59 protein-coding genes (2 of these 59 running past the window's edge) are annotated in these 57,671 nt (G+C 35.5%); 38 read left to right on the plus strand and 21 right to left on the minus strand.

The window, feature by feature from the left end; genetic code table 11:
* On the minus strand, positions 1-868 hold the 5' portion of the coding sequence (locus tag ACJJVN_RS04030; protein WP_405377206.1) for a T9SS type A sorting domain-containing protein. The gene continues 122 nt to the left of window position 1, outside the view; only the first 868 of its 990 coding nucleotides appear in the window; its start codon is at positions 866-868; its stop codon lies beyond the left edge, outside the window.
* A 200-nt stretch (positions 869-1,068) separates the two neighbouring features.
* Here ACJJVN_RS04030 and ACJJVN_RS04035 point away from each other — a divergent pair, with 200 nt between their 5' ends.
* The 5 genes from ACJJVN_RS04035 to ACJJVN_RS04055 all read left to right on the plus strand — a co-directional run bounded on the left by ACJJVN_RS04035 (position 1,069) and on the right by ACJJVN_RS04055 (position 4,476).
* Positions 1,069-1,851 carry an enoyl-CoA hydratase-related protein gene (locus ACJJVN_RS04035; RefSeq protein ID WP_405377207.1) on the plus strand — a complete coding sequence of 261 codons (783 nt, stop codon included), beginning with the start codon at positions 1,069-1,071 and terminating at the stop codon, positions 1,849-1,851.
* Between the two features lie 81 nt (positions 1,852-1,932).
* Complete coding sequence (locus ACJJVN_RS04040) at positions 1,933-2,292, plus strand: four helix bundle protein (RefSeq protein WP_104516166.1); 360 nt, start codon at positions 1,933-1,935, stop codon at positions 2,290-2,292.
* Positions 2,293-2,346: 54 nt separating this feature from the next.
* Entirely contained in the window at positions 2,347-3,540 is a 1,194-nt protein-coding gene (locus ACJJVN_RS04045) for a 3-hydroxyacyl-CoA dehydrogenase NAD-binding domain-containing protein (RefSeq protein WP_405377208.1), read from the plus strand.
* Positions 3,540-4,067, plus strand: coding sequence for a DUF1697 domain-containing protein (locus ACJJVN_RS04050; RefSeq protein ID WP_405377209.1), 528 nt, complete (start codon positions 3,540-3,542; stop codon positions 4,065-4,067). Before ACJJVN_RS04045 ends, ACJJVN_RS04050 begins: the two co-directional genes overlap by 1 nt.
* 4 nt (positions 4,068-4,071) lie before the next feature.
* The gene (locus ACJJVN_RS04055) at positions 4,072-4,476 is read left to right on the plus strand and encodes a PaaI family thioesterase (protein WP_405377210.1); all 405 of its coding nucleotides are present in this window, start codon (positions 4,072-4,074) and stop codon (positions 4,474-4,476) included.
* A gap of 26 nt (positions 4,477-4,502) precedes the next feature.
* On the opposite strand, the gene ACJJVN_RS04060 is transcribed toward ACJJVN_RS04055, so the two are convergent.
* From ACJJVN_RS04060 to ACJJVN_RS04070, 3 genes are read right to left on the minus strand one after another with little or no spacing between them, the layout of a single operon-like run.
* A complete protein-coding gene (locus tag ACJJVN_RS04060; protein WP_405377211.1) occupies positions 4,503-7,157 on the minus strand; it encodes a hypothetical protein in 2,655 nt (884 codons plus the stop codon).
* A complete protein-coding gene (locus ACJJVN_RS04065) occupies positions 7,150-8,016 on the minus strand; it encodes a GLPGLI family protein (protein WP_405377212.1) in 867 nt (288 codons plus the stop codon). Before ACJJVN_RS04065 ends, ACJJVN_RS04060 begins: the two co-directional genes overlap by 8 nt.
* A gap of 5 nt (positions 8,017-8,021) precedes the next feature.
* Positions 8,022-8,258: a hypothetical protein gene (locus ACJJVN_RS04070; protein ID WP_405377213.1), complete on the minus strand. Its 237-nt coding sequence runs from the start codon at positions 8,256-8,258 to the stop codon at positions 8,022-8,024.
* Between the two features lie 298 nt (positions 8,259-8,556).
* On the opposite strand from ACJJVN_RS04070, the gene ACJJVN_RS04075 reads away from it, so the two are divergent.
* Positions 8,557-9,768: an acetyl-CoA C-acyltransferase gene (locus tag ACJJVN_RS04075; RefSeq protein WP_405377214.1), complete on the plus strand. Its 1,212-nt coding sequence runs from the start codon at positions 8,557-8,559 to the stop codon at positions 9,766-9,768.
* A gap of 83 nt (positions 9,769-9,851) precedes the next feature.
* Here the strand turns inward: ACJJVN_RS04075 and ACJJVN_RS04080 are convergent, their stop codons facing one another.
* Together ACJJVN_RS04080 and ACJJVN_RS04085 are read right to left on the minus strand one after the other, a co-directional pair.
* The gene (locus ACJJVN_RS04080) at positions 9,852-10,622 is read right to left on the minus strand and encodes a hypothetical protein (RefSeq protein WP_405377215.1); all 771 of its coding nucleotides are present in this window, start codon (positions 10,620-10,622) and stop codon (positions 9,852-9,854) included.
* Positions 10,623-10,657: 35 nt separating this feature from the next.
* Positions 10,658-11,458 (minus strand): hypothetical protein, encoded by an 801-nt coding sequence (locus ACJJVN_RS04085; protein ID WP_405369625.1) that lies wholly within the window; start codon positions 11,456-11,458, stop codon positions 10,658-10,660.
* Positions 11,459-11,740: 282 nt separating this feature from the next.
* Here ACJJVN_RS04085 and paaZ point away from each other — a divergent pair, with 282 nt between their 5' ends.
* The 5 genes from paaZ (at position 11,741) to ACJJVN_RS04110 (ending at position 16,597) form a co-directional block, all read left to right on the plus strand.
* Positions 11,741-14,278, plus strand: coding sequence for a phenylacetic acid degradation bifunctional protein PaaZ (paaZ, locus tag ACJJVN_RS04090; protein WP_405377216.1), 2,538 nt, complete (start codon positions 11,741-11,743; stop codon positions 14,276-14,278).
* Positions 14,279-14,361: 83 nt separating this feature from the next.
* Positions 14,362-14,679, plus strand: a complete 318-nt coding sequence (locus tag ACJJVN_RS04095; RefSeq protein WP_405377217.1) for a GIY-YIG nuclease family protein — start codon at positions 14,362-14,364, stop codon at positions 14,677-14,679.
* 93 nt (positions 14,680-14,772) lie between these two features.
* On the plus strand, positions 14,773-15,525 hold the full coding sequence (locus ACJJVN_RS04100) for an enoyl-CoA hydratase/isomerase family protein (RefSeq protein ID WP_405377218.1): 753 nt from the start codon (positions 14,773-14,775) through the stop codon (positions 15,523-15,525).
* Between the two features lie 44 nt (positions 15,526-15,569).
* The gene (locus tag ACJJVN_RS04105; protein WP_397303528.1) at positions 15,570-15,947 is read left to right on the plus strand and encodes a four helix bundle protein; all 378 of its coding nucleotides are present in this window, start codon (positions 15,570-15,572) and stop codon (positions 15,945-15,947) included.
* 53 nt (positions 15,948-16,000) lie between these two features.
* Entirely contained in the window at positions 16,001-16,597 is a 597-nt protein-coding gene (locus tag ACJJVN_RS04110; RefSeq protein WP_405377219.1) for a transferase hexapeptide repeat family protein, read from the plus strand.
* Position 16,598: 1 nt separating this feature from the next.
* Here ACJJVN_RS04110 and ACJJVN_RS04115 read toward each other — a convergent pair whose 3' ends face one another.
* A complete protein-coding gene (locus ACJJVN_RS04115) occupies positions 16,599-16,967 on the minus strand; it encodes a hypothetical protein (RefSeq protein WP_405377220.1) in 369 nt (122 codons plus the stop codon).
* Between the two features lie 157 nt (positions 16,968-17,124).
* Between ACJJVN_RS04115 and ACJJVN_RS04120 the strand changes: the two genes are divergently transcribed.
* The 7 genes from ACJJVN_RS04120 to ACJJVN_RS04150 all read left to right on the plus strand — a co-directional run bounded on the left by ACJJVN_RS04120 (position 17,125) and on the right by ACJJVN_RS04150 (position 25,279).
* The gene (locus ACJJVN_RS04120; RefSeq protein WP_405377221.1) at positions 17,125-18,405 is read left to right on the plus strand and encodes a dihydrolipoamide acetyltransferase family protein; all 1,281 of its coding nucleotides are present in this window, start codon (positions 17,125-17,127) and stop codon (positions 18,403-18,405) included.
* A gap of 47 nt (positions 18,406-18,452) precedes the next feature.
* Positions 18,453-18,770 (plus strand): GIY-YIG nuclease family protein, encoded by a 318-nt coding sequence (locus tag ACJJVN_RS04125; RefSeq protein WP_104515590.1) that lies wholly within the window; start codon positions 18,453-18,455, stop codon positions 18,768-18,770.
* Between the two features lie 56 nt (positions 18,771-18,826).
* Positions 18,827-20,923, plus strand: coding sequence for a thiamine pyrophosphate-dependent enzyme (locus ACJJVN_RS04130; protein ID WP_405377222.1), 2,097 nt, complete (start codon positions 18,827-18,829; stop codon positions 20,921-20,923).
* A 23-nt stretch (positions 20,924-20,946) separates the two neighbouring features.
* Positions 20,947-21,348, plus strand: a complete 402-nt coding sequence (locus ACJJVN_RS04135; protein ID WP_146080408.1) for a hypothetical protein — start codon at positions 20,947-20,949, stop codon at positions 21,346-21,348.
* Positions 21,349-21,357: 9 nt separating this feature from the next.
* A complete protein-coding gene (locus tag ACJJVN_RS04140; RefSeq protein ID WP_405377223.1) occupies positions 21,358-21,765 on the plus strand; it encodes an OsmC family protein in 408 nt (135 codons plus the stop codon).
* A gap of 96 nt (positions 21,766-21,861) precedes the next feature.
* Positions 21,862-22,899, plus strand: coding sequence for a hypothetical protein (locus ACJJVN_RS04145; protein WP_405377224.1), 1,038 nt, complete (start codon positions 21,862-21,864; stop codon positions 22,897-22,899).
* On the plus strand, positions 22,871-25,279 hold the full coding sequence (locus ACJJVN_RS04150) for a hypothetical protein (RefSeq protein ID WP_405377225.1): 2,409 nt from the start codon (positions 22,871-22,873) through the stop codon (positions 25,277-25,279). Before ACJJVN_RS04145 ends, ACJJVN_RS04150 begins: the two co-directional genes overlap by 29 nt.
* 57 nt (positions 25,280-25,336) lie before the next feature.
* Here ACJJVN_RS04150 and ACJJVN_RS04155 read toward each other — a convergent pair whose 3' ends face one another.
* The 3 genes from ACJJVN_RS04155 to ACJJVN_RS04165 are packed head-to-tail and all read right to left on the minus strand — an operon-like array spanning position 25,337 to position 28,105.
* Positions 25,337-25,873, minus strand: coding sequence for a DUF4136 domain-containing protein (locus ACJJVN_RS04155; RefSeq protein ID WP_405377226.1), 537 nt, complete (start codon positions 25,871-25,873; stop codon positions 25,337-25,339).
* Between the two features lie 60 nt (positions 25,874-25,933).
* Entirely contained in the window at positions 25,934-27,937 is a 2,004-nt protein-coding gene (locus ACJJVN_RS04160; protein WP_405377227.1) for a urocanate hydratase, read from the minus strand.
* A gap of 6 nt (positions 27,938-27,943) precedes the next feature.
* Entirely contained in the window at positions 27,944-28,105 is a 162-nt protein-coding gene (locus ACJJVN_RS04165; protein ID WP_170034585.1) for a DUF5522 domain-containing protein, read from the minus strand.
* 118 nt (positions 28,106-28,223) lie between these two features.
* Here ACJJVN_RS04165 and ACJJVN_RS04170 point away from each other — a divergent pair, with 118 nt between their 5' ends.
* From ACJJVN_RS04170 to ACJJVN_RS04195, 6 genes are all read left to right on the plus strand, one after another.
* A complete protein-coding gene (locus ACJJVN_RS04170) occupies positions 28,224-28,565 on the plus strand; it encodes a hypothetical protein (protein WP_405377228.1) in 342 nt (113 codons plus the stop codon).
* A complete protein-coding gene (locus ACJJVN_RS04175) occupies positions 28,558-29,505 on the plus strand; it encodes a 1-aminocyclopropane-1-carboxylate deaminase/D-cysteine desulfhydrase (RefSeq protein WP_405377229.1) in 948 nt (315 codons plus the stop codon). The genes ACJJVN_RS04170 and ACJJVN_RS04175 overlap by 8 nt, the downstream gene beginning before the upstream one ends.
* On the plus strand, positions 29,489-30,331 hold the full coding sequence (locus ACJJVN_RS04180; protein WP_405377230.1) for a glucosaminidase domain-containing protein: 843 nt from the start codon (positions 29,489-29,491) through the stop codon (positions 30,329-30,331). The genes ACJJVN_RS04175 and ACJJVN_RS04180 overlap by 17 nt, the downstream gene beginning before the upstream one ends.
* A gap of 13 nt (positions 30,332-30,344) precedes the next feature.
* Positions 30,345-31,637 (plus strand): glutamate-1-semialdehyde 2,1-aminomutase, encoded by a 1,293-nt coding sequence (gene hemL / locus ACJJVN_RS04185; RefSeq protein ID WP_405377231.1) that lies wholly within the window; start codon positions 30,345-30,347, stop codon positions 31,635-31,637.
* Between the two features lie 100 nt (positions 31,638-31,737).
* The gene (locus tag ACJJVN_RS04190; protein ID WP_405377232.1) at positions 31,738-32,274 is read left to right on the plus strand and encodes a class I SAM-dependent methyltransferase; all 537 of its coding nucleotides are present in this window, start codon (positions 31,738-31,740) and stop codon (positions 32,272-32,274) included.
* Positions 32,271-32,768 (plus strand): hypothetical protein, encoded by a 498-nt coding sequence (locus ACJJVN_RS04195; protein ID WP_405377233.1) that lies wholly within the window; start codon positions 32,271-32,273, stop codon positions 32,766-32,768. Before ACJJVN_RS04190 ends, ACJJVN_RS04195 begins: the two co-directional genes overlap by 4 nt.
* Positions 32,769-32,835: 67 nt before the next feature.
* On the opposite strand, the gene ACJJVN_RS04200 is transcribed toward ACJJVN_RS04195, so the two are convergent.
* The 4 genes from ACJJVN_RS04200 to lysS all read right to left on the minus strand — a co-directional run bounded on the left by ACJJVN_RS04200 (position 32,836) and on the right by lysS (position 36,376).
* Positions 32,836-33,207 (minus strand): hypothetical protein, encoded by a 372-nt coding sequence (locus ACJJVN_RS04200; protein WP_405377234.1) that lies wholly within the window; start codon positions 33,205-33,207, stop codon positions 32,836-32,838.
* Positions 33,208-33,338: 131 nt separating this feature from the next.
* Positions 33,339-33,761, minus strand: coding sequence for a hypothetical protein (locus ACJJVN_RS04205; RefSeq protein ID WP_104515576.1), 423 nt, complete (start codon positions 33,759-33,761; stop codon positions 33,339-33,341).
* Positions 33,762-33,904: 143 nt separating this feature from the next.
* Positions 33,905-34,471: an OmpH family outer membrane protein gene (locus ACJJVN_RS04210; protein WP_405377235.1), complete on the minus strand. Its 567-nt coding sequence runs from the start codon at positions 34,469-34,471 to the stop codon at positions 33,905-33,907.
* Positions 34,472-34,684: 213 nt separating this feature from the next.
* Positions 34,685-36,376 (minus strand): lysine--tRNA ligase, encoded by a 1,692-nt coding sequence (lysS, locus tag ACJJVN_RS04215; protein ID WP_104515575.1) that lies wholly within the window; start codon positions 36,374-36,376, stop codon positions 34,685-34,687.
* A 168-nt stretch (positions 36,377-36,544) separates the two neighbouring features.
* Here lysS and ACJJVN_RS04220 point away from each other — a divergent pair, with 168 nt between their 5' ends.
* From ACJJVN_RS04220 to ACJJVN_RS04250, 7 genes are all read left to right on the plus strand, one after another.
* A complete protein-coding gene (locus tag ACJJVN_RS04220) occupies positions 36,545-36,703 on the plus strand; it encodes a YqaE/Pmp3 family membrane protein (protein WP_015362843.1) in 159 nt (52 codons plus the stop codon).
* A gap of 52 nt (positions 36,704-36,755) precedes the next feature.
* Positions 36,756-37,451: a lipoyl(octanoyl) transferase LipB gene (gene lipB / locus ACJJVN_RS04225; RefSeq protein ID WP_104515574.1), complete on the plus strand. Its 696-nt coding sequence runs from the start codon at positions 36,756-36,758 to the stop codon at positions 37,449-37,451.
* A 287-nt stretch (positions 37,452-37,738) separates the two neighbouring features.
* A complete protein-coding gene (locus ACJJVN_RS04230) occupies positions 37,739-38,944 on the plus strand; it encodes a DUF4856 domain-containing protein (RefSeq protein ID WP_405377236.1) in 1,206 nt (401 codons plus the stop codon).
* A gap of 150 nt (positions 38,945-39,094) precedes the next feature.
* Complete coding sequence (locus ACJJVN_RS04235; protein ID WP_405377237.1) at positions 39,095-40,213, plus strand: imelysin family protein; 1,119 nt, start codon at positions 39,095-39,097, stop codon at positions 40,211-40,213.
* A gap of 56 nt (positions 40,214-40,269) precedes the next feature.
* Positions 40,270-41,661, plus strand: a complete 1,392-nt coding sequence (locus ACJJVN_RS04240) for an HTTM domain-containing protein (RefSeq protein ID WP_405377238.1) — start codon at positions 40,270-40,272, stop codon at positions 41,659-41,661.
* The gene (locus ACJJVN_RS04245; protein WP_405377239.1) at positions 41,642-44,068 is read left to right on the plus strand and encodes a TonB-dependent receptor domain-containing protein; all 2,427 of its coding nucleotides are present in this window, start codon (positions 41,642-41,644) and stop codon (positions 44,066-44,068) included. The genes ACJJVN_RS04240 and ACJJVN_RS04245 overlap by 20 nt, the downstream gene beginning before the upstream one ends.
* Before the next feature lie 143 nt (positions 44,069-44,211).
* On the plus strand, positions 44,212-44,538 hold the full coding sequence (locus ACJJVN_RS04250) for a YegP family protein (protein ID WP_104515569.1): 327 nt from the start codon (positions 44,212-44,214) through the stop codon (positions 44,536-44,538).
* A 70-nt stretch (positions 44,539-44,608) separates the two neighbouring features.
* Here the strand turns inward: ACJJVN_RS04250 and ACJJVN_RS04255 are convergent, their stop codons facing one another.
* Together ACJJVN_RS04255 and ACJJVN_RS04260 are read right to left on the minus strand one after the other, a co-directional pair.
* Positions 44,609-45,205: a hypothetical protein gene (locus tag ACJJVN_RS04255; RefSeq protein WP_405377240.1), complete on the minus strand. Its 597-nt coding sequence runs from the start codon at positions 45,203-45,205 to the stop codon at positions 44,609-44,611.
* Positions 45,206-45,228: 23 nt separating this feature from the next.
* A complete protein-coding gene (locus ACJJVN_RS04260; protein WP_405369597.1) occupies positions 45,229-46,029 on the minus strand; it encodes a class I SAM-dependent methyltransferase in 801 nt (266 codons plus the stop codon).
* A gap of 84 nt (positions 46,030-46,113) precedes the next feature.
* Between ACJJVN_RS04260 and ACJJVN_RS04265 the strand changes: the two genes are divergently transcribed.
* The 6 genes from ACJJVN_RS04265 to ACJJVN_RS04290 all read left to right on the plus strand — a co-directional run bounded on the left by ACJJVN_RS04265 (position 46,114) and on the right by ACJJVN_RS04290 (position 50,585).
* Entirely contained in the window at positions 46,114-46,749 is a 636-nt protein-coding gene (locus ACJJVN_RS04265) for a flavin reductase family protein (protein WP_104515566.1), read from the plus strand.
* A gap of 3 nt (positions 46,750-46,752) precedes the next feature.
* Entirely contained in the window at positions 46,753-46,884 is a 132-nt protein-coding gene (locus ACJJVN_RS04270) for a DUF2256 domain-containing protein (protein ID WP_104515565.1), read from the plus strand.
* Positions 46,885-47,029: 145 nt separating this feature from the next.
* Positions 47,030-48,358, plus strand: coding sequence for a DASH family cryptochrome (locus ACJJVN_RS04275; RefSeq protein ID WP_405369596.1), 1,329 nt, complete (start codon positions 47,030-47,032; stop codon positions 48,356-48,358).
* A gap of 178 nt (positions 48,359-48,536) precedes the next feature.
* Positions 48,537-50,078 carry a cryptochrome/photolyase family protein gene (locus tag ACJJVN_RS04280; protein ID WP_405377241.1) on the plus strand — a complete coding sequence of 514 codons (1,542 nt, stop codon included), beginning with the start codon at positions 48,537-48,539 and terminating at the stop codon, positions 50,076-50,078.
* Positions 50,079-50,249: 171 nt separating this feature from the next.
* The gene (locus ACJJVN_RS04285; RefSeq protein WP_104515563.1) at positions 50,250-50,417 is read left to right on the plus strand and encodes a lmo0937 family membrane protein; all 168 of its coding nucleotides are present in this window, start codon (positions 50,250-50,252) and stop codon (positions 50,415-50,417) included.
* 36 nt (positions 50,418-50,453) lie between these two features.
* On the plus strand, positions 50,454-50,585 hold the full coding sequence (locus ACJJVN_RS04290) for a hypothetical protein (RefSeq protein WP_262497513.1): 132 nt from the start codon (positions 50,454-50,456) through the stop codon (positions 50,583-50,585).
* A gap of 120 nt (positions 50,586-50,705) precedes the next feature.
* Here ACJJVN_RS04290 and ACJJVN_RS04295 read toward each other — a convergent pair whose 3' ends face one another.
* The 5 genes from ACJJVN_RS04295 to ACJJVN_RS04315 all read right to left on the minus strand — a co-directional run bounded on the left by ACJJVN_RS04295 (position 50,706) and on the right by ACJJVN_RS04315 (position 57,327).
* On the minus strand, positions 50,706-51,257 hold the full coding sequence (locus tag ACJJVN_RS04295; RefSeq protein ID WP_405377242.1) for a type 1 periplasmic binding fold superfamily protein: 552 nt from the start codon (positions 51,255-51,257) through the stop codon (positions 50,706-50,708).
* Between the two features lie 10 nt (positions 51,258-51,267).
* The gene (locus ACJJVN_RS04300; protein WP_405377243.1) at positions 51,268-53,733 is read right to left on the minus strand and encodes a TonB-dependent receptor; all 2,466 of its coding nucleotides are present in this window, start codon (positions 53,731-53,733) and stop codon (positions 51,268-51,270) included.
* Positions 53,734-53,786: 53 nt separating this feature from the next.
* Positions 53,787-54,074, minus strand: coding sequence for a hypothetical protein (locus ACJJVN_RS04305; RefSeq protein WP_146080406.1), 288 nt, complete (start codon positions 54,072-54,074; stop codon positions 53,787-53,789).
* A 99-nt stretch (positions 54,075-54,173) separates the two neighbouring features.
* Entirely contained in the window at positions 54,174-55,184 is a 1,011-nt protein-coding gene (locus ACJJVN_RS04310; protein ID WP_104515622.1) for a hypothetical protein, read from the minus strand.
* A gap of 169 nt (positions 55,185-55,353) precedes the next feature.
* Complete coding sequence (locus ACJJVN_RS04315; RefSeq protein WP_405377244.1) at positions 55,354-57,327, minus strand: putative porin; 1,974 nt, start codon at positions 57,325-57,327, stop codon at positions 55,354-55,356.
* A 77-nt stretch (positions 57,328-57,404) separates the two neighbouring features.
* Here ACJJVN_RS04315 and ACJJVN_RS04320 point away from each other — a divergent pair, with 77 nt between their 5' ends.
* Positions 57,405-57,671, plus strand: the beginning of a protein-coding gene (locus ACJJVN_RS04320) for a ribonuclease HII (RefSeq protein ID WP_405377245.1). The gene runs 315 nt beyond the window's last position; the window shows 267 of its 582 coding nt (coding positions 1-267); the start codon lies at positions 57,405-57,407; the stop codon falls past the right edge of the window.

Consider the following 57,671-nt stretch of genomic DNA (forward strand, 5'->3'; position numbering starts at 1 on the left):
CTTTACCATCTAAGAAATAAAGTTTTACCGCTCCAGTTTCATAATTATTTAAAAAAAGTGTGTTGCCTGTCATAGGTATCGGATAAGCAGAAATTTCTTTTACATCTTCAATGCTCGCTGGTTGATCAGTATATCCATGTGCAAATTCAAATTGCGCAGCAAGAGGAAAAACGAGTTGAAAAGGTGATAATCCGTCTATTAAAAAATAATTAGTAAACGAAGATGGAAATGAGCTTTGATCTACTGTACCCAAAAAATCTCCTGCTGTATTCACCATACTGTCGGGAATATCGGCATTCCACCATCCAGTTTCGTTGGTCATAACTGAAAAGATATTCCCATTTTGATCACTTATGTTTATTGTAGCGTTTGAAATAGTGGTATCTGTTCCTTGAGTGTAGGCTCCATCACTGTCATCATCTATATAAACAACACCTATTCTTTCTGGCGTAGAGATTTGATAATCAGAAGCGCCGTCATCTACTCTGTTACCTTGAAAATCTATTCCGTCAGACAACTCGCTTATTGCAGTACCATTCATGATTCCATTTGCTGTTGCTTGAGTAGAGCCTAAAAAAGGAATATTGCCATTATATCGGTCTCCAGATATAGCGATTTTGCCAGTTGCTATTACGGTTGCACCAGGAGCAAGTGTTGAAGGGTTTAACGTTAAGATAGGATTTACTGCGTCAGTATGATTAATGGAAAGGTTATTAATTGTATTACTAGAAATATTTGTTATTGTATAAGTAACGTCTGCATAGCCACCAACTCTACCAAAATTGACATCCATATCAAAATCTAATTCTGGTTGTGCCGTTGAGAATAGAGTACAGAGAACTGCAATAAGTTGGAAAATTGTTTTCATGGTTGTTAGTTTGTATAAAAATAGAGTATTTAAATTGTTAGAGATTAAATGGTATAAATATTTTTTGAATTACTAGTATATGTAGGACGTTCTCGCTTTCGCGAAAGCGTAACAACCACTATCTTTATAATCAACTTTAAAAGACCAACCTTTTAATCAGATTAAGTCTGTGATTAGGGTTGAAACTATAATAAAATAATATGTCAGATTCTATCCTAATACAAGTCGATAACGGCGTTGCAACTATAACTTTAAATAGACCACAAGTATTCAATTCTTTCAATCGCGAGATGGCATTTGCTATGCAAGATGCACTGGATCAATGTGCTTCAAATGAAGAGGTGAGAGCGGTGATGATCGTAGGAGAAGGAAAAGCCTTCTGTGCTGGTCAGGATATTCAAGAAATTACCGATCCAGAATTGAACCCAGGTTTTAAAGCCATTCTAGATGATCATTATAATCCGATAGTTCTTAAAATTAGAAACCTTGAAAAACCGGTAGTTGCCGCTGTAAATGGTGTTGCCGCTGGTGCAGGAGCAAATATTGCCTTATGTTGCGATGTAGTAATCGCCACAGAAAGTGCTGCTTTTATACAAGCATTTTCTAAAATCGGTTTAATACCAGATAGTGCGGGAACCTTCTTTTTACCTAGATTGATCGGTTTTGGTAAAGCAAGTGCTGCCATGATGCTTGCCGATAAAATCACAGCGCCAGAAGCTGACCAGATGGGAATGATCTATAAAGCTGTTCCTGACGCAGATTTTCTAGCTACCGCTCAAAAAACAGCACAAAAGTTAGCAGCATTACCTACTATAGCTCTAGCAAATACTAAAAAAGCACTGAACCAATCATTCTATAATACAGTAGAAGAACAATTAACTCTTGAGTCCAAACTACAAATAGAAAGTGCTTCTACAGAAGATTATGCCGAAGGTGTGGCTAGTTTTATGGAGAAACGTAAACCTGTTTTTAAGGGGAAATAAATAAGATATAAGATAGTAGATTGTTGAATATCGATCAACGATTGATTGTTGTAAATTTAAAGTGAATTAGAAATAATTAAAATGAGTCCAAACCAACTTGAAGATCGATTGATAAAATTTGCTATAGCTGTAATAACCGCTTGTAAGCATCTCGATCAAAGCTTTGCGTCTCAACACTTATCAAAACAATTAATTCGATCAGCAACTTCTGTAGCTTTAAACTATGGAGAAGCAAGATCAGCCGAATCTAATCGTGACTTTTTACATAAAATGAAAATTGCTTTAAAGGAGTTAAGAGAAACTTTTGTCAATCTTAAAATCCAAAAAGGCGCAAATACCATTACTAAAATTGAATTACTGGACAGTTTACTAGATGAAAATAATCAACTGATCTCAATTTTTGTAGCAAGTATTAAAACCAGTACAAATAAAAAAAAGTAATAACGATCTAATCGTTAATCAAAAATCGTTAATCTTAATTCGTTAATCAAAGAAATGCAAGTTCAAAAATCTCAAATCAATAAAGTAGGAGTCATAGGAGCAGGAACAATGGGTAGTGGTATCGCTCAAGTAGCTGCCACGGCTGGTTGTCAAGTAAAGTTGTTTGATGTTAATCAGGCCCAACTGGATAAAGCGCAAGCAGCTCTTGAAAAGATAATGAACCGACTTATTGAGAAAGGTAGAATAGATGCTGCTGAGAAAAATCGCATACAATCCAATATCTCTTATGTAAGTACGGTAAAGGATCTAGCAGATTCTGATCTTACCATCGAGGCGATTATTGAAAACCTAGATATAAAGAAAAAAGTGTTTCAAGAATTAGAATCTCACGTGTCTGACAACTGTATTATTGCTTCTAACACTTCTAGTTTAAGTATAGCGAGTATTGCAGCATCACTCGATAAACCAGAGCGCTGTATAGGAATTCACTTCTTTAATCCAGCGCCATTAATGAAACTCGTTGAGGTAATTCCTGCCGTACAAACTGCCCAAAACGTTACAGATACTTGTGTGGCTACTATTGAGAATTGGAAAAAAGTAGTTGCCGTAGCAAAGGATACTCCAGGTTTTATTGTCAATCGTGTGGCGCGACCATTTTACAGTGAATCGTTGCGTATTTATGAAGAAGGAATGGCGAGTTTTGCCACTATAGATTACGCTTTAAAAGGATTAGGTTTTAAAATGGGGCCTTTTGAATTGATGGATTATATAGGTCACGATGTGAATTATGTGGTGACAGAAACTGTTTTTGCGGCCTTCTATTTTGACCCAAGATACAAGCCTGCGTTGACTCAAAAACGATTGGTTGAGGCTGGCTGGCTAGGCCGTAAGTCTGGAAGAGGTTTTTATGATTATGTGAATGTGGATAGTGAGCACGCTTTCGCGAAAGCGGACCCAATAAAATCTCCTGAACTCATAAAAGAAATTCAAGATCGAGTACTCATAATGCTTATCAATGAGGCGGCAGATGCCTTGTTTTTAAACATCGCAACGGCACAAGGAATAGATAGCGCCATGACCAAAGGTGTGAATTATCCAAAAGGATTGCTCGCCTGGGCAAATGAAAAAGGAATAGAATGGTGTGTAAACGGACTGGACGCCATGTATGATTTATACAGAGAAGATCGATATAGATGCTCGCCAATATTACGTAAAATGAAGGCTGCTGGAACTAAATTCTCACTATAATGAGATATGTAGCACTATTGCGCGGCATTAACGTAGGTGGTAAAAACAAGCTACCTATGGCGTTACTGCGTGATGCTTTAGGAAAGACCTCTTTTTATGGTGTGACTACTTATATACAGTCTGGAAATATCGTTTTTAATAGTGATTTAAAATCGGCGCAATGTGCTGATATTATTAGCGAACTATTGAAGTCAGAATTTGATTTAGCTATTCCTGTTATGGTAAAGAAACAAGAAGAAGTTTCTGAAATCTTAAAAGCAAGCCCTTTTAAAACGAGAACTATAGAGAATTCAAAGTTCATGAGTTTTGGCTTTTTAAATGAAAGTCCTGTTCAAGAGAAAGTAAACGCTACTGAAGAATTTTCAACTGAATTAGAAACTTTTAAAATAGTAGATGATGTTATTTATTTCTATTGTGGAGTAGGTTTTGGCAAGACTAAAATGACTAACGCTTGGTTTGAAAAGAAACTTGGTGTGACATCAACAATGAGAAACTATAATACGACACTTAAATTGACAGAACTTTAAAAAGATGATAGACGGAAAAAAGATTCCAGCAAAAATGCTCTCACTTGATCCTTATTCTACTTGGTTAGGAATTGAAATCCTGTCGGTTGAAATTGGTTATGTGAAGTTAGGAATGACCATAAGACCAGAGATGCTCAATAGTATGGGAAAAGCACATGGTGGGATTACCTACTCACTAGCAGATACTGCTTTTGGTTTCTCATCAAATACGCATGGTAAATTTGCCGTATCTATAGAAACGAGCATCAATCATATAGAAGCACTGGAAGAAGGCGATTACATCACAGCAGAATGCACTCTAGACAAAACCAAAACCAAAGTAGGTTTTAACATCGTTGAGGTAAAAAAAGGCGATGAACTTGTAGCGCTTTTTAAAGGTGTGGTTTATAGGACTAATAAGGATTGGTAAGGTAGTTATAGGGTATTAGGATTCAATTATAGCGTATAATTTAGTCCAACTGTAAACCGCATTGGACGTAAAGAGAATTGGCTCAAATTTAAAGAGTTGGAATTACTCGTGGTTGTTGTGAAAAATTGCTCATTAAAAATATTGTACAATTCTGCTCTTAGGATGAGTTTCTTATGTGGTTTGTAATAAAAACTAGTGTTGAATAATGAATTTACATTAGTATTGTCGCTACTAGAAAAGGAACTGATTGCAGTTTCTGTATTAAAATTCCATCGCGCTTTATCAGATAAATAAAGATCCAGCCCCAGATTATGTAATTGAAAATTATTAGTTGCTCGTGAGTTGTCTATAAGTGATAAACCAAAGTTGATTGTGCCGCTGTAACTTAAAGCATAAAACCCACCAGTACTCCAGCTCAATTCAGTACTTAATGAATGATTGATAATGCTGTTATCTTGTGCTGTCCCATTAAAAATCTGTTCGATTTTTGAGATGTCAAAGCTATAACTCGTTTGAGTAGATAAATGGTTAAAAAATCGTTTAGTAAGAGTAGTTGTATTTCTCAGCGTGCTGAATTCATTATCCTGTCTTATCGCTTTTATTTGTATTAATCCATTATCGTCAAGAGATCTGTCATAAATAAATTGAGAAGTAGCATTATTATAAGACGTATTATTTTTTAAGAGAATTCCAGATAGGACATCACTATAACCAAAGAATAGAGAAGCATTGTTGGTACGTGTTATATTTATATCTTGTGGATTAGTATTCAAATTATCAAATTGTCTCAAAATGATTCCAGGATACAATTCTTCAAAACTAGAAATTGAACCTTCAATAGAACCGCTTAAGCCTAGATCCCATTTTCTATTAAAATTACGAGATACCTGCACGTACATATTCATAAAAAGATAATTGTCGCTTTTATCAAATCGTGTAAAATCTTCAATGCGATTTATATTTAAGTAAGAAAATTCTGGATTGATATTAAACCTAAACCTTTTCCAATTAAACGCAGATGATAATTGTGTTTGTGATTCAAAAGTATCAAGACTAAAATCGGTAGCAAATGGAGATGTCGCATCATTATTATTCTGGTTTCTGAGGTAGCTTTCGAGTTTCTCTCTAGACCATCGTACACGTTGTTTTGCCTTCCATTCTATATCTAGAAGTTGAAATGTATAACCTGTGTATGCGCCTAAGTTTAATTTCTCCATTGCTACATCTTGTGTTGTGGAAGTAGCGTTTGCTCCAGGTATTAAATCGATAAATACAGCAGGATCAGCGATCAATTGTTCGTCTGTTGCTCTATATTCAAATAATAGACCGCTATCCACAATTTGATTATTGATGCTGTTTTTAAGCTCTAGGATATTAGTTAATGATTTTTCGACATTATTAAAACCTGTTTGTATGGCATTACCATTTAAAATATTTGAAGAATTACCATTTTGATCCATAAACCTTCCAGAAAGTTTATTGTTGATGTACAAGTCATCTCTATTTAACTCTATAGTATTTCCTAATTGGTAGCGCCTTTGTAATAATTTATTTATGGAGTTGCGATTTACTTGTAAACTATCACTTCCAGTAAAAAACACACTTCTGTTATTTTTTTCTATCTCACTATCTTCATAATTATAATCCATAGATCCTTTAACGATTAGGTCTTTGGGTAAAGTGGTTAGAATATCATTTGTTGCAGATATGGAATTGTTGTCTAACCAGTATCTGTTAGAAATAGTATTGCCATTAACTTCTGGTGGTGTTAGAACAGAAGTGTTTTCCAGTTTTAACTGATAAATATCTCGATTTCCTGTAGTCAATGAGGTGCCAAAATCTTGTAAAGATTTACCTATGTTATTAGCTCGTATACTTGCAATGTTTTGTGATTTATCTTGCAAATAGATAGGAGTAACCTCGCCACGAGCAGTGAGTAACGGAGTTCCTACATCTGCTTTGGAAGATCCAAAAATCAGACTTTGATCTTTTTTAATTTTCAAATTGAGAGCTACTTCACTACTAAGGGTTTTACCTATTTCTATACGTGCGTGATTATGACGTCTTAATAATTCTATATCTTCAACAGCTCCAGCAGGTATGCCTCGAGTTGCAATATTGTAGCGATCTTCTAATAAATCTACACCATTAATATAAAGGTGACTGATGGGTCTGTCGTTGTAGGATATTTTTCCATTTTCGGCAATGCTTACTCCTGGAATGCGATCAATAACTTCTTCAATAGTATAATCTTTTTTTTCTTTAAGTGCTTCAACATCATAACGCACCGTATCACCTTTAATTGTTATGTTGCGTTTAGCCTCAATGAGCACTTCTTTTAAATCATTGTTGGGTCTGTATAGTGCGAATTGATGCTCTTTACTAAAATCAGTAATAATAAATCGCTCTGATTTATAAGTGATGTGCCTGGCTTCTAGAAATACAGTGTCTATGTTTTTAGAGATTTCTATAGAAATTTTTCCGAAATTATCAGTTGTTTTAAAACTTATAATAGAAGTATAACTTGGGTCTTTGTATGCCGTAACAATAGAGTAAGGTAGAGGCTGTTTTACGGAATCGATAACCGTTCCTTTTAGGACATTTTGAGCAATACAAAAAAATGGCACCCAGAAAAAGAGTGCCACTATATAAATAGTATATGGGAAATAAGAATTATTCAATATGATCTATTTCAATAAATTGATAATCGTCCATTAAATCTAGTGATTTATTTTTAAAATTGACTTCGCCGTCGTTAGATTTAAATTCACTTTTTATTATACCAGCTCTATTTCTGCCAGCATATGCCATACGTTGTTCAAAACTCAAGGCTAAAAACGCTTGCTGGTGTTTGTTAAAATCTTTGCGTGTCGTTATTTCTATTGGTTTTTTAGTTACGCTTGGGTAATGAGTTAATCTAACTTCTTTTTTTTCTTTAAAAGCGGTTAGGGAATATTTAAAAATATTATCGGTATCATTCATTTCTACTATGCAACCAGGTAATCCTTTAAATTTATAAGGCCCTACGTCCATAGGAATGTCTTGGGTGAACCAAGCGTTCCAACTTCTACCTGCATAAGTTGTAGTAGCAAGTTGACAAGTGTAGGAGTTGATCTTACGTATAGAATCAGTGATATTCCATTTGAATTGAAGTTGCTCTTCATATTTAAAATATTGATCTGAAACTTTTGATGTAAAAACAACATCATTTTTAATTGTTTTAATTGAATAAGGATATGAATTAACTCGATTATTAAAACGCTCTTGACCGGACATTTTTCTATGAGAGTAAATAGAATCTCTTTTCATCTGATTGTAAAACTGAGTAAATGTTGTGTCGCCAGTTTTATAAATTACAACATAATCCGTCAAGATTAAATCTGGGCGATTAGTATGGTGTTTAAAATCAAATTTATAGAGAAATGCATGAGATTTTGGCTCAATTTGCTCTGGTTGATTTTTAAAATTCAAAAAATAAATTCCTAGTGAAATAAAAGTCACTAGGAATATTTTTGATATTGTTACAGTTGTAGTACCCATTAGTTTTAAAGTACTGGTGGTGCCGTTGCAATAGAAACAATTGGTCGATTATTACAATAATTTTGTAATCTATTTTCAGCTATCTCTGTTTCGGCCTCATTAAGTGCATAGCTCTGTCCAAAAATTACAACAGAGTAACAACCACTTGTGCAAGAAGCTACTATTTCTGTAGAACCTAGTGGACAATTTCCAAAATCTTCCCCAGCTGTTTCATTGATGCTACTAAAAGATAACATTGCCATAGCAACAAAACTTAAAAATAAAATTCTCATAAAATAAAGTTTTAGTTAATATGGCTTAAAGTAAAGTAAAGTAAAGTAAAGTAAAGATCCAACTTAAAAAGTAAATTAATTTTAAACCTTTTAAAATCATGTCGTTGATTTTAGGTGTAAAAAAGGTTTAGTTATAGGCTCTAGTCACAAAAATAAATTATTGCTTATGTTCACAGACACTAGATAGTATGAAAATTTCTTTATGTACTTTTGGTAAAATTGCTTTGAAGTCATTCCGCTTTCGCGAAAGTGAACCTAAAACAGACAAATGAAAAACACATATATAATAGATGGTGTTCGTACACCGATAGGAAATTACAAGGGAACATTATCTACTATAAGACCAGATGATCTAGCAGCGCATGTAATAAAAACCGTTGTAGAGAGAAATCCTAACATCCCAACAGATGCTTATGCAGACGTGATAATGGGTTGTGCCAACCAAGCTGGAGAAGATAATCGTAATGTCGCTCGTATGGCAGGATTGCTTGCTGGGTTGCCAGTTACAGTTCCAGGAGAAACGGTAAACAGATTATGTAGTTCTGGATTAAGCGCTATTGTGCATGCACATAGAGCGATACAAACTGGTGATGGAGATGTCTTTATTTCTGGAGGAGTAGAGAACATGACTCGTGGACCACTAGTTATTGCAAAACCTAGTAGTGCTTTTGGAACAGATTCAAAGATGTATGATTCTAGTTTTGGATGGCGTTTTGTCAACCATAAAATGGCCGAAATGTATGGTGTAGATGGTATGGGAAACACGGCTGAAAATCTTGTAGAGAAATTTACGATCTCTCGTGAAGATCAAGATGCATTTGCAGCATGGTCACAGCAAAAAGCAACGGCAGCACAGCAATCAGGAAGATTGGCAAAAGAAATTGTAGCCGTAGAAATACCACAACGTAAAAAAGATCCTATCATCTTTAAAGATGATGAGTTCATTAAGCCAACTACTACAAAGGAAGTTCTAGCAAAACTGCGTCCAGCCTTTAAAAAAGAAGGTGGATCTGTAACTGCAGGGAATTCTAGTGGTTTAAATGATGGAGCGGCTGCAACAATTATTGCTAGTGAAGATGCTGTAAAGAAATACAACTTAAAGCCTATGGCTAGAGTGGTAAGTAGTGCTGTGGTAGGAGTAGAGCCTCGTATTATGGGTATAGGTCCTGTTACAGCTAGTAATAAAGCACTTGAAAAAGCAGGTCTAACTTTAAAAGATATGGACGTTATAGAACTTAATGAAGCATTTGCATCGCAAGCACTAGCCTGCACAAGAGCATGGGGACTTGCCGACGATGATGCACGTGTAAATCCTAACGGTGGATCTATAGCTATAGGTCATCCACTAGGTGTTACAGGTGCACGTCTTGCTTACAGTGCAGCCTTAGAATTGCAATTAACCGGTAAGAAATATGCCTTAATCACGATGTGTGTAGGCGTAGGACAAGGATATGCAATGGTGATTGAGAATGTGAGTTAAGATGATTTTCTAACTGTTTGATTTATAAAAAAAGCCCCTAGATTTTTAAAATCTAGGGGCTTTTTAATTAGTTCTATATTTTATTAATTAAGTCGTTCTAGAAAAATAGAAGATGTATTATTACTTCTCAAATAGACATTACCGTTGTCTTGTGTTCTATTTACATAGACAGTTACTTGGTCATTAATGTTAAGATCTACTATTTCTGTAATAGAGAGGCTGCTATAGTCTGGAGTAGTATTATTAGGTGAGATCATTTCTTGACTGCGGTATATACCACCAGTGTTATTACCATTTACTCTTATTCTTCCTTCTATAGCAAGTAATCTTTGATTTGAATTGTTAGAAATACCTTCTAGTGATAAATTAACGATTATTTTATACCTACCAGATTCACCTATAGTTACCGTACTTGCTCCAGGTGTAGAGCTAGGTACTTGATAAACTACAGTATTATCATTGAAATAAGTAGCGCCTGCTATTTGTACATATACACCTCCATTATTCAAATTATGAGAAGAGATGCCTGAAATTCCGTTGGTAAATTTGGCCATTCCTCCTATAGTACCAAAAATAGGTTGCCATCGGTTATCTTTTAAAAAGTAATATCCAGCGCCGGTGGTTGTGTTAGTATTATAAACTATAGTACCGTCTTGAGAGCCAGACGGTAGTGGAGCCACTGTGTTGAGATCTTGAATGTCTACTTTAGGGAATAATACACCACTTGTACCTGTAGTGTCTTCCATATGTAGTATGGTTCCAGGTGCAGGTGTATTCGTTCCTATAGCTACTTGAGCATGCAGGTAGCTCAATGCAAATAGTGAGAAAGATAAGGTTAGTAATACATTTTTCATTTTGGAGAATGTTTTAAAAGAATCGGTTGTGTAGGTTATCTTAATTTTTCAATTATAAATGCAGATTGATGAGAAGCACGCTGGTATACTGCAGATGTTCCTTCTGCTTTTATACAATTTATGGCTATCGTGTCTCCTTGGTGTAATTCAATAACTTCAGTAAAATTTAAGGTACCATCATCATCACCAGTTCCATTCCTATCCATTTCAGTACTTCTATGAGTACCTCCATCATATGTTATAGAATTAGAGGAGTCTGTTATTTTAATTCTCGCAAGAATAGCAGTAGAACCTACAGAAATACTAGAGTCATCTTGTTCTAAACTTATAAAAACTGATATTCTGTATCTGCCATCTTTATTGATTTGCAAACTATTTACACGGTTATCTGTATCAGTAACAGGAATGAACAATGAGTTAGCTTCATTAAAAATAGTATGATCCATTAATTCAGCATCCACGCCACCAGTTGTAATTTCTTTACTCAGGCTCACTTCAGGGACGTTTTCTACAGTCTTTGCGTGTTCAAACTTTGCAGCTCTTTTTTCAAATAATTGATTGGGAGCCCACAAAAAGCCATTCCAGTAAAAGAAGCCTTCTCCAGTAAAAGGATTTGTATTATAAACCATAGTTCCTATTTCAGTACCTAGTGGTAATGGGGCTACAGTATTTAAATCAATGATGTTTACATCGGCAAATTTCACTCCTTTATCACCACTAGAATCATCAATATGTAAGGTCGTTCCTACAGATGGGTTTGTGGTTCCTATTCCTACTTGAGCATTAGAATTTGATAGGGTGAAGAGTATGATTATGAGGGTTATAGAAGCTTTCAATTTGAGGACTGTAAGATTTTGGAATTGCGAAATTAGTTAATAATACTCCTTCAAAAATCTGGATATTAGAAAAGCTCAAATGTTTTCTACCACTAGTTGTTTTTTAAGGACGAAGTGCGGCAAAGTTTCTAGTTTCACTATTTTTCTTTTTGAATTTTTATAGGCTTAATCTACTTTAACTAACAAGTGTTAGTCTATTCGGTTGCTTTTCGTATTTTCGTAGACATATATAAGTGTTACGCTTTCGCGAAAGCGAGATCACAACCATCTATTAAAAAGAATATGATCTTAGAAAGTTACATTAATGGCCAGTGGCAAGCTGGTGAAGAGAAATCTACACGTAATATGTATGACGCCATTACTGGTGACATCATAGGTCTTACAAGTACTGAAGGTTTAGATATTGCTAGTGCGTTACAATATGGTCGCGATCATGGTAAGGTGTTGAGGGATATGACCTTTCAGCAACGTGGTAATATGATTAAGAAATTAGCACTTTATCTCAATAAAAGAAAAAAGGCGTTTTACGACATTAGTTACAAAACTGGTGCTACACGTGCAGATAGTTGGGTAGATATAGAAGGTGGTTTTGGAAATCTATTTGCAAATGCTAGTTTGAGAAAACTCTTTCCAGATCAGAGTTATGCCGTAGAAGGTGATCCTATTGATTTATCGCGTGGTGGTCGATTTATGGCACATCACATTCTAGTACCTCGCAAAGGTGTCGCCGTGCATATCAATGCATTTAATTTTCCAGTTTGGGGAATGTTAGAAAAATGTGCTGTAAACTGGATGGCTGGTATGCCAGCAGTAGTATTGCCAGCGCCGCAAACAGCGTTTTTAACGGAAGCTGTAGTGCGTGAAATAATAAATTCAGGAATCCTTCCAGAAGGTTCTTTACAACTCCTAAGTGGTTTGACCACAAGTATTTTAGATACGGTAAACTCGCAAGACGTTGTAACCTTTACAGGTAGTGCTCATACAGGTAGAAAATTAAAAGCACATCCACGATTATTAGAAGAGTCAGTTCCGTTCACGATGGAGGCAGATTCATTAAATTCATCTGTCTTAGGACCAGATGCTGTTCCTGGAACTCCAGAATTTGACATATTTGTAAAAGAAGTACGTAAAGAGATGACCTCTAAAGCTGGACAAAAATGTACAGCGATTAGAAGAATTCTTGTCCCAGAAAACCTGATGGAAGACGTGCAAATCGCATTAGGTCAACAGCTTTCTAAAACAGTGATAGGAGATCCATTATTGAGAGAAACTCGCATGGGTGCTCTTATTAATAATGATCAAAGAGAAACTACTAAATCACAAATCTCAAAAATTGCGCAGACCGCACAAATGGTTTATGGTAACCTAGATGAGGTAGAAATTTTAGGAGATCGCGCCCAAAAAGGAGCGTTTATGTCACCTATTTTAATGCGAGAAGATCAACCGTTTAAAAATACCGCAGCTCATGAAGTAGAATGTTTTGGTCCTGTGAGTACGTTGATGCCTTATAAAAATCTAGATGAGGCGATTGAACTGGCTCATATGGGTAAAGGTTCGTTGGTGAGCAGTGTAGTAACTAGTGATGACGCTTTCGCTAAAGCGTATACCATAAACGCAGCATCGTCACATGGTAGAATATTGACTTTAAATAGAGATAGCGCACCACAATCCACTGGTCACGGATCGCCATTACCATTGTTAGTACATGGTGGACCAGGACGTGCTGGTGGCGGCGAGGAAATGGGTGGACTGCGAGGTATTAAACATTACATGCAGCGTTGTGCCGTTCAAGGAAGTCCAACATCGCTTACCGAAATCACTGGAATTTATCAGCCTAATGGAGCTTATAAAAAAGCAGAGAATCATCCATTCTCATACCATTATGAAGATATTAAACCAGGAATGAGTCTAGAAACTCATAAAAGAACACTGACTGATAATGATATCCAGAATTTTGCAAACTTAACTTGGGATCATTTCTATGCACATACAGATATTACCAGTTTAGATGGTAGTATTTTTAAGAAACGTACCGCGCATGGTTACTTTATCATCAGCGCGGCAGCAGGACTTTTTGTATACCCTAATAAAGGACCAGTAAGCGCCAATTATGGTCTGGAAGATATTAGATTCTTGAGACCATTATATCATAATGACACGATTTATGTACGATTGACTTGTAAAGAAAAACGAGAAAGAGACGTTGCTGGTCGTGAGCATCCTTCTGGGATTGTTAAATGGTATGTAGAAGTTTTTGATGCAGAGCCAGTAGATTATGAAAATGGTAAGACTGATGAAGAAGCAACAGCACTTGTAGCGGTAGCGACTATTCTTACCATGGTAGAGAAAAAACAAACCGTTTTTCCAGAAATTACGGAAGGTTATATAAAGTCTGCTTTAGCAAAATTAGATGCAAACGCTAAACCTAAATGGGGTACAATGACACCACAGCACATGGTAGAACATCTCGAGATGAGCTATAGAATTGCTAGTGGAAAGATTCAGGATTTTGAAGTTGCTACACCAGAGGAATATTTAGAAAAAGTAGCAGCGACTTTGTGGAATTATGATAAAATGCCACAAAATCACAAAATGCCATTAATGAAAGATGGCGAGCTAGAAGATCTGAAGCATAAAGACTTAGAAACTGCAAAGCAACAACTGCTAGAAGCTAGAAATGAATATCTAGATTTCTATAAAAAGAATCCAAAAGCAACTACTAAGAATGCTGTTTTTGGACCGTTGAGTAAGTATGAGTGGACTTTGTTGGAGAGAAAGCATTTGAGTCATCATTTTGAACAGTTTAACCTGATAGGTTAAACTGTTCAAAACATCCGCGCAGGCGGATGTCTCTAGGATGAAAAGAAACCGACAACCGATTATAGCAATAAACAAAAAGTTGAGTGAACCACTACATATATATAATTAGTAATAAGAAGAATGGAACATTATATGTAGGTGAAACAGGAAACATTAGGAATAGAAGTAGCCAGCATAAGAGAAAAGTACATCCGTCCACATTTTCAGCAAGATATAATTTGGATAAACTGATGTATTTTGAAGTAGTAGATTCAAAAGAGCTTGGTCTTAAACGAGAAAAACAGCTCAAGAAGTGGAATCGAGCTTGGAAAATAAGAATTATAGAAGAAAAAAATCCAGAGTGGATAGATTTGAGTTCAGATTGGGATTTGAGTTTTGAGATGATGGGAATAAAAATATAAGTTTAACAAGAGTAACTTCTTGGTTTGTGAATTTCATAAACGGTAGTTGCTCAAATAAAGAGACATCCGCCTGCGCGGATGCAGCCTACGGCTATGACAAAGGAATACGTAAAAACAACAACAGAAAATCAAATACAAACCATAGAATTTTTCCATCCAGCGCACAACTCGCTACCAGGAGATATTCTAGCACAACTTGCACAAGCTATTACAGATGCTGGTAACGATGACGCTACTAAGGTGATCATCTTAAAATCTGGTGGAGAACGTACTTTTTGTGCTGGAGCTAGCTTTAAAGAATTAATTGCGGTAAACGATGCAAAAACAGGAGAGATATTCTTCTCTGGTTTTGCAAATGTGATTAATGCCATGCGCAAGTGTCCTAAATTTATACTAGGTCGTGTACAAGGTAAAACCGTTGGTGGTGGAGTAGGTATAGCTAGTGCAACGGACTATTGCTTTGCGACTAAATTTGCCAGTATTAAATTAAGCGAACTCAACATAGGAATCGGGCCATTTGTAGTAGGTCCAGCGGTAGAGCGCAAACTTGGACTGACTGGAATGAGCAAGATTGCTATCAACGCAAACGAATTCTACACACCGCAATGGGCAAAAGATAACGGCCTTTTTGCAGAGGTTTATGAATCCACAGAAGAAATGGATGCAGGAATAAAAGCATTTGCCGAAAATCTTTGTACTTATAATCCAGATGCTATGGCAGAAATGAAAAAGATGTTCTGGACTGGTTGTGAAAACTGGGATCAACTTCTTTTTGAAAGAGCAAAAATTTCAGGTAGATTGGTATTGAGTGAATTTACAAAGGAAACGTTGAAGCGCTTCGCTTAGGTTATAGGCATGTGGGATGAGGGATGAGGTTTAATTAAAACATTATGAATAGTCAGTATCATTTTAAATTTGAAGATTTGTTGGTCTATCAAAAAGCTATGAGTTTTGGTGAGGAAGTAGACCAATTGGTAATTAATTTTCCGCAAAGAGAATTATATGCCTTAAGTTCTCAATTTAGAAGAGCAGCTGACTCTATAGCACTTAATATTGCTGAAGGTTATCCAGGAAGTGATGCACAATTTGTGAAACATATTAATCATGCACTTCATAGTTCAAACGAATGTGTGTCAGCAAATGAGAAAGCTTTAATGCGTGAGTATATCTCCTATGAACAAAGGGAAGAAATTCGTAAACAAATCACTACAATACAGAAAATGTTGACAAGTTTGCGATCTAAAATTCGGCAACGATTAAATAAATAATAATTTACCACATACCACATACCACATACCACATACCACATACCACATACCACATGATCTACTCTTTCAAATCCCACATTCCAGTAATTCACGAGTCCAGTTTTGTTCATCCACAAGCGACCGTAATTGGTAATGTGATTATAGGTAAGAATTGTTACGTTGGACCTTCAGCTGTAATACGAGGCGATTGGGGCGAGATAATTCTGGAAGATGGTGTTAATGTGCAAGAGAATTGTACCATACATATGTTCCCTGGAAAAAGCATCACGCTTAAAGAAGGAGCGCACGTAGGTCATGGAGCAATTATTCACGGTGCAAACCTAGGTCGCAACTGCATGATAGGTATGAATAGTGTCATAATGGATGATGCGACTATAGGAGATGAATGCATAGTAGGAGCGATGGCATTTGTAAAAGCCGAAGCTGTTTTTGAACCACGTTCTTTAATTGTAGGGAATCCAGCCAAAAAAATCAAAGAGGTTTCTGATCAAATGATCGCTTGGAAAACTGCTGGAACTAAATTGTACCAACAATTACCTGCAGACTGTCATGAAACTATGAGAGAAGTAGAGCCGCTGCGTGAAATCCCTGAAAATAGACCAGTTCAAGAAGATTTTTATAAGACCTTACAGGAAATCAGAAAGAGATAACTTAAAACCCTTCCTTTAAAAGTTCTAGTTCTTTTAATAGTTCAGTCCTTTGTTTTTTCAGGTTTTTAATTTTTCGATTGTCTTGATAGTTCCAGACAAAATAAGCGATAGTCATACATGCAGCGTACCATATTGCGATGCATAGTACAGTTCCGAAATATCCAAAATCGCTAAGATCTAACGCCATGACACTCTCTTTCCTATAAACACCGTCAGCAACACTTGTATAAGTAGGTCCTACAAAGCTGATAAAAACACCAAACAATAAAACATTAATCCAGTTGCGTCCTATCCAATTTTTGGAGCGTTCTGCTTTTTCAATTTTATATTGATTTGCTAACAGCGCTTTTTCCTTATAATGAATTTGCATGATTGGTAAATAAACAGTGAAAATAGTGAATTAACGTAATATGATTTTTTTCTCGCTTTCGCGAAAGCGGAATTACAACAAAATTTATGCAACTAACAAGCGTTAGTTTTCTTATTTTTATACCATGGCAAAGACTATGGATTTTTTGCTCCCAAAAATGGGAGAATCAATAACAGAAGGAACAATACTTAACTGGCTGGTCCAAGAAGGAGAAGCTTTTGAAGAAGGTGATATCCTTGTTGAAGTAGGTACAGATAAGGTAGATAATGAAGTGCCAGCACCAGCGGCAGGGATAATGTCTAAGCATTTATGCGCTAACGGTGATGTTGTCGAAATAGGTAGCGTGATTGCTCAATTTGAAGAATCAGATGGTTCTGTAAAGACGGTTGCCGCTCCAAAATCTGCTGAGTCTAATACGGTAGTTAAGAGTGAATCTTCTGTGAGTAAGCAGCCTAAACCAGTAAAGACAACTTCAAAAACTACTGCGGTTTCTAATTCTTATGTAAATCAAGATCTTTTTGTGAGTCCGCTTATAGATTCTATGGCTCGTAAGAATCATATGTCTTATGAGGAACTTGCTCGCATACCAGCAACTGGTCATGAAGGTAGATTGCGCAAGAGTGATGTGGTAAATTATATCAATGAAGGTAGGCCATTTCAATTTGCACAAGCTGTAAGTAATGAACCAGATCCTACAGCATATCGTATACCACAACTTAAACTAGATAAAGGAACAGGTACTATTATTAAAATGGACCGCATGCGCTCTATGATTGCAGATCATATGGTGTATTCTAAGCATACAAGTCCACACGTGACTGCTTATGTGGAGGCAGATCTTACAGATTTAGTGAACTGGCGTAATAAAAATAAAGCACCTTTTCAAGAAAAATATGGCGAGCGATTAACTTTTACTCCTTTGTTTGTAGATGCGGTAGCGAGAGCAATTAAGGAATATCCTAATATTAATGCTAGTGTAGATGGTTCCAATATCATCGTTAAAGAAAATATCAATGTAGGGATGGCGACCGCATTACCTTCAGGAAACTTAATAGTACCTGTGGTTAAAAATGCCGACCAGAAATCTTTACAAGAAATCGCTGCAGATGTGAATCGCATGGCAAACCTAGCACGTGAAAATAAATTAGGTGGCGACGATATTAAAGGAGGAACATTTACGATATCAAATGTGGGAACATTTGGATCATTAATGGGAACACCTATTATCAATCAGCCAGAGGTAGCAATTCTTGCAACAGGAATTATAAAAAAACGCGCTGAGGTAATGACTAAAGATGGCGTGGATAGTATTGAGATAAGAAGTATGATGATGTTATCATTATCATTTGACCATAGAGTAGTAGATGGATTTTTAGGAGGTAGCTTTTTAAAGCAAGTAGCTTTGAATCTAGAGGCAGCGCTTGATAAAGATTATTAATGAAATTGATTTTTCGCGCTCGATGCGGAAACTGCTAGTTTTATCTAATGGCCAGTTACGAGCACAAATATTATGTCTATTTACTTTCTAATAAGAAAGATGGTGTTTTGTACCTTGGAATGACAGATGATGTGAAGCATAGAACTGGACAACATAAAGAAGAAAGGTATAAGAAAGCGTTCTCAAAACGATACCAGACTAAAAAACTGGTCTATTTTGAAGAATTTCAATGGGTTCAAGAGGCACAAGCAAGAGAGAAGAAGCTGAAGAAGTGGAAGCGGCAATGGAAAATAGACCTTATTGAAAAGGATAATCCTGAATGGCTAGATCTTGCAGAGGCTTGGTGGGATGATGAGAATTATTAATTAGTATGGAGTAAGTATAATCAGATTCCGCATCAAGTGCGGAAATTCAAGATATTATGAAAATAAGTAAAGAAATTTTAGAATTCGGATATAAAAACCTAACCACTGCCAAAGCAATGGCAGAGCTCTACGAAGAGAACTTTAAAACAGTTTCTAAGTATGTGCATGCCACCAGTCGTGGTCATGAGGTGATTCAGACTGCGCTAGGAATGCAGTTGTTACCACAAGATTATGCTTTTCCATATTACCGTGATGACGCGATGTTACTTTCTATAGGGATGAAACCTTATGATTTAATGTTGCAGTTACTGGCTAAAAAAGATGATCCTTTCTCTGGTGGACGTACCTACTACTCACATCCATCGTTGAATGATATCGATAAGCCTAAAATCCCACATCAATCTAGTGCTACAGGAATGCAGGCTATTCCTGCTACTGGTGTAGCGTTAGGTTTTCATTATCGTGAGAGTTTAACTGACGAGCAACGAGCAGCTATTGATTCAAGTTCGAGTTCAAGTTCAAGTTCAAGTTCAAGTTCTGATTCCATTGTAGTTTGTTCTCTAGGTGACGCATCGGTTACTGAAGGTGAGATTGCTGAGGCTTTTCAAATGGCGGCTTTGAAACAGTTGCCTATTCTTTATTTAGTACAAGATAACGGTTGGGATATCAGTGCAAACGCTGCCGAAACTCGTGCACAAAATGCTGCCGAATATGCTGCAGGATTCCACGGTATAGAAGCTATTTCTATCGATGGGACAGATTTTGAAGAAAGTTACAACACCTTAAACGAGGTGATTGAAAAAATAAGAACAGAGCGCAGACCGTTTTTGGTTCACGCTAAAGTGCCATTATTAAATCACCACACGAGTGGTGTAAGAATGGAATTTTATCGCGATGATTTGGAAGAGGCGAGAAGCCGTGATCCATATCCGCGTATGAGACAGTTATTGCTCGATAATGGATTTAGTGAGCAAGATGTGGATGGTTATGACGCTTTCGCGAAAGCGGAATCTAAAAAAGCTCTAGAGCAAGCAATGAAAATGCCCGATCCTGAGCCATCAGATTTATACACACACGATTTTGCACCAACACCGATAACGGAAGAAAAAGGAGAGCGTTCTCCAGAAGGTGCTGATAAAGTCGTGATGGTAGATTGTGCACTATTTGCCATTGAAGAATTAATGAAAAAACATCCAGAATGCTTGTTATATGGGCAAGATGTAGGTGGTAGATTAGGTGGTGTTTTTAGAGAAGCGGCGACGCTGGCACAAAAATTTGGCGATAATAGAGTTTTCAACACGCCTATTCAAGAAGCATTTATAGTAGGTAGTACGGTAGGAATGAGTGCTGCAGGTTTGAAACCTATCGTAGAAGTACAATTTGCAGATTATATATGGCCTGGATTGAACCAGCTGTTTACAGAGGTGTCGCGATCTAATTACTTAAGTAATGGAAAATGGCCTGTTTCTATGGTCTTGAGAGTGCCGATAGGAGCTTACGGTTCTGGTGGGCCTTACCATTCTAGTTCTATGGAAAGTGTGGTTTCTAACATAAGAGGTCTTAAAATCGCCTATCCATCAAATGGTGCCGATTTAAAAGGACTGATGAAAGCCGCATATTATGATCCTAATCCAGTGGTGATTTTTGAACACAAGGGATTGTACTGGTCTAAAGTAAAAGGAACCAAAGGAGCAACGAGTATTGAGCCTAGTGAGGATTATGTATTGCCTTTTGGAAAAGCATGGGTACTTCAAGAAATCTGGAAAAAAGAGGAAGAAGAAACCTTGAGTATTATTACTTACGGAATGGGCGTGCACTGGGCAATGAATGCTACAGAAGAACTTGGTTTACAGGATAGAGTAGAAGTAGTGGATTTAAGAACGCTGCATCCACTAGATTATGAAACGGTTTTTGCGAGTGTAAAGAAATGTGGTAAATGCCTGGTAGTTACTGAAGAACCTAGTGAGAATAGTTTCTCACGTGCTTTACAAGGTCGCATTCAAGAAGAATGTTTCAAATACATCGACGCTCCGGTAATGGTCATAGGATCTGAAAATATGCCAGCGATTCCATTAAATTCTGTTCTTGAGAAAACAATGATTCCGTCTACGGAGAAAGTGAAGGCTAAGATTGAGGAGATTCTTAATTATTAATCATGTTAATTAAGTTTCCATTGATGAACATATCTTTTGAAAGCTGGACAGAAGGTTTTGCTGAATACGACACGGTTTTTCTGTCTGATCTAGAAGTTTGCTATTCAAAAAGAGAGCAACTCATTAATCAGAAATATGTAGATGGTAATGGTCATGTTTATGAAATAATTGATCATTACTTCAACGAGTCTAGTTGGAAAAAAATATTTAAAAATACTCTTTGCATTTATAAAGGAGAATTGATTTTGAAAAGAGACGTTGACAACTTAAACTTCGTAGAATTTAAAGAATCTATTAAAGTCAAAATAATGAAGTCTTTTGGCTTTAAACCAAATGATGAAAATTTTATAGAAATATGTAAGAGTATCGATTTCACTCGAAACTATAGTGATATTATTAAAATAGCCTGTGGCGGCAATCCCTAAATTATTAAAATGAAAGTACAAATAGAAAGAAAAAACACAGAATACCTACTTGAAGCAACAGGTGTTTCTGGAAACACCGTGATGATAGACCATAGCGGTATGGAAACAGTACAAGGTGTGAGCCCTATGGAATTACTTCTTATGGGTGTAGGCTCTTGTAGTGCGATAGATATTATCGCGATTTTAAAAAAGCAACGTCAGGATATTACTAGTTATAAGGTTGAAGTCACTGGAGAGCGTTTTGAGTTAGATGACTCTAAACCATTTAAATCTATGCATGTAACTGTATTGTTAGAAGGCGATATCAATCCAGATAAAGCTCAAAAAGCAGCCGATTTAAGTTTTGATAAATACTGCTCTGTTTCAAAGAGTTTTGATAAGTGTGTGGAGATCACTTATGAGGTTAAAGTGGATTAATAAATTCATTAATTTTTGTCATTTTTAAGTTTGTTAATTCTTTGATTGTCAACTGATGTAAATAGTATATTTGTCAGTGATTTTCAATACCATTGCATGCGCTATATTTTTCTAATATTATGCTCTGCTTTATTGCTTATATCTTGTAAAGAAGATGTGAAAAATGAGGGCAGAAACTATTCTTTTTACCACTGGAGTACAAATTTTAAACCTACTGATAAAACGGACCAGCTCATTAAACATGGCGGTACTTTTAAAGAATATGTGCGTTTCTTTGACCTTGTTATAGATCAAAATGTAGATAAAGTTTATCCTGTTGCAACAGTTCAGTTTGAAGAAAACACACGTTTTCTCGCTACTGAAATTGTACCTGTTATCTATATACGTAACGAGGTGTTTTTACATAAAGATGGTAATGGGAATAATATTCAAAAACTAGCTTTAAACACGGCCGATAAAATAAAAAGAATCCAGAACAAGCATCTTACTGGTCAAGTTGCAGTAAGAGAAATACAAATAGATTGCGACTGGACAGACAGCACGAGAGATAGTTTTTTCACGTTCTTAAAATCCCTTAAAAATCAAATGCCTGGTTACAGCATAAGTTCTACGTTGAGGTTGCACCAGGTGAAATATAAAGACCGTACTGGTGTGCCGCCAGTAGATAAAGTTGTTTTGATGGCTTATAATGTTGGTAATTTGGGCAGTGTAGAGGAGACTAATTCTATTTTAAGCAACGAGATTACTGCTCAATATTTAGAAGAGTTAGATGAATACCCATTACCGTTTGATGTTGCGCTTCCTCTTTTTGAGTGGGGTGTTTTATACAGAGATGGAAAACTCAAAGGTCTTTTAAGAGATCTTACTCCTAGTTTGTTAGAGTCCGCTTTCGCGAAAGCGGAAAAAGAAAACAACTATACGGCAACATCAGACTCCTACATCAATGGCATCTTTATTTATAAAGGAGATCATGTAAGAGTAGAAACTATAACCAAAGATAAACTGGAAGAGCTGGCCGCTATGATTAAGGAAGCAGCGCCGTCAGATAGAGACTATCAGACTATATATTACCATATCAATACTTTATTAACTTCAAAATTCTCTTATGATGACCTTTCGTCTTTTGCTAAGTAAATTATGGTTACTGGTGTTGCCGGTGGTTGCTTTTGGGAATACAGTTAATAATACCAATGGAGCTTTTTGCGGTTGGGATCCTGCATGGGAAGACAATTATTATCCTATTGTAGATCAATTCTCTCTAGTAAGTCCAGATTTTCATGCGTTTTTAAATTGTCCAGACTCACCATTTTGTTCTATCCAAGAAGAGGATCAAAAGTCACAAAACATAGCAGAATGGACAGCGTACTACAAAGGTGTTGTTACAGAAAAAGAGCTTATAGATATAATTTATAAACGACCTGTAGGGTGGTTTCTAGATCAAGAAGGGTTTGAATCTTATAACGATGAGGTAGGCGATAAATTAAATAAACCAGAAAACCTATTTTTCAAGAAATACCTCGCGCTAGCTAAAATATCTCAACATGCTTCTAGTGATAAATCAAATGGTAGTGGCTGGTATCAAGGAGAGACTGATTATTATGGTGGTGATGCTGGAAAGATAGATAAAAGAGAGTTGCTTTCTAAGGCACTAGAGTTAGTTGCTACTGCACCAGATGATTTTATGCGTAATCGTGCCGGTTTTCAAGCGGTAAAACTGTCTCATTATTTACAAGAAAATGAGATAGCTATAAGATATTTTAATACCATACTTAAAAAGTCTTCAACAGGTAATTACATGTATTACCGCGCGATGGAAGAAATGGCTGGCGCAGCTTTTAATATCAATAATCAGGTTCTTGCAGCAGTTTCTTATCTAGAGGTTTATGATCAATTACCAGATAGAAGATATACCGCAGGTGTGAGCCTGAGATTTTTAAATTGGAATCTTTTAGAAAATAGTTACGATTTTAAAAAGTTTAATGAGAATAACGATGTGAAGAGTTTTTTCAAAGCATTTCATGGTCGTGGTAATGTGTTGAGAGAAATGGAGAACATCTCTAGAGAGAATGTGAACTCTCCCTATCTGGATGTACTAGCAGTAAGATGGCTGGACCAGATGCAGTCAGAGGTTTTTGAGCATACTTCTAACTATTATTATGGTGATGATGAAGATTCTGCTGACTCTAATGCTGCAGCATTGGGTTTCTTTGCTAAAGATTTACTGAAAAATAAAAACCTTAAGAATAGAGATTTATGGACGTTGATACTTGCCACTACTCAACTATATAATCAAGAAAATAATAAAGCACTAGTGACTTTAGAAAATCATAAACCAGCAGTTGGGTTTAAAAAGCATTTTAAGAGACTTAATACAGCTATTTCATTTATGGCCATTAAGTCACTAGATAGACAGGCTATTAATCGCAGTTATGAAACTATAGCTAGCGATTTAGATTTGCATACTCACAAGCCTACAGTTGCAGCATTTTTTAATCATATAAGCGCCTTATATAATGATGCAGAAAATCCTATAGCTAGTATTCTTACTTCTATAAATTATGATTCTTATACTAATAATGAAAAGTACGATTGGGCAGGAGTAGGTGTAACACACGGTTATAGTTGGGAATACGATTCAAAATATCATTATTTAAGAGATGATTATATTAATAATTTTGACCTTTTTATAAGTCGTTCTAACCCTACAGCTTTTGAAAAAACGATTTTAAAAAGAATGAAAGCGGCGCCTAAGGATTATGTTCATGATTTAAGAGGTACTTATTACATGAGAAAGGATTCACTAGAAGATGCTGTAATTGAGTTTAAACAAGTAAAAAGCCCTGAGGTGTTTTGGGAAAAAGGTTTGCGTACAGAAATATTCTCGGCATCTATTAAAGAATATATGAATGTTCCATTTATCTCTATGTCTAACGGTTTTCATGAAGATTATAGTGCTGTTTTAGGAGAGAACGCTGTAATAGAAAGGGAAGATCTAGAACGTGAAAATTATAAGGATAATAAGATAAAGCTAGCAGAAACTTTAATTAAATTAAAGCAGCTAGCACAAACACAGCCCAGTAAAACTGCCGATTATTATTACATGATAGGTAATGCCTGGTACAACATGAGTCATAAAGGCTGGTTTATGAATAACAGTTACTATATAGGTAATAATAACCGTAATGAACTAGCGGCGTCTAGCTATGGAGATGATGACAGTGACGAGAGTAAAATAGATGATAGTTTTATTATGTATCAAGCAAATGATTATTTCTTAAAAGGACTACGAGCAGAAAGCGGTTCTAGAGAGACTAAGGCAGCTATCTTGTTTATGCTGGCCAAAACAAACAGCTGTGAAGATGGTCGTTATGACTATGATACAAATACGTACACCTTTAATATTTGTGGACAGCACAAAGATTATTTTAATCAATTAAATAATGAATATTCTGATACGGAGTATTATCGAGAGATCTTAAAAGAATGTTCTTGGTTTAAGAATTATGTGAATTAAATAAAAATCCCATTTCAACTCAATGAAATGGGATTTAAAATAATTTATGGTTAACTATTAATTGCTAGGCATAGGTGGATACTGCGTTAAGATCTCTTTTACGATCTCGTTAGTACGTTCTACCTTTTCTTCTGGTGTAGATTTAAGAGGTGCTTTCCCTACACCTTGCCAGATAAGTTCTTTCTTTTTTGCATCGATTAAATCAATGTATAGTATACCTTCTGTTGTTCTATTAACGCTATTCCTGTTATTACCCCAGAAACCGCCGCCCCAGCCCCAACCGTAACCAAAGCCCCAGCCCCAGTTATTGTTGTAAACGTCTACACGTTCTTTTGAGTCGGTAAAAATGCTTACCATTATATCAGGGTTTTCAGACTTTACAAAACCTTTAGCTGACATTTCTGTATCGATAGCTCTAAGAATACGTTTCTTATCCAGCTCAGATATCTTAGCCTCGTCTATTCCTTTTTTAAAGAAAGCATAGGTCTTGTAGTTATTGAATTCGGTTCCTATAGCATAATCTTGAGAAACACGTACTGTTTGACAGCTTACTAATAATGTAATTACTGCGAGAAGAGTTAATACTTTTTTCATTGCTTTTGTTTTTTTTGCTTTCGCGAAAGCGGAACCTAAAACCACCTTCTTAAAAACGGATTAATTATTATCGATCAAATCATCACTTACCATATGTGGTATCGTGACTTGTAAAGCAGGATTTATTTCCATCGCTCTCTTAATAGCAAAAACAGCATTTTCATTACGCGCCCAGTTTCTGCGAGCAATACCGTTATTTACATCCCAAAATAGCATAGATTCTAGCTTATCTTCTGATTCCTTAGTACCATCAATTACCATTCCAAAACCTCCATTCATAACTTCTCCCCAGCCCACGCCGCCACCATTATGTATAGAAACCCATGTTGCGCCTCTAAAACTGTCACCTATAACGTTTTGTATAGCCATGTCTGCAGTAAATCTAGAGCCGTCATATATATTAGAAGTTTCTCTATATGGAGAATCAGTTCCAGATACATCGTGGTGGTCACGACCTAGAACTATAGGTCCTATAACGCCAGCTTCTATGGCTTTATTAAAGGCACGAGCAATTTCTATTCTACCTATTGCGTCTGCATATAAAATTCTAGCTTGTGACCCTACTACTAGTTTGTTCTCTTGTGCTCCTTTAATCCATTTTATATTATCCTGCATTTGCTGCTGGATGCGCTCTGGAGCCTCTTTTGACAATTGCTCTAATACCTGAGTCGCGATTTGATCTGTTTTCTTAAGATCTTCTGGATCATTTGATGCGCAAACCCATCTAAATGGACCAAAACCGTAGTCAAAACACATAGGTCCCATAATGTCTTGCACATAAGAAGGATAACGGAACTCAGTGTCTGTTCCTTTTATATCAGCATCTGCGCGGCTAGATTCTAGCAAAAATGCATTACCGTAGTCAAAGAAATACGTTCCTTTTTCTGTGTGTTTATTAATCGCAGCTACATGTCTACGTAAAGATCTTTGAACCTCTTTTTTAAAGTTGTCTGGTTGATTGCTCATCATCTCGTTAGATTCTTCAAAAGTAAGATCTACTGGATAATAGCCGCCAGCCCATGGATTATGTAAACTGGTCTGATCGCTACCTATCGATATGTGAATATCAGCATCGTAAAGCGCTTCCCAAACATGAACTATATTTCCTTCAAAAGCGATAGAGATTGTCTCCTTATCTTCTTGAGCTTTTTGTACGCGAGAGATTAAATCTGTTGTATTTTTAATAACTACATCTACCCAACCTTGTGAGTGTCTGGTGTGTACAGCTTTAGGATTCATCTCTGCACAAATAGTAATACAACCGGCTATATTTCCAGCCTTGGGTTGTGCACCGCTCATTCCACCTAGACCTGAGGTTACAAATATGTTTCCAGTTGGTTCTTTTTTTATTTTTCTAAAAGCATTGAGAACGGTAATAGTTGTACCGTGAACGATACCTTGTGGTCCTATGTACATAAAAGAACCTGCTGTCATCTGTCCATATTGAGTAACACCTAGAGCATTAAACTTTTCCCAGTCGTCTGGTTGTGAGTAATTAGGAATCATCATTCCATTAGTAACTACACATCTCGGTGCTTTTTTATGAGAAGGGAATAATCCCATAGGGTGACCAGAATACATAACCAGCGTTTGCTCGTCAGTCATCTGGCTGAGGTACTTCATGGTCAGTAAATATTGTGCCCAGTTAGAAAACACAGCACCATTACCACCATAAGTAATTAGTTCATGTGGATGTTGTGCTACGGCATGATCTAGGTTATTCTGTATCATAAGCATGATACCTGCTGCTTGCTGAGAATTTGCTGGATAGTCGGCAATATTTCTAGACTTGATTTTATATTCAGGCATGAAACGATACATATAAATACGACCGTACTTTTCTAATTCTTCTTTAAATTCTGGTAACAGAATTTCATGATGTTTTGGGTCAAAATAACGCAGTGCGTTGCGCAATGCTAATTTCTCTTCTTCAGCATTGAGTATTTTCTTACGTTTAGGGGCATGATTTACATTAGTATCATAAACGTGTGGTGCTGGTAGTTTTTCAGGAATTCCTGTTTGTATGCTTTCGCGAAAGCGTGCTATAGAAATATCTTCACTCATGAATTCTTAGTTTTGGCTGTTTGTCTTTTTATCGTATCCGTATGGGCAGTGACGGCAACCGCTCTCACAACAATAACCTCTTTTAAGATGGTATTGCTCTGTAAAACAGCGGTATCCTTCTGGTGTTAAGTAATAATCGCCTTCTTCTACGGGAATAATCTTCTTCATGCTATAAAAATACAATAGTTGCTAGAGATATAAGAATTGCAACGAGATTGGTTTTAAGTAAGAGTAAATGATTTCTTGGGATTTACGATAGCACAAGCTAATTCAATAACTTTGCGATATGATTCCTTTAAAATCAAAATACCTTAAAAAATATAGCGGCATGACGCTGTGGCCTTTTTTACTAGTAAGTAATAAAAGTAAATTGACGGATGCTCTTTTCATGAATCATGAGAACATTCACGCCGTTCAACAAAAGGAATTATTAGTCTTGTTTTTTTATTTATGTTATGGTCTCGATTACCTATTTAATCTCATGCGATATATGAACCATCATAAGGCTTATAGAAACATAGTGTTTGAAAGAGAGGCATATTTAAATGAAAGTAATTTAGATTATTTAAAAGAGAGAAAGCTGTTTTCCTTTTTTAAATTCTATGGTAAAAAGTATGCGCATGAATAGACTTTTTAAATCTCAAAATTCCGTTATTGAGAAGTTTAAATCTTATCGAGATCTAGACATAGAGATGGACATGAAGAGAGACGATTTATTACATAAAGAAGTGTCTGGTAATAAATTGCGTAAATTAAAATACAATCTTCTACAGGCACAAGAGTTAGGACATGATACCGTACTCACTTATGGCGGTGCTTTTTCTAACCATATAGCGGCTACTGCAGCTGCAGGTAAATTGCTGGGAATTAAAACTATAGGTGTTATCCGTGGTGAAGAGTTAGGAGCAGACCTCAATAAAACACTTGCTGGAAATGCTACTTTAAGACAAGCGCATGTAGATGGAATGAAATTTCATTTTGTCACGCGTGAGCAATACCGAGATAAAGAAACAGATTTGTTTCTGGAAGAAATGAAAGTCTTATTCGGTAATTTTTACAACATTCCAGAAGGTGGTACTAATGAGCTTGCTGTAAAAGGAACACAAGAGATTCTTACAGAAAGTGATAAAGAGAATTATGATATCATTTGTGTTGCTGCAGGAACTGGTGGTACAGCTGCTGGAATTATAAACAGTGCTGCGCCGCATCAAAAAGTGATGGTATTCTCTGCCTTAAAGGGAGATTTTATGCGATCTGAAATTGAAAAGTATACCCATGGAAAAGAATTTGAGGTGATTGATGAAACAGCTTTTGGTGGTTATGCAAAGTCAGATGATCGATTGATTGATTATATGAATATCCGCTTTCGCGAAAGCGGAATACCACTAGAACCTATTTATACCGCAAAAATGATGTACGGCATAGAACAAATGGTGGAGAGTAGCGTTATCAATGGGAAAACTCGTATTTTAGCCATTCATACTGGTGGTTTACAATCTATCACTGGATATAACAAAGTGTTAGAAAAAAAACGACGTCTTAAGATAAGCTATGAAAACCAACTATAGACTACTTTGCTCTTTAATGGTAGCAGGAATGCTACTTACCTCATGTGGATCAAAAAAGAGTGTAAGAACAACAAAGCCCAAAACTACAACATCAAGCACAGCTGATAAAACAACACCAGTAGTTGTTACAGATGATGAAGATAAAGTAACTACTACCACAAGCCCACGTAGTAAAGATAAAGTCGCTAACTACATAGACGATTTTAAGGATATCGCAATGAAGGAAATGAAACTTTATAAAATACCTGCTAGTATTACACTAGCGCAAGGAGTATTAGAAAGTGGCTCTGGAAACGGTAGGCTAGCCGTAGAGGCAAATAATCATTTTGGTATTAAGTGTCATACCGGCTGGACTGGTGGTCGCATCTATCACGATGATGATGAAGATCAAGAATGTTTCCGTACGTATAACGATGCGAGTTATTCTTATCGCGATCACTCCTTATTTTTAAAAGACCGTAAAAGATATGCAGGTCTTTTTGAACTAGATCAAGACGATTATAAAGGCTGGGCTAGAGGTTTAAGAAAAGCAGGTTATGCTACAGATAAGAGGTATCCTCAAAAATTAATAAGTCTTATCGAGAGATATGAATTGTATCAATATGATAATATTGCTTTAGGTAAAGCTGTAGACGAGAAGCCTAGAGTTATAGAAGAGGTAAAAGAAAATAATACCTCTGGATTTACTAAGCAGCATGTAGTTGTGAAAGGAGATACATTATACAGCGTCTCAAAAAAATACAATACAACTGTTGATAAGCTTAAAAAGCTTAATAAATTAAAAACTAACGTGCTAAGTGTAGGTCAAGCACTTATCGTTAAATAATTATACATTTTTCATGTCATTTATATATCAAAGAAGTAGTGCGCTTTTTCAAGAAGCAAAAAAATATATTCCAGGTGGAGTTAATTCTCCAGTGCGTGCGTTTAATGCAGTAGGTGGGGACCCTGTATTTGTAGAACGTGCAAAAGGTGCGTATTTACAAACAGAAGATGGACACCAGATTATAGATTACATCGCATCATGGGGACCTATGATTTTGGGTCACGCTTTTGAACCAGTTGTTGAGGCAGTAATTAAAGCTACAGAAAAAGGTACTTCTTATGGAATGCCTACTGCTATTGAGACTGAAATAGCAAAGCTAGCCGTATCTATGGCGCCTAATGTAGACCAGATAAGAATGGTTAACTCTGGTACAGAGGCGTGTATGAGTGCTGTGCGACTGGCACGTGGTTATACTGGTCGTGATAAGATTATAAAATTTGCAGGTTGCTATCATGGACATAGTGATTCTTTCTTGATACAAGCTGGTAGTGGTGCGGTAACCTTCGGTAGTCCTAACAGTCCTGGTGTTACTCAAGGAACTGCAAAAGATACATTACTTGCAGATTATAATAACTTAGAGCAAGTTGCAGATATATTTAAGCAAAATAAAGGTGAAATAGCCTGTGTGATTATCGAGCCTATTGCAGGTAACATGGGTTGTGTATTACCACAAGATGGTTTCTTAGAAGGTATAAGATCTTTATGTGATGAGCATGGAGCCTTATTTGTTTTTGATGAGGTAATGACTGGTTTTAGACTAGCTCGTGGTGGCGCACAAGAAGTTACTGGTGTAAAAGCTGACATCGTTACTTATGGTAAAGTTATAGGTGGTGGTTTACCAGTAGGAGCATTTGCCGCTCGTCAAGAAATTATGAATCATCTAGCGCCATTAGGTCCAGTTTATCAAGCAGGTACTTTAAGTGGAAATCCGCTAGCGATGAGTGCTGGTCTTGCGATGCTGACTCATTTAAATAACAACCCTAGTGTTTATGATAATCTAGCTGCAAAGACAGAATATCTGCATAAAGGAATTGATACCGTACTTTCTGAAAAAGGAATGGATTATAAAATTAACCGCATAGGTTCTATGATGTCTGTTCATTTTACAGATCAAGAAGTAGTGGATTTTGCTAGTGCTGCAACAGGTAATAATGAATGGTTCAAGAAATTTTTCCATGGATTACTAGACCGCGGTATTTATTTGCCTCCTAGTGCTTTTGAATCTTACTTCTTAAATGACGCATTGAGTTATGAAGATCTAGATAAGACTATACAAGCGACTAAGGAAGTAGTTGCTAGCTGGTAATTTTGCTTTCGCAAAAGCGGAATAACGACAAATACTATTCTTAATTTTGAGTACATCTTCCACAAAATTCTACGATAGGTTTTCTAAACTATATCCCATTGTGGATGTATTCTTACGACCTCAAAAACGCCGATTATTTGAAGAGATAAATTTACTAGATCATGGTAAGTTGTTAGAAATAGGAGTAGGAAATGGAACTCATTTAGGACTTTATAAAAAGCATGCTCTTATAGGTATAGATACCTCTAAGAGCATGCTTTCTAAGGCTAGTGATTATGCAACGCAAGAAATGCAATTGTTGCATATGAGTGGTGAGCAACTAGAATTTGAAGATCATTGCTTTGATTATATTGTTCTATCTCATGTAATTGCTGTGGTAGAGCATCCAGAAAAAATGCTAGAAGAATGCTGTCGTGTTTTAAAAAAAGATGGCTCTTTAATACTACTCAATCATTTTACACCCAATAACTTTTTGGGATATATAGATCGTGCTTTTCAATTGTTTTCTCCTATTTTTCATTTCAAATCTGCTTTTTACTTAAAGGATTTAAAAGCTTTAAAAAAATTAGAGCTCAAGGAACAAATACATTTTAGTAGACTGCGATATTTTAAACTGTTGATCTATAAAAAGCCATGATTAAAAGAAATTTTTTAATCGCTATTACAATGTTTATTGCATTGTTTATCTATACCTTTTATAGAACGGACTACACACTCATAAATCAATTATGGATCTATCTGTTTACACAAGAATCTTTTACGGCGATTAAATCTACAGTTAGAACCGCAATGCCACTGCCAGAATTAATTGTTTATTCTTTACCTGAGGCATTATGGATATTTACTATTACACTCACTTCTAAGAATTTGTTTTTTAAAATTAGAGATCAGAAAATCTTTTTATACTTTCTTCCTTTAGTCTTTTGTGTAGGTATGGAGCTGTTACAATATACTGGGATTACAAACGGACATTTTGATTTTTGGGATATCGGACTTTCTTTACTCTTTTGGTTTTTGGGTCTTTTAACTCCTTTGAACACAAGCAAGTTTGATATTTTAAAAACGTGGAATAAGGAAGTGGTGCTTTGTAGTATTTCTTATGGAGTCGTATATCTTGCCCATACTATGTAATTTAAAATTAAAGCATAAAAAAACCGCTCTTGAAAAGAGCGGTTTTTTTATGCTTATAAAATAGTAACTATTTAGGGCTTACTTTACTTTGTAGTAAATTGTATTTAGAATCACCTAAAAGTTGTTTTAATTCTGTTTGATATGCATTCATGATATCGTTTTTTCTACCTTGAACATCAGTAGCTTCTTTTCCTTCACGAGAAAGACGATCTAGTCTACTTTCTTTAGTAGTAACTATTTCACTCAGTTGACTGCGTTTATCACTTTCTAAATTAGTAATATCCATAATCTTATCAACTTTAGCATCCATTTTAGAATTAAAATCTTGGACTCTAGCAGTAGTTTTTCTACTTAATTCTTGTTGTGCTGGGCTTATTTCTTGTTGTGCAAACGTCACAGAACTGGCAAGAACAGCCGCAATAAATAATACTTTTTTCATGATGGGTGTTTTCTAGTTTCTAAAAATAAGAATTTATTTGGATAATAAAATAAAAAGCTGGACTCAATTAAGAATCCAGCTTTAGTAAAAAGGGAAAGTAATACGTTGTTAGTTAATTACTTTAAGATTGACTAGTTACGATTTCCTCTTTTTTCATCTTGTCCTTTTCTGTGCTTGCCACCTCTTTTTTTTCCTTTAGATCGCTTTGCCATCATCTTTTCCCATTTAGCATATTGATCAGCATTGAGAATGCTTTTCATTTCACGTTTCATGGCAATCTTTTTTTCAAGAGCAGCTTCAGACTTTGTGAACCTTTGTTCTTCAGTAAGTTTTTCTCTGTCTTCTCTTTTCATTTTATTAGACTTGCGATCTTTCGCTTCTACTAATAATAATTTTTCAACTTGAGATTGTTGTTTAGAGTCTAGGTCTAAAACTAGAGTCATTTTCTTAGATTGTATAGAAGCAATTTGCTCTGGAGTACGATCTTTTTTTCCGTTGTTAGCTTGTGTAATTCCTACACTTAAAATAGCTAATAAAAACAATATCTTTTTCATGTGTTTATGTTTTAATGTTACAATTCTATGACATGATATTTTCAATAAGGTTTAATGAAAGCACAAAAAAAAGTCATGCACTGGGCATGACTTTATAATTTTAACAATATGTAAACTGTTGATAATGATCAGTTTTGATCAGGTTAATCAGTTTTTGTTGATGTCTCAGAACTTGTCGTTTTTGAATCACCTTCACTGTTATAAGCTTTATTTAATTCTGTGATTACGGTTTCAGTAATATCACTAGCTTCATTTCCATAAACTAATCCGCCAGAGTTATTTTTACCGAATACAAAAGAGTAATTGTTCTTTTTTGCATGAGATGCAATAAACTCTTCTACATGAGTATTTAGTTCTTTTAAATCTTTGTCTAGTTGCTCTTGCATACTTTGCTCTTGAGCCTTCATTTGAGACTCTACCATTTGCCATTTTTGACTAAATGCTACTATCTCAGGATTGTTTTGTTGCTGCTGCTGGCTTAGTCTACTAAATTTTGCCTGCATAGGTGCTGCCTCTATTTGGTAAGCCATTCCTAGACTATCTGTCTTCTTTTTAAAATCTTCTTGTTTCTTTATTATTACTGCTTCAAGGTCAATTTTTTCTTGATATTCTTCATAGACTTTTTCACTGTCTACAAATGCTATTTTTTGAGATTCTTGACAAGATGCTGCGCCTATTAAAATAACTGCTAGGGCGATAAATTTTTTCATTTGTGGTTTTTTAAATTTTGCCAAATGTATTCATATTAATTATCTAAAACAACGTCATGGATCATGATCAAGTGTATTTTATTAAAAGCTTCAAAAAACTTATTTAAGAAGTCTTTTTAGAATTAAATATAATTTAAGAGCTTCTGAAAAAAAATCAAAAAAAAACCTGCTGATTTATTTAAATCAGCAGGTTTTAAATGGAGTAGTGAAGTTTTAAACTACTTCTACAAAAAGTCCGTCTTCAGTTTTAGAAACCTTAGCGACCTTTTTACCTGTAAGTCCTTTAATAGATTTGTCCCATTTCTTACCGCTTAAACCAGCTTGATCTTTAAGAGCAGCTAGCTCAATTTTACCAGACTTAGAAAGTAGTTCAAAAACGTGTTTTTCATCTTCGTTAAGCTCTACACTTGTTGTGTTTTCTGGCTTCATTTGAGGGAAGAAAAGTACTTCTTGTATAGAAGGGTTGTTTGTAAGATACATGATCAAACGGTCCATACCTATTCCTAATCCTGAGGTAGGAGGCATTCCATATTCTAGAGCTCTCAAGAAATCTTGATCTATAAACATAGCCTCGTCATCACCACGGTCTGCTAGTTTTAATTGTGCTTCAAAACGTTCTCTTTGATCAATAGGGTCATTTAACTCAGAGTATGCATTTGCTATCTCTTTACCACAAACCATTAATTCAAAACGCTCTGTTAATTCAGGATTATCACGATGTTGCTTACATAACGGTGACATTTCTTTAGGATAGTCTGTGATAAAAGTAGGTTGTATGTACTGTCCTTCACATTTTTCTCCAAAAATCTCATCGATAAGCTTTCCTTTACCCATGGTTGCATCTACTTCTATTCCTTCCGCTTTCGCGAAAGCGAACAACTCTTCTTCACTTTTCCCATGGATATCAAACCCAGTAAAATCAATGATAGACTGGCGCATGGTTACTCTAGGGTAAGGCGCTTTCCATTCTATAGTATGCTCACCAAATTGGCTCGTCGTTGCCCCATTTACTTTTACAGCACAGTTTTCTAATAATTTTTCTGTAAAATCCATCATCCAGTTGTAGTCTTTATAAGCTACGTAAATTTCCATTGCGGTAAATTCTGGATTGTGTGTACGATCCATTCCTTCATTACGGAAGTTTTTACTGAATTCATAAACACCATCAAAACCACCTACTATAAGTCTCTTTAAATACAGCTCATTTGCGATACGCATATAAAGAGGCATGTCTAGAGAGTTGTGGTGTGTTATAAATGGACGTGCAGACGCTCCACCTGGAATAGGTTGTAAAATAGGAGTCTCTACCTCAAAATATTCGCGGTCGTTAAAGAACGATCGCATAGCATTAAAAAGTTTAGTTCTTTTAATAAAAACCTCTTTAACGTGTGGGTTTACAGCAAGGTCAGCATAGCGCTGTCTGTAACGCATTTCAGGATCATTAAACTCGTCATAAGTCTTTCCTTCAGCATCTGTTTTAGGCAGTGGTAATGGTTTTAAAGATTTACTTAATAAAGTATATTCTTTAATATTAACCGTAATCTCACCTACTTGTGTTTTAAAAAGCTCTCCTTTAATACCTATAAAATCTCCTAGGTCCAGTAACTTTTTAAACACGTCATTATACATAGATTTATCATCCCCAGGACATATCTCGTCGCGGTTAAAATATACTTGAATACGACCGTCTGCATCTTGAATCTCACCAAAAGAGGCTTTCCCTTGAATCTTCTTACGCATTAATCGACCAGCGATTACTACCTGTTTACCTTCCTGGAAATCGGCTTTAATCTTTTTAGACGTATTATCTACTGGATAAAGTGCCGCTGGATAAGGATCTATTCCCATCTCGCGCAGCTTGCCGAGTTTCTCACGGCGTACGATTTCTTGTTCAGAAAGTTGCATAATGTTTATTTGAATTAAGCTTGCAAAGATAACTTGGTATAACCGTGTAACAAAATAGAATTCTGTAAGTCTTTTATATAGGCAGCTCTTATTAACACGACTTTTTGATAATTTGCTAGACGTTAATATGTACATGGTTGCTTACCATTAATTAAAAGACTTTAAAGTATGAGTATTTGGCGCGTTATTTTGGCCATCATTTTTCCACCACTAGCCGTTATAGGTAAAGGCTGCGGTTCTATAATTATAGTATTCTTGTTGACACTACTAGGTTGGATTCCTGGAGTAATTGCGGCATTGATTATTTTGAATAATCCTGATAGGTAAATACTATCTCTTACTATAAGGTAAACTGATTACTTACTTTTACCTTTGCAACATGAATAAGAAAGTAAATTTTCAAGATCTAGGACGCAAGGATTATAAAGAAACTTGGGACTACCAGGAGCAACTATTTAAAGATATTCTCGATACTAAAATCAAGAATAGGAGAGAAGAAGCTGGTCTAGAGACTCAAAATCATTTACTATTTGTAGAGCATGACCATGTGTATACATTAGGTAAAAGTGGCGACTTAGAAAATCTACTAGCAAACGAGGGTTTACTTAAAAATATAGGAGCAACTTTCTATAAAATTAATCGTGGTGGTGATATTACCTATCATGGACCTGGACAGATTACTGGTTACCCTATTCTAGATCTAGATAATTTCTTTACCGACATCCATAAATACCTGCGCTTTTTAGAAGAGGTGTTTATTAAAATTCTAGCCGACTACGGACTTAAAGGAGAACGCAGCGATGGTGAGACAGGTGTATGGCTAGACGTAGGAACTCCATTTGCACGCAAGATTTGTGCACTAGGTGTAAGGGCTAGTCGCTGGGTGACCATGCATGGCTTTGCTTTTAATGTAAATACTAATCTGGGTTACTTTGACCACATAATTCCTTGTGGTATAGAAGATAAGGCGGTTACGTCTCTTGCTGCAGAACTTAAAAGAGAGGTTGACATGGAAGAGGTGAAAGCTAAAATTCAACAATACTTTGTAGAGCTTTTTGAAGCAGAGTTAGTTTAAGAGAGTTGTTTTTTTGATCATTCCGCTTTCGCGAAAGCGAGAACACATATACATCATACATATTTTTAATCTATCAATTACTTACTACATGTTTAGTAATAAGGTTCTTATGTGTTTATTTTATTCTATTTAGAATCATTCTATATATTTTATCAATAGTACGGATGCTTATTATAAGTAATAACAATTGATAAAAGAATCACTTATGTTTATTTAATCTAAATAAGGGTTTTATCTTTGCGCTCGCAAACAAGTAATTATTTATATCAAGTCTAAATAAACCTAAAATGAGAATTACCAAAATATCTATTTTATCTATCGCAGCTATTACAGCTACATTATTCACATCTTGTGATAGTGATGATGACGTGGCAACTATCGCTGTTGAAACTCCTGCAACTTATTCTTTCCAAAGAAATAGTGCTACAACGGTAAGTTATTCTGGACAGTCTACGAGAATCGCAATGGCCGAAGAAATTAAGTCTGGTTTTAAAAATACAGCACTTACAGAAACACAATTAGATAATATGTTTGCTCATATAGAAGGAGCAAATGATTTTACTGATGCAGATTTAAACGCATCTGATAAAAGTGTACGTAGTAAAGTAGCAGCGAGTGCAGATTTTTTCTCTGCAAACACAACGGTTGCAGCAGCTATCAAAGCAGATTTTGATGGTTTTATCTCTTCTCAAGTAAACGATGTATTTCCAGTATGGAATTCTAATGCTGCAGCTGGTGTTGCAGGACAGATTCAACAAGCTGGTGGTGGTACAGTAAGATATGTAAATGCAAAAGGTTTAGAATATGATCAAGCGTTTGCCAAAGGTCTTCTAGGTGCACTAATGACAGATCAAATTCTTAATAACTACTTAAGTCCAGCTGTTCTTGATGCAGGAGATAATAGAGTTGATAATGATAACGCTGTTCTTGAATCTGGTAAGAACTATACTACTATGGAGCATAAGTGGGACGAGGCTTTTGGTTACCTATACGGTGCTGAGCCAGATGCGACTGCACCAGTTTTAGATCAAGATAGTTTTTTAAGTGAATATCTAGACCGTGTGGAAGGTGATAGCGACTTTACAGGTATTGCTGCAACTATATATGACGCGTTTAAATTAGGTCGTGCTGCGATAGTAGAAGGTGATTATGATTTAAGAGATGAGCAAGCAAATATTATTAAAGAAAATATATCAATGATACCAGCAGTAAGAGCTGTGTTTTATCTTCAAAGTGGTAAAGGAAACTTAACAGCAGATCCTGCAAGAGCATTCCATGCACTTTCTGAAGCTTATGGTTTTATATACAGCTTACAGTTTACTAGACAACCTGGTACTACTCAACCTTACTTCACAAAAACTGAAGTAGACGCTTACCTAGCAGAATTAATGACTGGTAACGGTTTTTGGGATGTAGATACAGCAACTCTAGACAGAATCTCTGATGAGATTTCTGCAAGATTTACTTTTACTACTGCACAAGCAGCAGACTAAAAGTCATAATTAGCCAATTTAAAATTTCAAAATTGCTCTCGGGCAGTTTTGAAATTTTTCTGGATTAAAAGATTAACATTAAGTTGGTGTTGTTAATGAGTCACATTCCCGACTACCATCTTAAATTTGCAAACTTTTTAAAATTAAAAAATGAAGTTAAGAAACTTAGTATTAGTACTTTTTGCAGCGATCGCGATAGGATCATGTAGTGAGTCTGAAGATGATGGAGTAACAACTACAGATAGCTTTGATAGAAGAGCTTTGCTAGAAAATGCGGCAGATAATATTATTATCCCAGCATTACAAGATTTAAGTGACGACTTGAATTCGCTTAAAACTTCCAAAGATCTTTTTATCGCAACGCCTAATCAGGCAAACCTAGATGATCTAAGAGAAGAGTGGCTAGATGCTTATATGACATGGCAATATGTAGAGATGTTTAACATAGGTAGAGCAGAGGAGATTTTATATTCTTTCCAGATGAATATCTATCCTACAAATGTGACTGATATTCAAAATAATGTTGCGAGTGCATCTTATGATTTAACAAGCCCTAATAATAATGACGCAGTAGGTTTTCCTGCAGTAGACTATTTACTTTATGGAGTTGCAACAGATGACCTTAGTATTCTAGATATCTACATAAATAATACAAATGCTCAAGGATACAAAGATTATTTGAGTGATCTTATTGATCAAATGGATGCATTAACCACTACGGTTTTAAACGACTGGACAGGTTCTTACAGAGATACATTTGTAAATAGTACAGGAAATACAGTGACTAGTTCAGTAAACTTATTGATAAATGATTTTATCTTTTATTATGAAAAAGGACTGAGAGCTAATAAAGTAGGTATACCTGCAGGAGTATTTTCTACTACACCTCTAGCAGATAGAGTAGAAGGTCTTTATAGTAAAGAATTTTCTAAAGAGCTTGCTCTAGAAGGTTTACAAGCCGTAGATGATTTCTTTAATGGTAGAGCTTATAACGGAACTACAACAGGGCTTAGTTATGCAAGTTATGTGACAGAATTAAGAACTAATAATGGTACTTCAGACCTTACCACTACTATAAATAACCAACTAGCTGCAGCAAGAGCACAAATGAATGTACTGGATGATAATTTTGCAAATCAAGTAAATACAGATAACACATTAATGACTAGAACTTATGACGAGTTGCAAGTTGCTACTGTTTTATTTAAAATAGATATGTTACAAACACTAAATATAAGTGTTGACTTTGTAGATGCAGACGGTGACTAATCGATAACTAATATTTAAAAAAGGTTGCCCATCTTTGTGGCAACCTTTTTTTTGGAATGAAATCAAAAATTCATACATACTTTAATAGGACAACATCTGCGGCGCCACTGGCGGTTTTCCGTATTGGTTTTGGGGTCATGATGTTATATAGTATTATAAGATTTGCAGCTCATGGCTGGATCAATACTTTATATATAGAACCACAATTTCATTTTAGTTATTATGGGTTCAGTTGGGTGCAGCCTCTAGGTAATGCGACCTATTTGATTTTTGCACTTTGTGGACTGGCAGCATTATTTGTTGCCTTAGGTTATAAATACCGTATATCTATGCTAGTGTTTTTTCTTAGTTTTACCTACATCGAGTTGATGGACAAAACTACCTATCTCAATCATTATTACTTTATAAGTGCATTAAGTTTTTTACTACTTTTTTTACCAGCAGCACGTTATTTTTCCATAGATACTTTAGGCAATACTGTTGCAAAAGATGAAAAAAAACAAACTCCTCAAATACCTCAATGGACTATAGATAGTATAAAATTACTTCTAGGAGTAGTTTATTTCTATGCAGGTCTGGCCAAATTGAATAGCGACTGGCTCATCAAAGCCATGCCTTTAAAAATATGGTTGCCTTCAAAATATGACATACCACTATTAGGAGACCTCATGCAACTAGAATGGGTGCACTATGCCTTCAGCTGGTCGGGAATGTTGTACGATTTATTTATACCGTTTTTACTTTTATATAAAAGAACAAGAATTGTCGCATTTGCAGCCGTGGTGATTTTTCATGTGTTGACGCGTGTTTTATTTCCTATCGGTATGTTCCCATTTGTCATGATAGTAAGCGCACTTATCTTTTTTGATTCTGGACTGCATGAAAGTATCATTAGTTATATAAGAAGAATGTTGTTGCCATTAAAGAGGTTTTTTATTCCGCTTTCGCGAAAGCGAATACCTAAAAAAGCAATGGAACTTAAATACAAGCGATTCATTTCACCAGTTTTAGGTGTTTTCTTTGCTTTACAATTGCTATTACCATGGCGTTATCTAGCCTATCCAGGAGAGTTATTCTGGACAGAAGAAGGGTATCGATTTTCATGGCGCGTCATGCTTATGGAAAAAATGGGAAGCGCTCAGTTTAAGATAGTAGATGAAGATGGGAAGTCGTTTTATGTACAAAACAGTGACTTCTTGACTCCATTTCAAGAAAAGCAAATGAGCTATCAGCCAGATTTTATTTTACAATACGCACACTTTTTAGGAGATCATTTTACAAAACAAGGACATAAGGATGTAGCGGTTTATGTGGATAGTTACGTAGCTCTTAATGGAAGATTAAGCCAGCCGTACGTAGATAAAGCGGTAAATTTGTACGCGATTAAAGAATCATTCCAGCATAAAAGCTGGATTTTACCATTCAACGATGAGATTAAAGGATTATAGTTTTATAATAATAGCTCTATTAATGAGCTGTAGTGCGATAGCACAATTTAAAATATCTGGAAAAGTAACCGATGCTGTAACTGGTGCTGCTATCAATGATGTAGATATTTATGATAAAGATGCTGGTGTACTCGCGACTACAGACGCAAGTGGTAATTACCGTTTTGAGACTAAAAAAACGGCTCTTACTCTCGTTTTCTTTACTTATGAATATGATGTGTTAGAAACCACTCTTTCTATATCTAGCGATGCTGTTCATAATTTTAAATTAAAGGAACTCTCTGAACAATTAACTGCTATAGAAATAACAGCTAGAAAGGAAAAGATATTCCAGATAGAACGGTTAAAAGATGTAGAAGGAACGGCGATTTATGCCGGTAAAAAGACAGAAGTTGTTCTTATAGAAAACTCTACGGCAAACCTTGCTACTAACAATGCGAGACAAATTTACAATCAAGTAGCTGGGCTTAATATTTATCAAAATGACGATGCAGGTTTACAGCTTAATATAGGTGGTCGTGGACTGGACCCTAATAGAACAGCAAATTTTAACACACGCCAGAATGGTTATGACATCAGTGCAGATGTTTTAGGTTATCCAGAAAGTTATTATGCACCACCTACAGAGGCTTTAGGTAGCATACAGATTATACGTGGAGCGGCTTCTTTACAATATGGAACACAATTCGGTGGGTTAGTAAACTTTGTTATTAAAAAGCCTAATGCTACTCAGCCTATTGAGTTTATAACTCGCAACACGGTAGGAAGTAACGGTCTGTATACTAATTTCTCTAGTCTTAGCGGTACAGTTGGTAAGTGGAGTTATTATACCTTTTTTAATTATAAGCGTGGTGATGGTTTTAGACCTAATTCTGGTTTTGAATCTAAGAATGCTTATGCTCATGTAGGTTATCAATTTAATAAGAAAACTAAAGTAACTGCCGAGGTTACTTACCTGAATTACCTAGCGCAACAGGCTGGTGGTTTAAATGATAATCAGTTTCAAGAAAATCCTTTTCAAAGTAATAGAGAGCGCAACTGGTTTGAAGTAGACTGGTTGCTTTATAACGTTACATTTTCTCACGATTTTTCTGAGGATACTAAATTTACTTTTAGTGCCTTTGGACTCGATGCACAAAGAAATGCTTTAGGTTTTAGAACCAATAGAGTAGATCAAGTAGATCCAGGAACAGAGCGTGATTTAATAAAAGGAGAGTTCAACAACTTTGGTGCAGAGGCTCGTTTCTTAAGTAATTATGAGCTAGCTGGTAAAAAATCAATTTTCTTGATAGGTTCTAAATTCTATAAAGCAGATAATACCAGCCAGCAAGGCCCAGGAAGTGACGGTAGTGATGCAAACTTTGATTTTCAAACAGAGGAATTTCCTAATTATCCCAATCAAAATGAATTTGTGTATCCTAATTTAAATGTTTCTCTTTTTGGTGAGAATATCATTTACCTGAATGATAAACTATCTATTACTCCTGGTTTTAGACTGGAATATATAAAAACAGAAAGTGACGGTTTCTCTAGAGAAATAAGAACAGATGCTGCTGGAAATGTCATTTTTAATGAGCGTGTAGATGAGAACCGTGTCAATGATAGAACATTTGTATTACTGGGTTTAGGGTCTAGTTATAAGGCTAATAAATCATTAGAGTTTTATGGAAACATATCTCAAAACTACCGATCTGTTACTTATACAGATATAAGCACGGCAAATCCAGCTTTTGAGATCAATCCAGATATTGATGATGAAAAAGGCTTTACAGCAGATGTAGGTGCTCGCGGTAATTTTAATGATTTTGTATCCTATGACGCGAGTGTATTTGCACTAGTATATCAAGATCGTATAGGTTTTAGACAGATCGTGTCTGACGGTCGTGTAAAAAGTGAGAGAGGTAATGTAGGTGACGCTTTTATCTATGGACTAGAGAGTCTGGTAGATTTTAATTTGAATAAATTGCTTATTAATGATACAGACTATGTGTTTAATCTGTTTTTTAATACATCTGTTTTAAGTTCTGAATACACCAGTTCTGAAGAGAATGGAGTAGAAGGTAATAAGGTAGAATTTATACCAGAATTTAATTTTAAGACAGGTTTAAAATTTGGTTATAAGAACTTTTTGGCTAGCCTTCAATACTCTTATCTATCAGAGCAATTTACAGATGCTACAAATGCTGTAGACGGTAATTTAAGTGGTGTAATAGGTTCTATACCATCTTATGATATCATGGATTTTTCTACCTCTTATAAGTTTAATAAGCGATTTAAGTTAGAGGCCGGAATCAATAATGTGCTCGATAACGCTTACTTCACAAGAAGAGCAACTGGTTATCCAGGACCAGGAATCATACCGTCGCCTAACCGTAATTATTACATGACGCTAGAGATAAAAATCTAGGTGTCTAAAAGTTAAGATCTAAATAGCTAGAACCTGACTGATTTAAGATTTTGGAAAAGTTTGTAGAGTAGAGAAGAATAAGCTGAAACCTCAAAACAACTTTTACTTTTTACTACCTTTAGCTATTCATTAAAAATACAGACATGGGAAAATTTGAAATATATAAAAATAAGTCAGGAGAGTTCCGTTTTAGACTTAAAGCATCTAACGGTCAGACTATTCTTGCTAGTGAAGGTTATACGACCAAAGCCGCTAGAGATAATGGTATAGAATCGGTACGTAAGAATTCTCAAGATGAGAAACGCTTTGTAAACGGAGTTAGCAAATCAGATCAGCCTTATTTTAACCTTACTGCAACTAACGGTCAGGTAATAGGTAAAAGCGAGATGTATAACTCTGAAGCCGCTAGAGATAATGGAATCGAGAGCGTTATGAAAAATGCGCCTGAAGCAAAGGTGGTAGAGTCTTAGAACTATTCTAGGTTAAAAAAAAATCCCTTTTCAATTTTAATTGAAAAGGGATTTTTTTTGATTATTTAATTTAACATCCTCTAGTCCATGAAATGATATCAGATTTTAAGAATATCCATTTGTTGTCGGTTTTTTCAAATTCTAAGAGGTGGAGTTGAGTAGTTGAAACCGTGTTTTTGACTAGTACATAAATTATAGCTTTAGTTCCAGTCGAGGAAAGCAAGGGGAAAGAAAGAGATGCATGATTTTCATTTGTTTTACGTTTTATAAAATCAGACTTTACATAACGTTTAATTTTTTCACCATTGGTTTTTTTGAGTTTTTCTGCTGTAGAATTATAATTAACTTTAATACCACCTACATTAACTAGTAATGTATCACTCAACACGATATCAAATAGATAAACATTTTCAGTTAAAGAATCATTCTTATTCTTCTCTAAACGAACCTTTACTTCATCAAATTTTTTAGAAAAAGAAACATCTAATTTTTCAAGTAAAGAATTGTTTTCAAATTTCTTATAAATTCGCAAATTTTCTTTTTCAAATCTATCTAACGTTATCGAAATAAGTGATCTATAATCTTCTTCTGTTTGAGAAAAAGATTGCAGCGACGTGAACAGAGTAAGAAATAAACTAAAAATAGCGATCAAGTTTCTATTTTTCATTGCTTAGTTTTAATGATTAATTATCATTCACCTTTCCTAACCTTTACCTCAAATAAAGTTGGGCTCAAACCATCTTTTATATAATAAAGTCCGTCTTCTCTTAATTCCATATCAGGGAATACGTTGTATGGACTGCCATCATGCTCGGCAAATAGCTCTAGTGTTAATCCTGCATTTATCAAGGATTGAATAACTTCACTTAGAGAATGATTCCAGCCGTATTCTTTAGAAATCATCTCAGATTTTTGGTCGGCATAGGTGCCTGGATATTCTTCGTAGATAGCTTCATTTTGTGCATAATGATATTTTAAAGAAGGCTCTTCTTCTGTATAGTCTACCATCCATAATATAGGATGAAATTCCACTAAGTAAAAAATGCCTCCAGGTTTTAAACGTTCTGCAATCATTTGTGCCCATGGTTTTAAATCGGGCAACCAGCCTATAGTTCCATAACTAGCAAATACTATGTCAAATTGCTCTTTTACATATTGCGAGGTTTCTAATACATTACAACACACAAATTTTGCTGGTAGTTCTAGTTCGGCGCTCAGTTTTCTAGCTCTATCGATAGCCTTGTCAGATAGGTCTACAGCTGTAACTAGAGCACCTTTGTTGACCCAGCTTAAAGAGTCCTGGCCAAAATGACATTGCAGATGCAGTAAACTCTTGCCGGTTACATCTCCTAGAGCGTTTAATTCATAAGAGTTTAATGAGTTTCTCGCTTTCGCGAAAGCGTGCTTATCATAAAAATCACTCTCATAATGAATCTCTGTCTTTTTATTCCAGGTTTCTTTATTGGTCTCAAATGCTTTCTGTAAATCCATGATAGCAATTTAGGAAAGTTTAAACAGTTAAAAAACAGCTACCGAGGTTGTTTTGTTTTACCTTTGAGCTGATAAGTTAAACAAATGAAACACATAGACCAACAAGAACTTAAAAGTTACGAGCGCATTTATAGAGGTAATCTTGTAAATAGTATTACTGGTTTTAAAAGCGCCAACTTGCTTGCGACGCGATCAAAAGATGGTGTGAATAATGTGGCTATTTTTAGCAGTGTAACACATCTAGGTAGCGATCCAGCCTTATTTAGTTTTGTCCAAAGACCGCTAGGTCATGGTGTGGGACATACCTATTATAATCTTAAAGAGACTGGTGAAATCACGCTTAATCATGTGAGTAGAACTCTTGTAGAACGTGCACATCAATCTAGTGCTAAGTATGATGCAAGTATTTCAGAATTTGAAGAATTAAACATAGAGCTGTCAGAAAGAGATGGTTTTAACGCTCCATTTGTAAAAGAATCTCCAGTTCAAATTGCTGCCGAATATGTGAATGAATACCCTCTAGAAGAGAATAATTGCATTCTAGTAATTTGTAAAATCACCGATATATTTTTTAAAGAAGAGATCCAGTCACAAGATGGATGGTTAGATCTAGGAAAAGCTGGTACAGTTACTATTAATGGATTAGATGGTTATGCCACAGCACAAGTAGATAAGAGACTTTCATACGCTCAGGTAGGTAAAAAATTAACGGAATTATAGTCCATGCGCAATCAACACAATTTACCTACTAAAACCTGTCCTGTCTGTAATCGTGATTTTACATGGCGCAAAAAATGGGAGAAGAATTGGGAGACAGTAAAATATTGCAGTAAAAAATGTAGCTCTAATAAGTGATTTGTTAATATGTCGATGATGTAAAAAATACATTGAGATAGAATTTAACTAAGTCGCCCTGCGAAGGCTTGACAGATAAGAAAGATTTGAATTCAAAATATTTCTTCTGAGTTTAAATTTAAGTTTAGATTTTAATTTATACCGTATGAATAATTTAGTTTGGTTTAGAAACGACTTAAGAGTACAAGATAATCAAAGTTTAAAAGCTGCTTGTGAGAATGACGGTGCGGTGATAGGCGTTTATTTCTTTGATCCTAATTTTTACGAGAACAGTAAATTTGATCTAGATATAGAGTTGCCATTTGGTAAGACCGGTAACTATAGAGCGCAATTTATAAGAGAAGCCGTAGAAGATTTAAGAGTCAATTTAGATAAATATAATATTCCATTATTAGTTTTTCATGCTTCGCCTGCTCAGGTTATTCCAGATTTAATCGATAAACTCGATATTAAAAACATCTATTTACAAAAGGAATGGACTCGAGATGAATTGCAACAAGAAGAAGACCTAGGTAAAGCCATAGAAAAAGCAGGACTTAAAAATCAGGTAAAAGGACATCGTGTTTACGATCAATTTTTATTTCATCCAGAAGATGTACCTTTTGAGAGTTGGAATCAAATACCGCGTGTTTTTACTGAATTCCGCAAGAAGTGTGAGAAGCAATCTACGGTTAGAGAATTAGTCGGTATAGACGGTTATACTCAAGTAAAACCACAAATTGAAGAAACCCAAATACCAACTTTAAAAGACTTAGGGCTAGAAGACTTTAAAAAAGACACTCGCAGTGCTTTTCCATGGCAAGGTGGCGAGACTGCTGCCTGGGAACGACTCGATCATTATTTCTGGCAAACTAAAAAACTTCAATACTATAAAAAGACTAGAAATGGACTTCTAGGTATAGATTACAGCAGCAAATTCAGTGCGTGGCTGGCGATAGGTTGTATATCTGCACGACAGATTTATCACGAAGTACAACGATTTGAAAAAGAGATCAAAAAGAATCAAGATACCTACTGGTTAATCTTTGAATTGATATGGAGAGATTTTTTCAAGTTTGTATCCCTTAAACATGAAAGTCAGATTTTCATGTTAGGTGGTATTTTACAGAAGGAATATGAATGGAAATCTAGTTTACGAGAGCTGGATAAATGGATCAATGGTACTACACACGAGGCTTTTGTAAATGCAAATATGAAAGAGCTGTCCACAACAGGATGGATGAGTAATCGCGGTAGGCAAAATGTTGCCAGCTACTGGTCCATGCACAGAGAACAAGATTGGAGAATAGGAGCAGCCTACTTTGAGCACATTCTTATAGATTATGATGTGCATTCTAATTATGGTAACTGGATGTATAACAGTGGAGTAGGAAATGACCCTAGAAATAGAACATTTAATATCCAGTTGCAAGCCAGCCGTTATGATAGTGATAGAAAGTTTCAACGACTGTGGCTGCAAGAAGGGTTATTTTAAAATTGAAAATTAGCAAGGGAATCTCATAAATTTTTGACTTTAAAAACAGATTAGTTAATAGACTTTTAATTTGACTATTTTTTTAATTCAGGTTTTGATTTAAGTTTAAAAACTTGGTATATAATAATGTAGTTCCATTTTGTGATGGCTTGGCAATAAACTTAATAGATAAACTACCATGAAAACACTACGATTAATATTAGGAGATCAATTGAACCACCAGCACTCTTGGTTTCAAGAAGATCAAGAACACGTGATTTATTTCATGGCAGAGATGCGTCAGGAAACAGATTATGTAACGCACCATATTCAGAAAGTGGTTGCATTTTTTATGGCGATGCGTGGTTTTAATGAGTGGATTAATGATCGTGGTTGGCAAAGTGTTTATTATCAATTAGATGATAAAGAAAACACTCATGATTTAATAGAAAATCTAAATGAGCTTATTAAAGAACATAAGATTGAAAAATTTGAATACCTCGCACCAGATGAGTGGCGACTGGACCAGCAATTACGTGATTTTTGTAAATCCTTAGAAATAGAATGGCAGGGTTATGACAGCGAGCATTTTTTAACTAAAAGAAAAGATGTAGAAAAATTCTTTGAAGGGAAAAAGCGCTGGACTATGGAGTATTTCTATCGCGATATGCGCAAGAAATACGACATCATGATAGAAGGCGATAAAGAACCAGAAGGTGGTAAATGGAATTATGACCAGAGCAATCGTAAAAAATGGGACGAGAAAACTGCTATACCACATGAAAGAGGTTTTAGAAAAGGAGTAACTGAAATAACAGATTTACTAGAAAAAGAAGGAGTTAAAACCATCGGTCGCATCGATGCTAATAATTTCAATTGGCCTACAACTAGACAAGATGGGCTGGACGTTTTAAATTATTTTTGTGAGTATTTATTAGTTCATTTTGGAGATTTTCAAGATGCGATGCATACCGATCAAGATTACTTATTCCATTCTAGGTTGAGCTTTGCGATGAATTGTAAATTGCTTTCTCCGCTAGAGGTAATTAAGACTGTTTTATCTCGCTTTCGCGAAAGCGGAGCACCACAAATAGACATCTCACAAGTAGAAGGTTTTATAAGGCAAATTCTAGGCTGGCGAGAATACATGCGCGGTATGTACTGGAGTTACATGCCTGGATATCAAACTAAGAATAAATTAGAAAATAGAAATAAACTCCCAGAATTTTATTGGACAGGAGAGACTAAAATGAATTGTTTAAAACACTCTATTAATAATTCATTAGATAATGCCTATGCGCACCACATACAGCGATTAATGGTGACTGGTAATTATGCCTTGCTCACCATGACTGACCCTAGTTATGTGGATGAGTGGTATCTAGGAATCTACATTGACGCCATAGAATGGGTAGAGATTACTAACACGAGAGGTATGTCACAATGGGCAGACGGTGGTCTGGTCGCGACTAAGCCCTATGTGTCTAGCGGTAGTTATATCAATAAAATGAGTAATTACTGTAAAGGTTGTGCTTATAAGGTTTCTAAAAAGAAGGCAGAAGAAGATGCTTGTCCTTTTAATTCTCTTTATTGGAATTTTCTTGAAGAGAAAAAAGAACATTTTAAAGGCAATCAACGTATGAATATGATGATGGCTTTACTTAAAAAAATGGATCCAGAGTTGTTGGAGAAACACCAGTCACGTGCTAAAGATGTGATTGCTCATCCAGAGAGGTATTAAGGTGTATTATTATGCTTTTTATATAAAAACGATGTTTATAGGTGTATAAGTGTCGTTATTTTATGAATAACTTACGATAATCTGTTAAACTATGGTGAATTGCTATTTTGTTAACAAAGGTAAGCTCAGACTATTCCTACATTTGTATCGAACCAATAAAAAAGAAATATTATGAGAAGTATACTTTGGCTAGTAGCAGTAATTTGTGTAATCATTTGGGTACTAGGTCTAGTAGGCATAGGCGGCGGAATGGGAGAGAGTGGATTAATTCACATTTTACTTGTAATTGCTGTAATCGTCGTACTAATAAATATTATTTCAGGTAGAAAGCCTCTATAATAACAACTTAAATTAACCTAACTAAACTAAATTATTATGATCAAGAAATTTGTAGTTATCGCAATAGCAGCAATGTTCACTTTAGGAACGGTAAGCTGTAGAGAAGAAAAAACACTAGGGGACAAGGTAGAAGATGTCGCTGATGATATAGAAGATGCAGTAGATTAATTTTCTACCGCTATAAATTTAAAAACCGCTCTGTAAAGAGCGGTTTTTTTATGCAATAAATCTATTCACTATTTTAAACTAGATAAATATGGCTGTTATCTATCTAGTATCTGGTTAAAATTACTCTACTTCAAAAGTAAAAGCAACCTCAACGTCTGACTCACCACCTGCACCAGATAAAGTGTTGTCATTAGGTTTTGTAGGCTCGTGACGTAATACTACATTAAGTACACCAGTACCTACAGCTCCAGTTTGGAATGTAGTCTGTACACCTAATGGGTTACCGTTAGAATCTACATCTATTTTTGCAATACTAACATCGCTAAGAGTAGAGATATAAAAAACCTCATGCTCATCTGCTTCTTCAATAACCTCTTCAGTAATATTTTCTGAAGGTGCTATAGATTCATTAAGAAAACGCACCGTACCATTATAAGTGGCATTTGCATTTACAGCACCAGTAATAGTAATTACAGGAGCGTTAGGTCCATCACCATCACTATCTACTGATTTAAATAAAGCAACGTTAGTAGCATCTGCTTGGTTAGTAAGTTCTAGTTCTACAGTTGTAATAAGCTCTTCTTCATTGATGATTGTTACATCATCATCGTCAGAACATGATGCGATAGAAAGTAATGCTACTGCGGCTAGAATTTGGATTGAATTTTTCATTGTTTTTAATTTAAAAGTTATAAAGGATTTGTAATTGAATATCTCTACCCACATCGTCTGCATAAAAACGCTGTCGGTTTAAATAATTTCTGTATTCTGTATTGAATAGGTTGTTTACGGTTAGATTTATTTTGGTATTCGCTTTCGCGAAAGCGTAACTTAAACCAGCATTCCATAAATTATAAGAATCTGGTGTGCTAGAAATATCTACGGTAGAGGTGATTAATTCCCCTTGATCATTAGGAATACTCACTTCGTAATTGTTATCAGGAAAACGATTTTGTTGAAACACCAACTGGTTAGAAATCTTAAAATCTAGATTTTCTATTAATGCATCGTGCCATGTCAATTGATTTTGCCATTGTGCAGGCGGCATGTCTATAAGTGGCACATCGTTATTAGAGTCTGTACCATGTATGTAAGAGAAGTTAGTATTGAAACTAATTAATTTTACCGCATTATAAACAAGTTCGTTAGAAGTTGTATTCATTTCTGTAGACCTTTTTTTAATCCAGAAATCATAGGTCGCACTAGCATCTATACCATAAAGTCTTGCGTCTATCTGTTCATATTGATACACAGGGAATGCGCCACGTGTGGTAGTTTCTAGCCCTGTAGGTACGAGTTGTACATAGTCATTTATTAGGTTGATGTATGGATTAATTTCAAAGTCTAGTTTACCTACATTACCGTGAAGAGTGGTATTGATTTTAAAGGATTGTTCTTTCTTTAAATCCAGTCTACCTAATTCTATGGTTGCAAGGGCATGATGCAATCCATCGCTGAATAATTCACTAGGGTTAGGAGCACGGTTTGCGGTACTCAAATTAATAGCAAGATCATAATGATCATCAAATAAATACTTTGTACCTGCTGTAAATGCAAATAGGTTATAATCAAATTGAGGGTTAGTAAGGATTTGATTTCCTTGTTCATTTACTTCAAATTCAGGAAATTGTTGATCGTAGCCTAAGTCTTCCCAACGACTTTGCAGGTAAAACTTATCGGCATCTATTTTATAGTAATCGTAACGTAATCCAGCATCTAGAATCCAATTTTCTGAAGGTAAATGAGTAACGCTAGCAAATGCTCCTGCTTTATTTGCATTGTAATCTGGGATTAATCTTCTTACTCCTGTAGAAGAATCAGGACTATTTACCTGGTTCATGTAATCTATGCCTACCTCATAGGTGGTCTTTTCAAATCGATCAATTAATCCATAAAGACTCACATTTTGAGTCTGTAGATCTATATCTAAAGATGCACGACCTGCATTATCACCACGTCTTATATCAAATTCCTTACGATTGTTAAATTGAAACGAGTAGTCTAAACTCAATTTACCTAAACCAGTAAACCTTTTATAAGCATTAAGTTGAATACCATGATGAGCAACCTCTTGTTTAGGTACATCTATATCATGGGTAAAATCATTAATAACTGTAGGCTCTCCAGAGTTAATGCTACGTACTAGATCACTTGCATTACCTATATGAGAGGCTCTTAATATTCCTATTTCTGTGTTGTAAAAAGAGTATTTTAAACTAGCACCGTATTCAAATTTTTTAAAACCTAAAGCTAGATTTGCTGCTGCTGTCTCACTACCAGTATTACTAAGTACGTAATTAGGCGCGTCATAATCACCAAGTTTTTTATAAGTTAGGGTTGCTTGCTGGTACCATCCAGACTGTCTATAATTATTAACTGTAGTGGTTGCAGTACCGCCGCGACCATTAGTCTGACCTTGTAAAATTACATGACCATTCAAAGTATCTTTTGATATAATACGGCTTGGTTCTATAAGAATAGTACCGCCTATGGCATCACCACCATATCGCAAGGCACTAGCTCCTTTTATCACTTGAATACTACTGGCGGTATTCACGTCTATATTAGGTGCGTGCTCGATGCCCCATTCTTGATCTTGCTGTCGCAAGCCATCGTTAACAATAGCAACACGACTACCATAAAGTCCATGAACTATAGGTTTTACAACGCTGTTACCAGTTTTTAAAGAGCTGACACCTGCAACAGTAGAAAGTGCATCGCCTAGGGTAGCACCACTATAGGTTTCTATCGTTTCCTTATTTATTCTGGTGCTAGATTGTGTACTTGAATGATTATCATGCACGTCTGCAATTACTTTTACTTGTTCCAGATCATTTACATGATGTTCTAGAGCAATGTTTAAAGTTTTGTTTGCAACTATTTCAATAGATACTTTCTTAATCTCACAATCAAAGTGAGATACGCTTAATTCATAAATACCTGGACATAAGTCTGGTATGAGGTAAGATCCATCACCTGTAGATGTATAGGTTTTTTGTAGTTGGACTACATAAATTTGTGCAAGTTCTAAAGGTTGTGAATCGTGAAAATCTACTATTTTTCCTTTGAGCACAAGATCACAATCTTGCGCATTTGTGTAACAAAAGCTTATAAATAAAGCCATTGCCACGAGTTGTTTCGTAAACATTAGGGGTATTTAAATTACTATTTTATGTAAGGACTTAGGTCCTTTTAAGATATTTAAATAGTAAAAGGCGGTGGCCTAGTGGTGTGGATGGTAGGCTGAGAGTCGGTTTTTGTAAACGCGATAGCTACAACTATCCTATCTGTAAAAGGAGTAATTTCTAAAACCTGAAAATCTATCTGAGACGATAGATCAAAAGATTGTGACTGAAAGTCATGAGCAACTATACAAATCGCACACTCCTGACTGTGGTCGTCATGAGAAAGTTCATGAACCACAGAAAGTTGCGCTACAGTAAAAAGTAGCAACAGCAAAGAGGCTATTATGGATTTATAATTAGTCAAGTGCCAAATGTAAACTATGTTATGTTAAAAAAAAATTAAGATTCAAAAAAAAGGCTGTCCGATAGGACAGCCTTTTTAATACTTTAAATTTATTAAGAATTAATCTTCAGAATAAAAATCTACAGAACTGGCACCTGCAAGCGTATTGTTTACCGTAGGTGCAATATTACCACCTGCAGTTACATTACTAAATCCTAGTACACGTCCACCACCGTTTGCAATTTCTGCAATAAGAACAGTATTTGTGTTAGTATCATAAGTTACATCTATAGGGTTACCCATGAATGTGGCAGCACCGGCAACTCTAGTCTGAATTCCTGCGATAGCAAGAGTACCACCATCTGCAACAGCTCCTATAGAAGAAGTTGCGTTACTTATGATATGGAAACCACCATCAGTATCAAAGTCAGTACCAGTCGCAGCACCTATATCCGTCATGATTAATAAGTTGTCTTCTGCGTCATAAGCGATACCGTGAGTTCTTACTATACCTTCTATTGTAATCGTTTTAGTTGCAGCTAGTGCTCCATTAGAAGAATTACTCAAGAAGTTATTGAATATAGCAAGATCTCCAGAAGAATCCACTACTGCATAAAGATCGTTACCTACAAATTCTACACCCCATACTGGAAAACTAATGTCGAATTGGTTAGTTAGTTGCAGGCCGCTTGCAGTTCTAGTGTAAACATAAAATACATTGTTAGAATTATCTGCAACAACTATAGAGTTACCGCTTACAGCTAATGCTCTTGGGCTTGCAAAATCAACTGATCCACTCGTACCAACTACTGCAGAAACTCCACCAGTTAAAAATGATTCTACATTTACAAAGGCATTAAGATTATTTGAAGATCTAGAGGCAACAAATAATTCATCAGTAGAACCGTCGTACTGGATACCTTCATTAGAAGTAGAAGTAGTTGTTAAAGTAGTTGTAGAAACGCTGTTGTTTTCACTAAAGTCATAAATGGTAATGTCTCCATTGTTTACACTAGTGGCGTATAATTCTGCTCTGTCAGCTCTTTCTTCATTGATGTTATCGTCATCATCACATGATGTAAAGAAAAGTGAACCGGCGATTAAGCAAATTGATAAAATTTTAGTTTTCATAGTTAATAGTTTTAATATTTCTATGTATTTACGTAATTCTAACAACCTTGGTTTTTAATAATTCTAAAACCGTATAATTTTAATTCTTTTTAGGGTGCAAACTATTGAAAATGGATGTTCTATGAACTCATTTTAAAAGTATAAAGAGGATGGATATTATGATTTATTCTTATAAAAAGAAGTTCCAAACTAAACCAAAACGTATCGTAAAGTCGCGATATGGATTGCGCGGTGCGCTAAAATAATCGGTATTACTTGCAAAAAGTTGATTAGCATGTTCTAGTTTAAAGAAGATTCTAGTCTGTCTTATTTTAGCATTGACAAATAAATCTACCATAGGAAAACCACCTAGCTCATCAGTGTTTTGACTGTAGAATTCACCTAATACAGGATCATAACCATCCATGTAGTATTTGGTAAAATATTTTGCTGTGATACCGGTTTGAAGTAATAGAGCATTTTTAAACAATCTGTTTTTGTAATAAAAAGTACTGCGAGCTGTAAAATCTGGTACGTTAATCACATCGTCAGTTTGTGTCACGTTTTGGTACATTAACGTGTTATCTAGACCAAATTTTCTTAAAAACTTAATGTCTTTATTTACTTTAATTTTTAAATAGGTGATATCTCCGGTAGTTTGAATAGGCGTTGCATTATATCCAGTTGTATTACCATCGGTATCAACCACGAGATTTTGAGAGAAATAAACATGATCTTGTAAAGTGGTGAAAGTTACTTGGGCATTTAAAAACTTTTCAGAGTTGATGCGGAAGTTAAACTCTTGCTTCTCTGTGTTATTAAAGTTGTTTTGCCAGTTGTAATTGATGTAGTCACTTTGGTGAAGTGTGTAAATAAAATCAGGAGCTCTGGAGCTTATCGCAATTCCAGCTTTTACATCAAAATCTTTAAATTTATAAGAGGCCTGACCGTTTATAAACTGTCCGTCTAGGTCGCCAGCTATATTTACACCACCGTTTGCTGTAATATCAAATTTACCGACGCGCTTTGCAAATTCTGCTTTAAATTGATAAAGTTCACCTATCAGTCTATTATTAATAACGCCGCTAGCTTGATTTATTAATCGGTCATACCCATAATTGTATTTATGTCTAGCTACACCAGCTTTGTAGTAACCTAATAAATGGTGTTCATAAGACGCACCAGCTTCTATCATACCTTCTTCTAGATTGGTTTTATCTTCTAGATTAGTAGAAATATAGGATTCTCCTAAAAAATCTTCATCGGCAGTGTCTTGAGAATATCTATAGAATTTATCTTCATAGTAGGCCTTGTTGTAAATACGACCGCTATAATAAGAAGTACTGTCTTTGTCGCCTATTAATTCATAATCATGGTCTATATAGAAACGTTTACCATCTAGGGTGCTTTCTGCATCGGTTAAATTAGGTTCTAGACGACCTCGATTACTTAAATCTTCTGTGTCATCTATAAAACCTTGAAGTGATGCTGCTTCTAGACCGCCATTTTCTTCATTAAAATGATCTTGAAATACGGTATGAACTCTTAATCTATAACGTTTATTCTTTGATGTGTAATTAGATGTGAATTTAAAATTGCCAGAGCTAGTTAAGGTGTTTATGTAATCTCCTGCGCTACGTACTCCTTTGTAACTTATAGAAAAATTAAATTGAGGTGATAAGTTTGAAGTAAAGAGAGCTTCTAGTTGCTGCCCTTGATTTACAACAGTTTTAAAATATAAATCTGTTAGTGGAGTAGGGACGTAATAGTCTAGTATGTCATCTATCTCATAATAATTTTGATGTCTGGCTTGTGACCCCATTCTAGGTGATAGTAGATCGAGATCAAAACTTTTACCTAATTGATTATAAGGTTGACCTACGTTATGAAAGGGAATGTATTCAAAATCATCTTTGCGCAAAAAATTAAATTTAAAATCCTTTGCCATGGTAAGCGTTGTATCTAGATGTGTAGTATCTCGCTTTTGAGTGATGATTAGATAATCAGTAATAGGTGGTTTTTCTCCTTTTACGCTGACCTCCTTCTCATTAGTAGGGTTGTTAAGGTTATCATATGTTCCTGTTCCATTTTGCTCAAAAATTTCTCTTTCTTGAGAAAAAAGAACTAATGGCATTAAAAACAATAAAAATAAAAGACGTTTCATAAAAAAGGGTACACTCTCAAGGTTCAAAAGTAACCATTTAAACGTTTTTAAACTCGTGCTATTATGTACTTTTGAAAATGCTTTTAAATCAAATACATAAAGGGATCATAGAATGTGGTACAGACGAGGCTGGTCGTGGGTGTCTTTCTGGTCCAGTAACCGCTGCTGCCGTAATATTACCGCAAGATTTTGAATCTGATCTTTTAGATGATAGTAAGAAGCTTTCGCGAAAGCGTAGGTATGAATTAAGAACATTAATAGAAGAGCAGGCTCTAGATTATCATGTATCCCATGTTATGATGGGTGAAATAGACCGTATTAATATTTTACAAGCTAGTATTCTT

The sequence above is a fragment of the Nonlabens sp. Asnod3-A02 genome, from assembly GCF_045063755.1.
GTDB lineage: Bacteria > Bacteroidota > Bacteroidia > Flavobacteriales > Flavobacteriaceae > Nonlabens > Nonlabens xylanidelens.

Coding starts and splice junctions, on each gene's coding strand:
- ACJJVN_RS04315 (WP_405377244.1), bottom strand. CDS start 57,327: ATGAAACGTCTTTTATTTTTATTGTTTTTAATGCCATTAGTTCTTTTT.
- ACJJVN_RS04110 (WP_405377219.1), top strand. CDS start 16,001: ATGATCTACTCTTTCAAATCCCACATTCCAGTAATTCACGAGTCCAGT.
- ACJJVN_RS04125 (WP_104515590.1), top strand. CDS start 18,453: ATGGCCAGTTACGAGCACAAATATTATGTCTATTTACTTTCTAATAAG.
- ACJJVN_RS04220 (WP_015362843.1), top strand. CDS start 36,545: ATGAGTATTTGGCGCGTTATTTTGGCCATCATTTTTCCACCACTAGCC.
- ACJJVN_RS04170 (WP_405377228.1), top strand. CDS start 28,224: ATGATTCCTTTAAAATCAAAATACCTTAAAAAATATAGCGGCATGACG.
- ACJJVN_RS04065 (WP_405377212.1), bottom strand. CDS start 8,016: ATGGGTACTACAACTGTAACAATATCAAAAATATTCCTAGTGACTTTT.
- ACJJVN_RS04260 (WP_405369597.1), bottom strand. CDS start 46,029: ATGGATTTACAGAAAGCATTTGAGACCAATAAAGAAACCTGGAATAAA.
- ACJJVN_RS04105 (WP_397303528.1), top strand. CDS start 15,570: ATGAATAGTCAGTATCATTTTAAATTTGAAGATTTGTTGGTCTATCAA.
- ACJJVN_RS04045 (WP_405377208.1), top strand. CDS start 2,347: ATGCAAGTTCAAAAATCTCAAATCAATAAAGTAGGAGTCATAGGAGCA.
- ACJJVN_RS04300 (WP_405377243.1), bottom strand. CDS start 53,733: ATGTTTACGAAACAACTCGTGGCAATGGCTTTATTTATAAGCTTTTGT.
- ACJJVN_RS04200 (WP_405377234.1), bottom strand. CDS start 33,207: ATGAAAAAAGTATTATTTATTGCGGCTGTTCTTGCCAGTTCTGTGACG.
- ACJJVN_RS04040 (WP_104516166.1), top strand. CDS start 1,933: ATGAGTCCAAACCAACTTGAAGATCGATTGATAAAATTTGCTATAGCT.
- ACJJVN_RS04210 (WP_405377235.1), bottom strand. CDS start 34,471: ATGAAAAAATTTATCGCCCTAGCAGTTATTTTAATAGGCGCAGCATCT.
- ACJJVN_RS04180 (WP_405377230.1), top strand. CDS start 29,489: ATGAAAACCAACTATAGACTACTTTGCTCTTTAATGGTAGCAGGAATG.
- ACJJVN_RS04240 (WP_405377238.1), top strand. CDS start 40,270: ATGAAATCAAAAATTCATACATACTTTAATAGGACAACATCTGCGGCG.
- ACJJVN_RS04255 (WP_405377240.1), bottom strand. CDS start 45,205: ATGAAAAATAGAAACTTGATCGCTATTTTTAGTTTATTTCTTACTCTG.
- ACJJVN_RS04205 (WP_104515576.1), bottom strand. CDS start 33,761: ATGAAAAAGATATTGTTTTTATTAGCTATTTTAAGTGTAGGAATTACA.
- ACJJVN_RS04100 (WP_405377218.1), top strand. CDS start 14,773: ATGACAAAGGAATACGTAAAAACAACAACAGAAAATCAAATACAAACC.
- ACJJVN_RS04120 (WP_405377221.1), top strand. CDS start 17,125: ATGGGAGAATCAATAACAGAAGGAACAATACTTAACTGGCTGGTCCAA.
- ACJJVN_RS04050 (WP_405377209.1), top strand. CDS start 3,540: ATGAGATATGTAGCACTATTGCGCGGCATTAACGTAGGTGGTAAAAAC.
- ACJJVN_RS04140 (WP_405377223.1), top strand. CDS start 21,358: ATGAAAGTACAAATAGAAAGAAAAAACACAGAATACCTACTTGAAGCA.
- ACJJVN_RS04290 (WP_262497513.1), top strand. CDS start 50,454: ATGATCAAGAAATTTGTAGTTATCGCAATAGCAGCAATGTTCACTTTA.
- ACJJVN_RS04270 (WP_104515565.1), top strand. CDS start 46,753: ATGCGCAATCAACACAATTTACCTACTAAAACCTGTCCTGTCTGTAAT.
- lipB (WP_104515574.1), top strand. CDS start 36,756: ATGAATAAGAAAGTAAATTTTCAAGATCTAGGACGCAAGGATTATAAA.
- ACJJVN_RS04175 (WP_405377229.1), top strand. CDS start 28,558: ATGAATAGACTTTTTAAATCTCAAAATTCCGTTATTGAGAAGTTTAAA.
- ACJJVN_RS04195 (WP_405377233.1), top strand. CDS start 32,271: ATGATTAAAAGAAATTTTTTAATCGCTATTACAATGTTTATTGCATTG.
- lysS (WP_104515575.1), bottom strand. CDS start 36,376: ATGCAACTTTCTGAACAAGAAATCGTACGCCGTGAGAAACTCGGCAAG.
- ACJJVN_RS04035 (WP_405377207.1), top strand. CDS start 1,069: ATGTCAGATTCTATCCTAATACAAGTCGATAACGGCGTTGCAACTATA.
- ACJJVN_RS04165 (WP_170034585.1), bottom strand. CDS start 28,105: ATGAAGAAGATTATTCCCGTAGAAGAAGGCGATTATTACTTAACACCA.
- ACJJVN_RS04145 (WP_405377224.1), top strand. CDS start 21,862: ATGCGCTATATTTTTCTAATATTATGCTCTGCTTTATTGCTTATATCT.
- ACJJVN_RS04080 (WP_405377215.1), bottom strand. CDS start 10,622: ATGAAAAATGTATTACTAACCTTATCTTTCTCACTATTTGCATTGAGC.
- ACJJVN_RS04285 (WP_104515563.1), top strand. CDS start 50,250: ATGAGAAGTATACTTTGGCTAGTAGCAGTAATTTGTGTAATCATTTGG.
- ACJJVN_RS04070 (WP_405377213.1), bottom strand. CDS start 8,258: ATGGCAATGTTATCTTTTAGTAGCATCAATGAAACAGCTGGGGAAGAT.
- ACJJVN_RS04160 (WP_405377227.1), bottom strand. CDS start 27,937: ATGAGTGAAGATATTTCTATAGCACGCTTTCGCGAAAGCATACAAACA.
- ACJJVN_RS04055 (WP_405377210.1), top strand. CDS start 4,072: ATGATAGACGGAAAAAAGATTCCAGCAAAAATGCTCTCACTTGATCCT.
- ACJJVN_RS04115 (WP_405377220.1), bottom strand. CDS start 16,967: ATGCAAATTCATTATAAGGAAAAAGCGCTGTTAGCAAATCAATATAAA.
- ACJJVN_RS04310 (WP_104515622.1), bottom strand. CDS start 55,184: ATGAAAACTAAAATTTTATCAATTTGCTTAATCGCCGGTTCACTTTTC.
- ACJJVN_RS04155 (WP_405377226.1), bottom strand. CDS start 25,873: ATGAAAAAAGTATTAACTCTTCTCGCAGTAATTACATTATTAGTAAGC.
- ACJJVN_RS04235 (WP_405377237.1), top strand. CDS start 39,095: ATGAAGTTAAGAAACTTAGTATTAGTACTTTTTGCAGCGATCGCGATA.
- ACJJVN_RS04130 (WP_405377222.1), top strand. CDS start 18,827: ATGAAAATAAGTAAAGAAATTTTAGAATTCGGATATAAAAACCTAACC.
- ACJJVN_RS04250 (WP_104515569.1), top strand. CDS start 44,212: ATGGGAAAATTTGAAATATATAAAAATAAGTCAGGAGAGTTCCGTTTT.
- ACJJVN_RS04135 (WP_146080408.1), top strand. CDS start 20,947: ATGAACATATCTTTTGAAAGCTGGACAGAAGGTTTTGCTGAATACGAC.
- ACJJVN_RS04075 (WP_405377214.1), top strand. CDS start 8,557: ATGAAAAACACATATATAATAGATGGTGTTCGTACACCGATAGGAAAT.
- ACJJVN_RS04230 (WP_405377236.1), top strand. CDS start 37,739: ATGAGAATTACCAAAATATCTATTTTATCTATCGCAGCTATTACAGCT.
- paaZ (WP_405377216.1), top strand. CDS start 11,741: ATGATCTTAGAAAGTTACATTAATGGCCAGTGGCAAGCTGGTGAAGAG.
- hemL (WP_405377231.1), top strand. CDS start 30,345: ATGTCATTTATATATCAAAGAAGTAGTGCGCTTTTTCAAGAAGCAAAA.
- ACJJVN_RS04150 (WP_405377225.1), top strand. CDS start 22,871: ATGATGACCTTTCGTCTTTTGCTAAGTAAATTATGGTTACTGGTGTTG.
- ACJJVN_RS04280 (WP_405377241.1), top strand. CDS start 48,537: ATGAAAACACTACGATTAATATTAGGAGATCAATTGAACCACCAGCAC.
- ACJJVN_RS04265 (WP_104515566.1), top strand. CDS start 46,114: ATGAAACACATAGACCAACAAGAACTTAAAAGTTACGAGCGCATTTAT.
- ACJJVN_RS04295 (WP_405377242.1), bottom strand. CDS start 51,257: ATGAAAAATTCAATCCAAATTCTAGCCGCAGTAGCATTACTTTCTATC.
- ACJJVN_RS04275 (WP_405369596.1), top strand. CDS start 47,030: ATGAATAATTTAGTTTGGTTTAGAAACGACTTAAGAGTACAAGATAAT.
- ACJJVN_RS04245 (WP_405377239.1), top strand. CDS start 41,642: ATGAGATTAAAGGATTATAGTTTTATAATAATAGCTCTATTAATGAGC.